Below are 56,295 nucleotides of genomic sequence, written 5' to 3'. Positions count from 1 at the left end.
CTTCGACCCGGAGAGCTCCGGCCGCGCCGCCGAGGTCTTCGGGGATCTCGCCAGGGCCGAGCGGATCTCGGTCGTCGTCCCCGGTGTCGACACCGACCTGCTCACCTTCCAGCGCACCAACCGCAGGTACTCGGCGCCCGTCGGCATGGCCAAGTCCCTCCACCGCGCCGAGCGGTCCGTGCGCCCCGCGGTCCGTACCGCGGTGATCGCCTGGGCCGACTACACGGCCCCCGCCGGACTCGGCATCGACTCGGCCACCGCGATGCGCGCCGAGGACGGCGCCGTCCGGCTGAACGCGCTGCTGCGCGCGCTGCCCGGCACCACGCCGGTCGCCATGTTCTGTCACAGCTACGGCTCCGTGCTGTGCGGGGTCGCCGCGCGCGACATGCCCCGCCGGGTGGTCGACATAGCCGTGGCCGCCAGCCCGGGGATGCGGGTGCCGAGCGTCGCCCACCTGGGCACCTCCGCCCGGGTGTGGGCGATGCGGGACGCGAGCGACTGGGTGCAGGACGTGCCGCACCTGGAGGTCGGGGGCCTCGGCCACGGAGCCGACCCGGTGTCCCCCGCGTTCGGCGCCCGGGTGCTGTCGGCGCACGACGCACAGGGGCACAGCGGCTATTTCGAGCCGGGCACGGACAGCCTGCGCAACCTCGCCGACATCGGCACGGGCGCGTACCGGGCGGTGCGGTGCGCCCAGCAGGACAAGGGGTGCCGGGCGGGCCTGCCCGGCAAGGCAACGGCAGAACGCGCGTAGAGACGTAGAAATCGCGGTCTGCCCGGGGAGGCGACGGAGGAGCTCGTGCCGCATACGATGAGCCGCATGGGTGACGTACTGGCCGGATTTCATGCCGCCTGGGAGTTCGAGTCCGACTCCGTGCTCATCCGCTACGAACGGGGGATCCGCACACCGAAGCTCTTCCAGGCGCTGGGCGAACGGCGCGTCCCGCTCGCGGCGATCGAGGCGGTGACCCTCACTCCCGGCAAGCGCGGCACGGTCGTCCTGCGGGCCGAGCCCCGGCCGGGCGCCGACCCGCTGATGGAGGCGGCCGACGGGCAGCTCAAGGAGGGCGCCGACCCCTACCGGCTGGTGCTGCCGGCCGAGCGCGCGACGCTCGCCGAGTACTACGCCGACGAACTGCGTGCCCTGCTCACCGAGTCCGGCCCGGCCGAGCGCCATCTGGTGCCCGCGCCCGAGGCGCCCCGGCAGTTCAAGGCGTACGACGCGAAGGCGTCCTTCGACGGCCGGACGGTGGCCTTCCGCTGGTTCTGGACGGGCGCGTCCTCGGCGAAGTGGAAGGCCGGCGACCAGAGTTTCCCGGTCACCGGCCTCGCCGGGGTCGAATGGCGCTCCCCCGAGGTCTTCGAGGGGCATCTGCGGCTGCTGCGGCGGGACCCGGCCGAGCAGCAGGCCGCGCAGGCCGACCAGGACCCGGCGGCGGTGGTGTTCGGCCTGGGGTACGGACCGGTGCACGAGTCGCTGCCGTTCGCCGCGGCCGTGCTGGCCGCGGTGCGGGCCGGCGGGCCGGCGGCCGCGCCTGCCGTACCCGCGGCCGCGCTCACCGTCCCGGCGCCGCGCCGCGATCCCGCCGACATCGCCGAACGGATCCGTCATCTCGGCGAGCTGCACCGGGCCGGGCTGCTGACGGACGAGGAGTTCTCGGTGAAGAAGGCGGAGCTGCTCGCGGAGTTCTGACGCCCCCGGGGACCGGCTACTCGCGCCCGGCGGAGGAGAACGACATGTCCGGGTACCGGGTGCCCGCCACCTGGCCGGCGATGGGCTCCAGCAGGGCCAGCTCCTGCTCCGTCAGGACGACCCGGGTCGCCGCCACGTTCTCCTCCACCCTGCGGCGTCGGGTCGTACCCGGGATCTGCACGACCGGCAGACCGTGCACCGCCGAACGCTGCTGGACCCAGGCCAGGGCGATCTGCGCGAGGGAGACGCCGTGAGCCTCGGCGACCGTGCGCAGCGGCTCCAGGAGGGCCGCGTTCGCCACCGCGTTCTCCCTGCTGAAGCGGGGCATCGTACGGCGGACGTCGTCGTCGGACAGCTCCTTGGCCGCGTCGGAGAACGTGCCGGTGAGAAAACCGCGTCCGAGCGGCGAGTAGGGCACCAGGGCCACGCCCAGCTCGGCGGCGGCCGGCACCACCCGGGCCTCGATGTCCCGGCTGAACAGCGACCACTCCGACTGCACCGCGGCGATGGGGTGCACGGCCTGCGCGGCGCGCAGCTCGTCGGCCGTGACCTCGCTCAGGCCGAGGTGCCGCACCTTGCCCGCGCTCACCAGCTCGGCCATCGCGCCGACGGTCTCCTCGATCGGCACGTTCACATCGCGCCGGTGCATGTAGTAGAGGTCGATGACATCGACGCCGAGACGTCCGAGACTGCCCTCCACGGCCTGGCGGACGTATGCCGCATCGCCCCGGACGATCCGCCTGCTGCGGTCCTCGGGCGGCACCCGGACGCCGAACTTGGTCGCGATCACGACCTCGTCCCGGTGCGCCTCGAAGAACGGCGCGAGGAACCGCTCGTTGTCCCCGTCGCCGTAACCCTCGGCGGTGTCGTAGAGAGTGACGCCCAGTTCCAGCGCACGCTCCAGGGCGGCGCGCGACTCCTTCACGTCGGGTGCGCCGTACGCCCAGCTCATGCCCATGCAGCCGAGTCCCTGGAGGCCGACCTCGGGACCGCTCCCGCCGAGCCGCACGGTCCGTATCCTGCCGTCCGTCATCCTGCGCGCTCCGTTTCGCGGACGCTTCCGGCGTCCGTATAGAAGTTGATCTTCCGGTCGAGCACGGCGAGCGTGTCCCGCAGCTCGGCGATCCGGGCCCGGACGTCCCGCCGGGTCGCCTCCAGGAGGTCGCGCCGCTCGCCGTAGGTGCTCTCGCCCTCGCGCACCAGCTCCGCGTACCGGACCATGTCGGCGACCGGCATGCCGGTCAGCCGCAGCTTGCCGACGAGGTCGAGCCAGTCCAGGTCCCGGTTGCTGTAGCGGCGCTGGCCGGTGTGCGAACGGTCGATGTGCGACATCAGACCGATCCGCTCGTACCAGCGCAGGGTGTGTGCGGTCAGACCGGTGAACGCGACGACCTCGCTGATCGTGTAGCGGTCCCGGCCGTCGGGGCGTGGATACCGGCTGGGCGGCGGGGCGGAGCAGATGTCCGTGGGGGCGGGAGCTTGTTCGGTGGCCGCGGGCGTGGTGTGCATCACCGTCATGACCCCCAAGCTATGACCTTCGAGTGCACTCCAGGCAAACGGAAAGGCCGGAAAACAAGGAGCATGGCGTGATCACGCCGACCGGCGTGCCGTGCGCGAGTCTCGTGGGCCGGGCCGAGCCCGGCCCCTTGACGGAGTTGCCCCTGTGAGCCGCTTAGGCTCTGGACCATGCCCCTGAACAGCTTGGCAATGATCGAGAACTGGCCGGTTCCCACCGCTGCGGCGGGTGTCGTACGGGCCGACGGCACGGTCCTGGGGACCCATGGACCCGCCGGGCGGCGTTTCCCGCTGGCCTCGGTCACCAAGCCGCTCGCCGCCTACGCCGCGCTCGTCGCGTACGAGGAGGGGGCGATCGAGTTCGACGAGCCGGCCGGCCCCGCGGGCTCGACGGTCCGTCATCTGCTCGCCCACACCTCGGGGCTGGCGTTCGACGAGCACCGGGTGATGTCGGCGCCCGGGGAGCGACGGCTGTACTCCAACGCGGGCTTCGAGGTGCTCGGGGAGCACATCGCCAAGGCGACGGACATCCCGTTCGCCGAGTATCTGCACCAGGCGGTGCTGGAGCCGCTCGGTATGACGGACACCAGTCTCGACGGCTCCCCGGCGAAGGACGGGGTGTCGACGGTGACGGACCTGCTGCGGTTCGCCGCGGAGGTGCAGGCGCCGCGGCTGCTCGACCCGCGGACCGTCGCCGAGGCGATGACCGTGCAGTACCCGGGCACGAAGGGCGTCGTGCCGGGCTACGGCCACCAGAACCCCAACGACTGGGGCCTCGGCTTCGAGATCCGGGACGCCAAGGCGCCGCACTGGACGGGCGCTTCGTCCTCGCCGCGGACGTTCGGCCACTTCGGGCAGTCGGGGACGTTCCTGTGGATCGACCCGGACGCGCGGCTCGCGTGCGCCGCCCTGGCCGACCGCGCCTTCGGGCCCTGGGCCGTCGAGGCGTGGCCGCCCTTCACCGACGCGGTGCTCGCCGAACTCGCCCGCTGACCCGCGGGGTCCGGCCAGGGCCCCCACCCTCGCCTCCCTCCGGGCGCGGACGCACGACGCGCCGCCGGGGCGGGGCGCCACCCGCCCGGAAAGATAAGGACGGCCGGTCGCCCGGTCAGGCCGCCGCCATCTCCCACAGCAGCAGCTCCGCCGCCGTCACCCCCACCGCCTCCAGGTCCTTCGCGTCGGTGATCCGCGCCGCGTCCCCCGCCGCCAGCTCCGCGCCGTCCAGCCGCACCGCGCCGCGTACGACATGGACGTACACATGGGCCGCGTCCGGTACCGCCGTCCGCTCCCCCGCGGCCAGCCGCCGAACGTGCAGCATCGCGGCCGCCTCCGGGACCGCGTAGGGGGTGGAGTCGGCGATGCCCCGGACGATCTCGTAGACCGGGTCGCCGCCCGGCTCGCGCGGGGCCAGCCACATCTGGACGAAGGTCAGCGGGACGGCGGCGTCGTTGCGCTCCACGTGCCGGACACCGGAGGCCGCGCTCAGGCGCTGGACGTCCCCCGCGCGCACCACCGTCTCGCGGCCGAGGGAGTCGCGGTGGGTCAGCTCGCCCTCGACCACCCACGTCACGATCTCCGTGTGACTGTGCGGGTGCTCGTCGAAGCCGGCGCCCGGGACGAGGCGCTCCTCGTTGCAGGCGATCACCGCGCCGAAGCGGAGGTTGCCGGGGTCGTAGTGGGGGCCGAAGGAGAAGGCGTGCCGGGAGTCGATCCCGGCCCGCGGATCCCCTCCGCGGTAGCGCTCGCCTGCGCGCCGTACGTCCATCACGACCACCACGGTAGCCCCGCGGGGGACCCGCCGCGGACCGCGCGCACGACCCGGCGGCACACGTCGGCGTCCCGATAAGGCAGTCTTGTCCCGTGCCCGAACCCGAAACCAGCAAGTCCCCCAGCGCAGCGCACGACGTCCAGACGCACGCCGCGACCCTGAAGCGGCTGGAGAAGTCCGCCGGGACCCTCGCCGTCCAGGCCATCGCCCGGATGGACGAGACGCTGCCGTGGTACCGGGCCATGCCCCCGGAGAACCGCTCCTGGATCGGGCTCGTCGCGCAGGCCGGTATCGCCGCCTTCACCGAGTGGTTCCGGCATCCCGACGCCCCCCAGGCCATCTCCACCGACGTGTTCGGGACCGCGCCGCGCGAGCTGACCCGGGCCATCACCCTGCGCCAGACCGTCGAGATGGTGCGCACCACCATCGAGGTCATGGAGAGCGCGATCGACGAGGTCGCGGCCCCGGGGGACGAGCGCGTGCTGCGCGAGGCGCTGCTCGTCTACGCCCGCGAGATCGCCTTCGCCACCGCCCAGGTCTACGCCCAGGCCGCCGAGGCACGCGGTGCCTGGGACGCGCGTCTGGAGTCGCTCGTCGTCAACGCCGTGCTCAGCGGGGAGGCCGACGAGGGCGCGGTGAGCAGGGCCGCCGCGCTGGGCTGGAACGCCCCGGAACACGTGTGCGTGGTGCTGGGGACCGCCCCGGACGGCGACTCCGAACTGACCGTGGAGGCCATCCGGCGGGCCGCCCGGCACGCCAAGCTCCAGGTGCTCACCGGGGTGCTGGGCAACCGGCTCGTGGTGATCGCCGGTGGCAGCGACAACCCCCTCGCGGTGGCCAAGTCGCTGATCGGGCCGTTCGCCCAGGGGCCGGTCGTGGCCGGTCCCGTCGTCCCCGACCTGCTGGCCGGAACCCGGTCCGCGCAGGCCGCCGCGGCGGGGCTGAAGGCGTGTTCCGCCTGGCAGGACGCCCCGCGTCCGGTACTGGCGGACGATCTGCTCCCGGAGCGCGCGATCGCCGGCGACCCCGGCGCGCGCGAGCAGCTGGTGGAGGAGATCTACAGACCGCTGGAGGAGGCCGGCTCCGCGCTGCTGGAGACGCTCAGTGTCTACCTGGAGCAGGCGAGCAGCCTGGAGGGTGCCGCCCGGATGCTGTTCGTGCACCCCAACACCGTGCGCTACCGGCTCCGACGTGTGACGGACGTCACCGGCTGGTCGCCATCCGATGTACGATCCGCGTTCACACTGCGGATCGCGCTGATCCTGGGGCGTCTGGTCGATGGAGATCCCCAGACCTAGGTTTGTCGAAGGCCTACAAAACCCCCTGCTGTTCTTCGTCCCTGTCCCCACGGGCGGCCGTGGCCGTCCCCAAGAGAGAGTGTGAGAGTGCTCGTACTCGTCGCTCCCGGCCAGGGCGCTCAGACGCCCGGCTTCCTGACCCCCTGGCTCGAACTGCCCGGATTCGCCGACCGCCTCGCCGCGTGGTCGGACGCCATCGGGCTGGACCTCGCCCACTACGGCACGCAGGCCGACGCGGACGCGATCCGGGACACGGCTGTCGCGCAGCCGCTCCTGGTCGCCGCCGGACTGCTGTCCGCCTCGGCACTCGGTGCCGTCACGGACCTCGCCCCGGGCGCGGTCGCGGGCCACAGCGTCGGCGAGATCACCGCCGCGGCCTTCGCGGGCGTCCTCGACGACACCACCGCGCTGAGCCTCGTGCGCAAGCGCGGCCTGGCCATGGCCGAGGCCGCCGCGATCACCGGGACCGGCATGTCGGCGCTGCTCGGCGGCGACCCCGAGGTGACCGTCCCGCATCTGGAGAAGCTGGGCCTGACCGCGGCCAACGTCAACGGCGCGGGCCAGATCGTGGCCGCGGGCACGCTGGAGCAGCTCGCGGCGCTGGAGGCGGACAAGCCCGAGGGCGTACGCCGGGTCGTCGCGCTGAAGGTGGCCGGCGCCTTCCACACGCACCACATGGGACCCGCGGTCGAGAAGCTGGCCGAGGCCGCGAAGGAGCTCGTGCCCGCCGACCCGAAGGTCGTGTACGTCTCCAACAAGGACGGGCGGACCGTCGCCACCGGCGACGAGGTCGTCGCCCGGCTGGTCGGCCAGGTCGCCAACCCGGTCCGCTGGGACCTGTGCATGGAGACCTTCAAGGAGCTCGGCGCGACCGCGCTGATCGAGGTGTGCCCCGGCGGCACGCTGACCGGTCTGGCCAAGCGCGCGCTGCCCGGCGTCACGACGCTGGCCCTGAAGACCCCCGACGACCTGGACGCGGCTCGCGAACTCATCGCCGAGCATGCCTGACGACCCGAGGAGCCGACCGATCATGTCGAAGATCAAGCCCAGCAAGGGCGCCCCGTACGCGCGCATCCTCGGCGTGGGCGGCTACCGTCCCACCCGGATCGTGCCGAACGAGGTGATCCTCGAGACGATCGACTCGTCCGACGAGTGGATCCGCTCGCGCTCCGGCATCGAGACGCGGCACTGGGCGAGCGACGAGGAGACCGTCGCCGCGATGTCCGTCGAGGCCTCCGGCAAGGCGATCGCCGACGCCGGGATCTCCGCCGAGCAGATCGGCGCCGTCGTCGTCTCGACCGTCTCGCACTTCAAGCAGACCCCGGCCGTCGCCACCGAGATCGCCCACAAGCTGGGCACCGCCAAGGCCGCCGCCTTCGACATCTCGGCCGGCTGCGCGGGCTTCGGCTACGGCCTGACCCTCGCCAAGGGCATGATCGTCGAGGGTTCCGCGGAGTACGTCCTGGTCATCGGGGTGGAGCGGCTGTCCGACCTGACCGATCTGGAGGACCGGGCCACGGCCTTCCTGTTCGGTGACGGCGCGGGCGCGGTCGTCGTGGGCCCCTCCCAGGAGCCGGCCATCGGCCCGACCGTCTGGGGCTCGGAGGGCGACAAGTCCGAGACCATCAAGCAGACCGTGCCGTGGACGGACTACCGCACCGGCGAGGTCGAGAAGTTCCCCGCGATCACCCAGGAAGGCCAGGCGGTGTTCCGCTGGGCCGTGTTCGAGATGGCCAAGGTCGCCCAGCAGGCGCTGGAGGCGGCCGGGATCACCTCGGACCAACTGGACGTCTTCATCCCGCATCAGGCCAACGAGCGGATCATCGACTCGATGGTGAAGACACTCAAGCTGCCGGAGACCGTCACCGTCGCCCGGGACGTGCGCACCACCGGCAACACCTCGGCCGCCTCGATCCCGCTCGCGATGGAGCGGCTCCTGGCGACCGGCGAGGCGAAGAGCGGCGACACCGCGCTCGTCATCGGCTTCGGGGCGGGTCTCGTGTACGCCGCGACGGTCGTTACCCTCCCCTAGGCACTCCGTGCCGGATCATGCATCCGGGACGGGAAACGCAAGACCCGCCGCGCACGCGGTGGGAGCCACACCCTCTGGAACATCTACGAAGGAGCGCCGACATGGCCGCCACTCAGGAAGAGATCGTCGCCGGTCTCGCGGAGATCGTGAACGAGATCGCCGGGATCCCGGTTGAGGACGTCCAGCTGGACAAGTCCTTCACCGACGACCTGGACGTCGACTCGCTGTCCATGGTCGAGGTCGTCGTCGCCGCCGAAGAGCGCTTCGACGTCAAGATCCCGGACGAGGACGTCAAGAACCTCAAGACCGTCGGTGACGCGACCGAATACATCCTCAAGCACCAGGCCTGAGCAACCCCTTAGGCCGGGAGCTGCCGGCCCCGCCACCCGGCGGTGGCGCCGCTGAATCCTCGTATCCGTTGGAGAAAGAATTCCCGTGAGCCCGACCAATCGCACCGTGGTCGTCACCGGTATCGGCGCAACCACACCGCTGGGTGGCGACGCAGCCTCTACCTGGGAGGGCCTGATCGCCGGTCGTTCCGGCGTCAAGCCCCTCGACAAGGAGTGGGCGGCCGACCAGGCCGTCCGTATCGCGGCCCCGGTCGCCGTGGAGCCCACCGAGGTCATCCCGCGGCCGCAGGCCCGCCGTCTCGACCGTTCGGCGCAGTTCGCGCTGATCGCGGCCCAGGAGGCCTGGGCCGACGCCGGCTTCACCGGCCGTGCCGGTGAGGACGGCGCGGTCGACCCCGACCGTCTCGGAGCCGTCATCGCCTCCGGCATCGGTGGCGTGACGACCCTCCTCGACCAGTACGACGTGCTCAAGGAGAAGGGCGTCCGCCGCGTCTCCCCGCACACCGTGCCGATGCTCATGCCGAACGGTCCGTCCGCCAACGTGGGTCTGCTCGTGGGCGCCCGCGCGGGTGTGCACACGCCGGTCTCCGCCTGCGCGTCGGGCGCCGAGGCCATCGGCTACGCCATCGAGATGATCCGTACCGGCCGTGCCGACGTCGTCGTCGCCGGTGGCACGGAGGCGGCGATCCACCCGCTGCCCATCGCCGCGTTCGGCAACATGATGGCGATGTCCAAGAACAACGACGACCCGCAGGGCGCCTCGCGTCCCTACGACGTCGACCGCGACGGCTTCGTCCTCGGCGAGGGCGCCGGCGTGATCGTCCTGGAGTCCGCCGAGCACGCCGCCAAGCGCGGTGCGCGGGTGTACGCGGAGGCGGTCGGCCAGGGCATCTCCGCCGACGGCCACGACATCGTGCAGCCGGAGCCGGAGGGCCGCGGCATCTCGCACGCCCTCCAGCACCTGCTGGACAGCACGGACCTGGACCCGGCGGAGATCGTGCACGTGAACGCGCACGCCACCTCCACGCCGGCCGGTGACGTCGCCGAGCTGAAGGCGCTGCGCAAGGTCTTCGGCGACGACACGGACCACATGGCCGTCTCGGCGACCAAGTCGATGACCGGTCACCTGCTCGGTGGCGCGGGCGGTGTCGAGTCCGTCGCGGCCATCCTCGCCCTGTACCACCGGGTGGCGCCGCCGACCATCAACGTGGAGAACCTCGACCCGGAGGCGGCGGCCAACGCCGACATCGTCCGCGGCGAGGCGCGCAAGCTCCCCGTCGACGGCCGGATCGCCGCGCTGAACGACTCGTTCGGCTTCGGCGGCCACAACGTGGTGCTGGCGTTCCGCACGGTCTGAACCCACCGTCCTCGCCGCTGACTTCGAGGACCCCCGACGGCCCGTCCCCCGCGCTCCTGCGCGGGCGACGGGCCGCGGTCCGTTCCGGGGCAGGCCGACTCGGGAAGCCACGGGAAGCCACGGGAGGCAGCAGGACTCGTGCGCCACGGCGCCCGCGCGGGCGCCGTGCGACAGACACCCGACCGGCCCGCGTACGGCGTGCACGACGGACGTACGTGACGACGTGCACGACGGGCGCCGCGTGACGGCGTACACGGCGTGGCGATACGTGACGGCGTACGCGACGGGCGTACGGGAGGGTTTCGCGGCGGCGGGGCGGGCGCTGCGGCGGGTCAGACCACCTGGTGCAGCCAGCGCACCGGCGCGCCCTCGCCCGCGTACCGGAACGGCTCCAGCTCGTCGTCCCAGGGCTTGCCGAGCAGCCTGGTGAGTTCGGCCTCCAGGTCGGTCTCGCCGCGCTGGGAGCGCTGGAGGGCGGCGCGCAGCCGGTCCTCGGGGATGAGGATGTCGCCGTGCATCCCGGTGACCGCGTGGTAGATGCCGAGCTCGGGGGTGCAGCTGTAGCGCTCGCCCTCGGCGGTGGGGCAGGGCTCGGCGGTGACCTCGAAACGCAGCATCTGCCAGCCGCGCAGGGCGGAGGCGAGCTTGGAGGCGGTGCCGGCCTCGCCCTGCCAGGAGAACTCCGAACGCCAGGTGCCCGGCGCGGCGGGCTGCCGGATCCAGTCGAGGTTGACGCGCGTACCGAGCACCCCGGCGACGGCCCACTCGACATGCGGGCACAGCGCGCGCGGCGCGGAGTGCACGTACAGAACTCCACGTGTCGTCACCGGGACCTCCGGGCAGAGCGGGACATCTTGCTACTGGGGCCATGCTCAGTGGCATGTCGCCACGTTGATGGCGAGGCTACCGTGCGGCGGCGCAAGGAGTGTGACGTACCGTCGGTCCCGGTACTCCCAATCGTCTGCCATTCACCCGGGGGGACGCTTGTACGCGGTGCGGCGTTGCACCGGGCCGGCCGGGAACTCCCGCACGTTGTGATGGAGGGGGAGGACGTACGGGACGACCGAGGGGATGGCCGAGGATGCGGAAGCGGAGCAGCCGGGTGCGAGCCGTCGTCGCCTTCGTGGCGGCGGCCGTCCTGGGGGCCGGGGGGTGCGACACGGCCGGCGGCGACCCGCCGGGTGCGGGCGGCTCGCAGGCGCGGGCGAAGCCCTCGCCCACCCCGGTGTGGGACCGCAGTCCGGACTCGGTGGCGGCGGTCGGCGACTCCATCACCCGTGGCTTCGACGCCTGCGCGGTCCTGTCGGACTGCCCGGAGGTGTCGTGGGCGACGGGCAGCTCGGCGCGGGTCGACAGCCTCGCCGTGCGGCTGCTGGGGGCGGCGGGCGCGGCCGAGCGCAGCTGGAACTACGCGGTGACCGGGTCCCGGATGGCGGATCTGCCCGCGCAGGTCGAGCGGGCGGCGGCCCGGCGGCCGCAGCTGGTGACGGTGATGGTGGGGGCCAACGACGCCTGCCGGTCCACCGTTTCGGGGATGACGCCGGTCGCGGACTTCCGGGCGGACTTCGAGGACTCGCTGCGCGCCCTGCGCGGGAAACTGCCGAGGACACAGGTGTACGTGGCGAGCGTGCCGAACCTGAAGCGGCTGTGGTCGCAGGGGCGCGGCAACCCGCTCGGCAAGCAGATCTGGCGGCTGGGCATCTGCCCGTCCATGCTCGGCGACGCGGACGCGCTGGACGCGGCGGCGACGGCGCGGCGCGAGTCGGTGCTGGAGCGGGTGGAGGCGTACAACGGGGTGCTGCGGGAGGTCTGCGAGAAGGACGCCCGCTGCCGCTTCGACCGCAACGCGGTGTACGACTACCACTTCGGCACGGGCCAGCTGAGTCACTGGGACTGGTTCCACCCGAGCACGGACGGGCAGGCGCGGCTCGCGGAGATCGCCTACCGCACCGTCACGGCGCGGGAACCGTGACCTAGGGTTTCCCACATGAGCGAACTTTTCGGCACACTTCCCGACGGCACCCCGGTCCATGTCTGGACCCTGGAACGGGCCGGGACCCGGGTCCGGATCCTGTCGTACGGCGGGATCGTGCAGTCCCTGGAGGTACCCGACCGGGACGGCCGCCCGGGGAACGTGGTGCTGGGGTTCGCCGACCTGGACGGTTATCTGACGCACACGGGGCCGTACTTCGGCGCGCTGGTGGGCCGTTACGCCAACCGGATCGCGGGCGGCCGTTTCCCGCTGGGCGAGCTGACGTACGCGCTGGAGCCCAACAGCCCGCCGAACTCGCTGCACGGCGGTGAGCGCGGCTTCGACAAGCGGGTGTGGGACGTGACGCCGGTCGAGGACGGGGTGCGGCTGAGCCGGGTCAGCCCGCACGGCGAGGAGGGCTTCCCGGGCCGGCTGGAGGTCTCGGCGACGTACGCCCTGGACGCGTCCGGGGCGCTGCGGATCGCCTACGAGGCCACCACGGACGAGCCGACCGTGGTCAACCTCACCAACCACAGCTACTTCGACCTGGGCGGGGCCGGGAGCACCGGCGGACACGAGCTGCGGATCGCCGCCTCGCGCTACACGCCGGTCGACGCGGACCTGATCCCGACCGGTGCGCTGGAGGACGTGACGGGCACCCGGTTCGACTTCCGCACGGTCCGCAAGGTGGGCACCGGCTACGACCACAACTTCGTCCTGGACAAGGGGGTGACGCCGGCCGTCGAGGAGGTGGCCGAGCTGCACGACCCGGTGTCCGGGCGGGTGCTGACGGTGGCGACGACCGAGCCGGGGATGCAGCTGTACACCGCGGACCATCTGGAGGCCCCCTTCGCGCCCGGCGACGGGGTCGCGCTGGAGACGCAGCACTTCCCGGACTCCCCGAACCGGCCGGAGTTCCCGAGCACCGAGCTGCGGCCGGATGCGGTGTACCGCTCGGCGACGGTGTACGCGTTCTCGGCCCGCTGACCGGCGGCGGGCCGGCCCGGGGCACCGGCCCGGTTCACCGGCACCGACGGCGGGCAGAAATGAGCCCCGGTCCGGAGGTCAGGTCACCGGACCGGGGCTGCTCGGGGGGCGCCGGGCCCGGGCCCTGGGGCCCCGGGGCGTGGGCGCCCGGATGAGACGTTAACCGTCGTGCTCGCTCCGCGGTCGGCGATCGAGCGGCCGAGGCGAAGTTCGTACGAACCCTTCACAAATACCCACGATCTCGCCTTCTATCCCAAATCTCGAAGAGAACGCTGCGAAATCTTCGTCGGTGGCCTCGGCGATGCCGCCCGGCACGGCCTCGGCACCCGGAGAACCGGCAGGTCGGCGGGGCGGCGGGCGCGGGCGCACGACGAGGGCGCCCCGGCGCGGACGGTGTACGCGCCAGGGCGGGGACGGGGCGGGGACGGGGGTGGAACGGGCTCCGGCCTCGGTCGGGCGGGTGGTGGCGGCCGTGCCCCCGGAGGCGGCGGGTCAGCTGGTGGCGTCCGCCTCCTGGCGGGACTCGGTCTCGCGGGCCGCGCCGTCGGTGATCTCCTCGCCCCGCAGGTCGCGGGCGAGGAGGGTCGCGCCCGCGACCGCGCCCGGCATCAGGAACACCGCGACGAACGGCACCAGGAAGGCCAGGCCCAGCGGGGTGCCGAAGCCCCAGACCAGGGTCTTGCGGGAGCGCAGCAGGGCGAGCCGGTCACGCAGCTCGACGCCACGGCGCTGGAGGGCGACGGCGGCGAGTTCCTCGGTGAGGAAGAAGCCGGTGACGAAGAAGCCGATCACCGGGACGACCGTCTGGCCGACCACGGGCAGGAAGCCGAGGGCGAAGAGGAGGACGCCCCAGACGAGGGCACGCACCACGATGCGCAGGCTGTCGCGCGCCGAGATCCACAGTTCGCGCCAGAGCGGCAGCTGCGACTCGGGGGCGGTGCCGTCGGGCGAGACGTCCCGGTCGACCTTCTCGGAGAGGTTCTCGTAGAAGGGCTGGCCCATGAGGAGCGTGACCGCGGTGAAGGTGAGGACCGCGAGCAGCAGGCCGAGCGCGAACAGCACGGCGGTGAGGAAGCCGCGGAACAGGCCCTGCCAGGGGCTCGACCAGTCGTCCGCGAACGGGGTCGACCAGGAGACGAGGTCCTCGCCCCACAGGCCCAGGGCCACCAGCGCCGCCGCGTAGAGGACGAGGGTGATCAAACCGGGCAGCAGGCCGAAGCCGTACTGCTTTCCGTGCCGGGCCACCCAGCGCTGGCCCTTCAGGAGATAGCTGAAACCCACCCCGAGATCGCGCATGCTCGAAACTCTATCGGGTGATTCCCGATCAACCTCCGGCCAGAGCGTCACCGTCCGGTACCGAACGCCGGCCGCTGTTGAGTCGAACGGGTACGTCGCGCCGTACCGATCCCGGGAAGCCCGCAGAAGGTGCGCGTGCGTCGAGCGCCTTCCGCGCGGCCGCCCGAGGACGGCTTCCGGGGCCGCCCGGACGCGACTTCCGAAACGACCCGAAGGGGGAGTTCCCCCCAGCTCGGACGAGCAATGATCACCATGGCACACGCGCACAGCGGCTGAAGTTGGAGGAGAGCGCATGACGCAGGAGATCCACGGCACCGTCGCGGAGGGCTTCGAGGCGGTGCGAGCGGAGTTCGCGGCGCTCGTCGCCGGGGAACGGCCCGACTACGAGGGGCAGCTGACCGCGTACGTGCACGGGCGGCCGGTCGTCGACCTGTGGGCGGGCGCCGACGCCGACTCCCTCTACGGCGTGTACTCCTCGACCAAGGGGGCCGCCCATCTGGTCGTGGCGCTCCTCGTGCAGGAGGGCACCCTCGAACTGGACCGGAAAGTCACCTACTACTGGCCGGAGTTCGGCTCCGAGGGCAAGGGGTCACTGACCCTGCGGGACCTGCTCGCGCACCGGGCGGGCCTGGTCGGCACGGACACCGGTTTCAGCGCGGCCGAGCTCGCCGACGACCGGCTGATCGCCGAACGGCTCGCCGACCAGCGGCCGTTCTGGCGGCCGGGCACCGCCTTCGGCTACCACGCCCTGGTCATCGGCGCGTTGACGGGCGAGGTGGTGCGCCGCGCCACCGGCCGCACGCTCCAGGAGGTGTACGAGGAGCGGATCCGCGCCCCGTACGGGCTGGACTTCTTCCTGGGCCTGCCCGCGGCCCACGAGCCGCGCTTTCGCACCGTGCAACCGATGCTCCCGACCGCCGAGCAGCGGGCCCTGCTCGACGCGCTGCCGCAGGGGCCGCACACGCTGGCGTCCATCGCCTTCAACACGCACACGGCCGAGCCGACCGATCTCGCGCTGCTGCCGAACCGGCCGGAGATCCGCGCCAAGGGCCCGGCCTCGGTCGGCGGGGTGGCCTCGGCGCGCGGGCTGGCGGGGCTGTACGCGGCGGCCGTCAGCGAGATCGACGGGAAGGCGCCGCTGCTGAAGGAGGACACGGCGGCGGAGTTCGGGCAGTTCCACTCCGTGGGGTACGACCTGGTGGCCCGGACCCACAAGTCTTACGGGCTGGGCTTCCAGGCCACCGCGGACACCTGGTACCCGTTCCTGGGCGCCGGGGCGTTCGGGCACAGCGGAGCGGGCGGCAGCCAGGCCTTCGCGGACCCGCGCAGCGGCCTGGCCTACGGCTACACCCGGCGGCGCAACGCCTTCCCGGGCGGGGCCGCGCCCGAGAACGCCGCGCTGGCGGCGGCGGTGCACCGGGCGGCGCTGGCCGTGTGACACGGGCCGCGTGAGGCGGACGCGCGCCGACCGTGCGACACGCACGCGCGAAGGCCGCGCCCCGGAGCCGGGGCACGGCCTTCCCGGCCCTCCGGGGACACGGCCTTCCCCGCCCTCCGGGGGCGCGGCCCGGTTCGCCGGTCAGAGCTTGACGATCATCTTTCCGGTGTTGTCGCCGCGCAGCACCCCGAGGAACGCATCCAGGTTGTTCTCGATGCCCTCGACGACCGTCTCGGTGTACTTGAGCTCGCCGGAGCGGATCCAGGCGCCGACCTCCTGGACGAACTGCGGCTGAAGGTCGTAGTGGTCGCCGACGAGGAAGCCCTCGATCCGGCCGCGGGTCTGGATGAGCCGGGCGAGGTTGCGCGGGCCGGGGGCCGCCTCGGTGTTGTTGTAGACCGAGATCATGCCGCAGACCGCGATCCGGCCGCCCTGGTTGAGCGAGCCGATGGCCGCCTCCAGGTGGTCGCCGCCGACGTTGTCGAAGTAGACGTCGATGCCGTCGGGGGCGGCCTCGCGCAGCTGCTGGGAGACCGGGCCGCTCTTGTAGTTGAAGGCGGCGTCGAAGCCGTACTCCTCGACCAGGAGCTTCACCTTGTCGTCGGAGCCGGCCGAGCCGATGACCCGGGAGGCACCCTTGAGCCTGGCGATCTGTCCGACCTGGCTGCCCACGGCGCCCGCGGCCCCGGACACGAACACCGAGTCGCCCTCCTTGAAGGAGGCGGTGCGCAGCAGTCCGGCGTAGGCGGTGAGGCCGGTCATGCCGAGGACGCCGAGGTACGTCGACAGGGGCGCGGCCTCGGGGTCGACCTTGACGGCCTGCGCGGCGCTCACCGTGGCGTACTCGCGCCAGCCGCCGAAGTGCAGCACGTGGTCGCCGGGGGCGATGCCCTCGGCACCGGAGGCGACGACCTCGCCGACGGCGCCGCCCTGCATGACCTTGCCCAGCTCGAAGGGGGCGGCGTAGGACTTGGCCGCGCTCATCCTGCCGCGCATGTACGGGTCCACGGAGACGTAGGCGTTGCGCACCAGCACCTCGCCGGGGCCGGGGTGCCGGATCTCCGCCTCGACCAGGGCGAAGTCCTCGGGCTTGGGCCAGCCGACCGGGCGGCTGAGCAGGTGCCATTCACGGCTGGTGGCGGGGAGCGTGGGGGTCTCGGACATGGGACCTGGGCCTTCCTCGGTGCTTCACACGGTCAAATACTTCAGTACCTGAAACAACCATGCGCCTGAATATTTCAGGATGTCAAGTAAAGGGGTACCCTCGGAGCATGCCCACCTCACCGCGGACGCCCCGCCCCGACGCCCTGACCATGGACGTAGTCGAGCTGATCGGCGAGGTGGTGACCCGGTACTACGAGGACTACGAGACCGCCGCCGGCGACCACGCCCTGACCGGCGCCCAGGCCCGGCTGCTGAGCCTGCTCTCGCTGGAGCCGCTGCCCATGCGCAAGCTGGCACAGAAGCTGAAGTGCGAGCCGTCGAACGTCACCGGAATAGTCGACCGCCTCGAATCCCGCGGTCTGGTGGAGAGGCGCCCGGACGCCGCCGACCGCAGGGTGAAGCTGGCGGCGGCCACGGACGAGGGCGTCCAGGTGGCCCGCAGCCTGCGCGATTCCCTGCACTTCGCCCGCGAACCGCTGGCGGGGCTGAGCGAGGAGGAACGGGTGGTACTGCGGGGGCTGCTGCGGCGGATGCTGGAGCCGGGGACTCCGCGGAAGTCCGCATAGGTCCGCCCGGGCCCAACCAGGTCCGCCTACCGAGCCACGGGTGCGCAGAGCCGCGGGTGCGCCGCGGGTGTGCCGCGGAGCCTCAGGTGCACCACCACAGGAACTTGCTGCACGTCTCCGAAGGGGTCGGGTCGGGCGTCGGGTCCGTGCTCGTCGGCTCGGCCGTCGGGGTCTGGTCCGCCGTGGGGGTCGCCGCCGAGGACTGCGAGGCGGTCGGCGCGGCCGAGGCCGGGGAGGTGCTGTCCTCGCCGGCCGGGTCGGCGGAGCCCGACGCGTCGGCCTCCGGGGACTTCGACGCCGTCGCAGAGGCCGAGCGGGAGGCCTGGGCCGAGGCCGTGGCGGTGGCCGCCGCGCTGTCGAGGGTGCGGGCCGACGCGGACGCGGACGCCTCGCCGGACGCCCCGTCCTGCGTCGAGGGGTCCACGGCGGCCGCAGGCTGTTCGGAGGAGAAGCCCGGCGCGTCGACGCCGAGCTCGGCGAGACTCAGCCCGCCGGCCGCGAGGACGAAGCCGGTGGCTATCAGCAGGGTGCGACGGCGGCGTCGGCGATGGGCGGCCGCCTTGCGATCGCGACGGCTGGGGACGGGCCCGCGCTCCTGCTCCGCCAGGTCGTCCGCGTCGTCGTCCGGCCCTTCGGCGTCGTCCGCCGGGTGGTCGAGGTCGTCGGCCGGCCCGGCGCCGCCCGCCCAGTGGCCCCGCTCGTCGCGGTCGGGTTCGTAGCCGCGGTCGTCATGGTCCAGCGCGTAGCCGCGGTCGTCGTGGTCCGGCTCGTAGCCGTGGCCGTCGGTCCGCTCCGTCCCGTCCGGCCGGCGGTCCTGTCCGTCGGCCGGCCCGGCACCGGACAGCCCGCGCCTGCGGCCCCCGCGGCCCTGCTCCCGGCGCCGGGCGGCGCGGCCGCCCGGTTCCGGGTGCGAACCGGCACCGCCGTGCTCGTGCGCACCCTCGCGGGACGACCCGCCGGCATCGCCGGTGTCGTTGTCGTCCGCGTCCGCGCGCAGCTGGTCGGCAGGGGTGCCGCATCCCGGGCAGGCGAAAGCGCCGTTGAGATGCCGTCGGCACGAGTGGCAGTAGTCCATGACGCGGGAAGACTAAGTTCCCGGAGGGCGGCGTTCCTAGGGGGTGCTGTGGAATTTTTGTGCGAGAACAGGTTTAACCGCGCGAGATCTCGTGCGAAGCGCCCGAGGCGGCGTGAAGCATCCGCCATTGCCCCGAAAGTCGACTTCGAAACTATCGAAACCCTTATGTGTCCGACCCATTGACACCCCGACCGCCCCGTCCTTACTGTCACGCCAGCATTTCGAACGTGTGACGAAATATCGAACACGTCGGAACGCCAGCCAACCGAGCCGACGAAGCAGCAAGGGGCAACTGTCGTGCGCATCACCGGAATCAGCACACACGTGGTCGGGACGCCGTGGCGCAACCTGACCTACGTCCAGGTGCACACCGACGAGGGGATCACCGGAGTCGGCGAGACCCGGATGCTGGGCCACACCGACGCTCTGATCGGATACCTGCGCGAGGCCGAGGCCAATCACATTCTCGGCTCCGACCCGTTCGCTGTCGAGGACCTGGTGCGCCGCATGAAGTACGGCGACTACGGGCGCGCGGGCGAGATCGTGATGTCGGGCATCGCGGTCGTCGAGATGGCCTGCTGGGACATCAAGGGCAAGGCGCTCGGCGTGCCGGTGTGGCAGCTGCTCGGCGGCAAGGTGACCGACAAGGTCAAGGCCTACGCCAACGGCTGGTACACCACGGAGCGGACGCCCGAGGCCTACCACAAGGCCGCCCAGGCGGTCGTGGAGCGCGGGTACAAGGCGCTGAAGATCGACCCCTTCGGCACCGGCCACTTCGAGCTGGACCACGAGCAGAGCCTGTACGCCGTCTCGCTGATCGAGGCGGTCCGCGACGCCATCGGGCCGGACGCCGAGCTGATGCTGGAGATGCACGGCCGCTTCTCCCCCGCGACGGCCGTGCGCCTGGCCGGCGAGCTGGCCCCCTTCAAGCCCGCCTGGCTGGAGGAGCCCTGCCCGCCGGAGAACCTGAAGGCGCTGGAGAAGATCGCGGCCAAGGTCGACATCCCGGTCGCCACCGGTGAGCGCATCCACGACCGGATCGAGTTCCGGGAGCTGTTCGAGAGCCAGGCCGTCGACATCATCCAGCCCGACGTGGGCCACATCGGCGGCATCTGGGAGACCCGGAAGCTGGCCGCGACCGCGGAGACCCACTACATGCTGGTCGCCCCGCACAACGTCGGCGGGCCGGTGCTGACCGCCGCCTCCCTCCAGGTCGGCTTCACCTCCCCGAACTTCAAGATCCTCGAACACTTCAACGACTTCGCGGACGCGGAGATCAAGAAGGTCGTCAAGGGCGCCCCGCAGGTCGTCGACGGCTACTTCCACCTCTCCGACGCGCCGGGCCTCGGCGTCGAGCTGGACGTCGACGCGGCCGCCGAGTTCCCGCAGCAGCAGGCCCGCTTCGACCTGTGGGCCGAGGGCTGGGAGCAGCGCAAGCCGAAGGGCACCCAGCAGTGAGCACCGGGGACAACACCGCGGCGGGCGCCGCCGCCGTGGTCGTGGAGGCGCCCGGCGAGCACCGCATCACCGCGCACGAGCCGCGCCGGCCGGAGGCCGGGGAGGCGCTGGTGCGCGTCCACGCCACCGGGATCTGCGGCAGCGACCGCGAGGTGTACCAGGGCAACCGGCCCGAGGGGTACGTCCGCTATCCGCTCACCCCCGGGCACGAGTGGTCGGGGACCGTGGCGGCGGTCGGCGCCGGGGTACCCGAGTCGCTGGTCGGCCGGAAGGTCGTGGGCGAGGGCTTCCGCAACTGCCAGGTGTGCGACCGCTGCCACGCGGGCGAGACCACGCTGTGCACCGACGGGTACGAGGAGACCGGCTTCACCCAGCCGGGGGCCATGGCCGCCACCCTCACCCTGCCGGCCCGGCTGCTGCACGCCCTGCCCGACGACGCCGACCTGACGGCCGCCGCGCTGCTGGAGCCGGCCGCCTGCATCGCGGCCGCCGCGCTCAAGGCGAACGCGCGGCCGGGCGAGCGGGTCGCGGTGGTCGGCACCGGGACGCTGGGCATGTTCGCCGTGCAGTTCCTCCGGGCGGGCTCGCCGGGCGAGCTGCTGGTGGTCGGCACCCGCGACGACCGGGAGGCGCTCTCCCGGCAGTTCGGGGCCACCGACTTCCGCACGAAGGACCAGGAGCTGCCCGGCGACTTCGACGTGGTGATCGAGACGGCGGGGTCGGCGTCGGCCGCGCGCACCGCCGCGGCGCTGCTGCGGCGCGGCGGGCGGCTGGTCCTGACCGGGATCCCGGCGCCGGGCGCCGACGGTCTCGACCCCACCGATCTGGTCGTACGGCAGCTGGAGGTGCACACCGTCTTCGGTGCGCCGCCGGACGCCTGGGCGCACACGGTGCGGGTCTTCGCGGCCGGGCTGCTCGATCCGCTGCCGCTGGTCACGCACGAGCTGCCGCTCACCGAGTTCTCCGCGGCGATCGAGCTGGTGGGGTCCGGCGACCCGAAGGTCGGCAAGGTCCTGCTGCGCCCCTAGGCCCGGGGGCGGGCCCGGAGTCCGCTCCGCTCCCCTCCCGTGGCCGTACGACGGCACGCAGGCCCCCGCACCACCCCCGCCGGCCCCACCCCCCGGCCGTACGCCGGCACGAAGGCAACCTGACGGCCCTCGTGCCGGCGTACACCCCGCCCGTTCCACGCCTTGAGCCGCGAACCTCGTCCGAAATACCGAACAAGAAGGACAGCTTGTGACCGACGCTTCCGCCACGGCAGCCCGTCGACCCGGCGAGCGGGCGCTCGCCGCACTGGGGCTGGGCGCACCCGCCCTCGATCCCGCCGACGCCTCGCCCCACAGCTTCCCGGGCGGTGGCCGCTGGCGCACCGAGATCCCCTCCTGCGAGGGCCCCGAGGCGCTGGCCGTCGTCCTGAAGGAGGCCTCGCGCCTGGACGTGCCGGTCCACCGGATCAGCCAGGGCAGCGGCGTGTGGATGCTGACCGACGCCGAGATCACGGAGATGGTCGACGCGACCGGCGAACGGGACATCGAGCTCTGCCTGTTCACCGGCCCGCGCGGCACCTGGGACATCGGCGGCTCGGTGCGCACCGACTCGCGCGGCGGCGGCACCCGCGCCCGCGGCCACGACGCCGTCGCCGGATGCGTCGAGGACGCCGTGCGCGCCACCGAACTGGGCGTCAGATGCCTCCTCGTCGCCGACGAGGGCGTGCTGTGGACGCTGCACCGGGCGCGCCTGGCGGGCATCATCCCGGCGGACACCACCCTGAAGGTGTCCGCGCTCATCGGCCCGGTCAACCCGGCCGCGTACGCGGTCTACGAGGGGCTGGGCGCCGACTCGGTCAACGTGCCCAGCGATCTGACGCTCGATCACCTCACGGAGATCCGGCGGGTGTCGGCCGCCCCCATGGACATGTACATCGAGGCCCCCGACGACCTCGGCGGGTACGTCCGGATGTACGAGGTCGCCGAGCTGATCCGGCGCGGCGCACCGCTCTACCTCAAGTTCGGCCTCTCCAAGGCGCCCGGAATCTACCCGTACGGGCACCACTTGAGGGATCTGACCCTGTCCACCGCACGGGAACGGGTGCGGCGCGGCCGGCTGGCCCTGGACCTGCTCGCACGGCACGGGGTCGACGGCGACATGGCCCCCCTGGGGTCGCGCCTGCCCGGCACCCTGAAGCGGTTCGAAACTTCCGCATAACGTTCCGGATAATCCCCCTTCACAAAAGACGACGCAGTCGAACACAATCCCACAACCGCTCCTCGGACTTGCCGCACCGCCCGGACGAGCAACCGCACCCCGCCAGACCGAGCCCTGCTCCACACACATCAAGGATGATGATCATGCGTACTCGCAGAGCCGCCCTCGCCGCCATAGCCGGAGCCGCCTCCCTCGCGCTCACCCTCACCGCCTGCGGTCAGAGCGGCGAAGGCGGCAGCAAGGAGGGGACGGGCAGCAGCAAGGGCGGGACCATCGGCATCGCGATGCCGACCAAGTCCTCCGAGCGCTGGATCGCCGACGGCAACAACGTCGTCAAGAACCTGGAGTCCAAGGGCTACAAGACCAAGCTGGTCTTCGGCGAGGACGACCCCGACCAGCAGGTCTCGCAGATCGAGAACCTGATCACGCAGGGCGTCAAGGCGCTGATCGTCGCGGCCATCGACAACAAGTCCCTGAACAACGTGCTCCAGCAGGCCGCGGACGCGCACATCCCGGTCATCGCCTACGACCGCCTGATCCTCGGCACGAAGAACGTCGACTACTACGCGTCCTTCGACAACACCAAGGTCGGCGAGCTCCAGGCCAACTACATCGTCGACAAGCTCGGTCTGGCGAGCGGCAAGGGCCCGTTCAACATCGAGCTGTTCGCCGGCTCCAACGACGACAACAACACCAAGTACTTCTTCAACGGCGCGATGAGCGTGCTCCAGCCGTACATCGACAGCAAGAAGCTCGTCGTCCAGTCCGGCCAGACCGGCCTCACCCAGGTCACCACCCTGCGCTGGGACGGCGCCACCGCGCAGAAGCGCATGGACGACATCCTCACCAAGTCGTACTCCAGCAAGAAGGTCGACGCGGTCCTCTCGCCGTACGACGGCATCTCCATCGGCATCCTGTCGGCGCTGAAGTCGGACGACTACGGCTCCAAGACCAAGCCGCTGCCGGTCCTCACCGGCCAGGACGCCGAGCTGGCCTCGGTGAAGTCGATCATCGCGGGCGAGCAGACGCAGACCGTCTACAAGGACACCCGCGAACTGGCCAAGGTCGCCTCGAACATGGTCGACGCGGTCCTCAACGGCAAGAAGCCGGAGACCAACGACACCAAGACCTACGACAACGGCGCCAAGGTCGTCCCCGCCTACCTGCTCCAGCCGGTGAGCGTCGACAAGACCAACTACTCGCAGGTCCTGGTGGACGGCGGCTACTACACGGCGGACGAGCTCAAGTAGCCACCGGTCGCACCGACTTCTACGGATTGGAAGGCACGACCATGGCGGGACCCGTCCTGGAAATGCGCTCGATCGTCAAGACCTTTCCCGGCGTCAAGGCACTGTCGGACGTCACACTGACCGTCCGCCAGGGCGAGGTCCATGCCATCTGCGGGGAGAACGGCGCCGGCAAGTCGACCCTGATGAAGGTCCTCTCCGGCGTCCACCCGCACGGGAGTTACGAGGGCGAGATCCTCTTCGAGGGTGACGTCTGCCGCTTCCGGGACATCCGGGCGAGCGAGCAGCACGGCATCGTGATCATCCATCAGGAACTGGCGCTGGTGCCGTTCCTGTCGATCGCGGAGAACATCTTCCTCGGCAACGAGCACGCCAAGCGCGGGTTCGTCGACTGGAACGAGACCCTGCGGCACGCCAGCGAACTGCTGCGCCGCGTCGGCCTCGACGAGCACCCCGAGACCCGCGTCGCCGACATCGGCGTGGGCAAGCAGCAGCTCGTGGAGATCGCGAAGGCGCTGTCCAAGGAGGTGAAGCTGCTCATCCTCGACGAGCCGACCGCGGCCCTGAACGACGAGGACAGCGGCAAACTCCTGGACCTGATCCTGGAGCTGAAGAACCAGGGCATCACCTCGATCATCATCTCCCACAAGCTCAACGAGATCCGCCGGGTCGCCGACTCGGTGACGATCCTGCGCGACGGGCGGTCCATCGAGACGCTCGACGTGAAGGCGGCCGAGACGACCGAGGACCGGATCATCAGCGGCATGGTCGGCCGGGACCTCGACCACCGCTTCCCCGAGCGCACCCCGCACCACCCCGAGGAGGGCGCGGCCCCGGCGCTGGAGATCCGCGACTGGACCGTGCACCACCCGATCGACCAGCAGCGCAAGGTGGCCGACGAGGTGTCGCTCCAGGTGCGGCGCGGGGAGATCGTCGGCATCGCGGGCCTGATGGGCGCCGGCCGCACCGAGCTCGCGATGAACGTCTTCGGGCGCAGCTACGGCCGGTACGCGGGCGGCACGGTCCTCAAGGACGGCAAGGAGATCCGTACCAGGACCGTCGCGGAGGCGGTCGGGCACGGCATCGCGTACGTCACCGAGGACCGCAAGCACTACGGCCTCAACCTCATCGACACCATCAACCGCAACATCTCGCTGACCGCCCTGGGCAAGGTCGCCAACCGGGGCATCGTCGACGAGCACGAGGAGCGCCAGGTCGCCGAGCGCTACCGCAAGTCGATGAACATCAAGGCGCCGACCGTCTTCGAGCCGGTCGGCAAGCTGTCCGGCGGCAACCAGCAGAAGGTCGTCCTCAGCAAGTGGATCTTCGCGGGTCCGGACGTGCTGATCCTGGACGAACCGACCCGCGGCATCGACGTGGGAGCCAAGTTCGAGATCTACACGGTCATCGACAAGCTGGCCGCCGAGGGCAAGGCGATCATCTTCATCTCCTCCGAGCTGCCCGAACTGCTCGGCATGTGCGACCGCATCTACACCATGGCCGCCGGGCGGCTGACAGGCGAGTTCTCGCGGGCCGAGGCCACGCAGGAAGTGCTGATGCGTCAGATGACGAAGGACAAAGAGGTAACGCGATGAGCACCGATGTGACCAACAGCCCGGCCGAGGCACCACCGGGCAAGGGCGGCGGCGAGACCGGGGAGAACCTGGTGCGGCTGATGCTCGCCGGCCTGCGCCGCAACATGCGCCAGTACGGCATGCTGATCGCGCTCGGCCTGATCGTCGCCCTCTTCGCCGTGTGGACCGACGGAGACCTGCTGCTGCCGCGCAACGTCTCCAACCTGGTCCTGCAGAACAGCTACATCCTGATCCTCGCGATCGGCATGATGCTGGTGATCATCGCGGGCCACATCGACCTGTCGGTCGGCTCGCTGACCGCGTTCGTGGGCTCGTTCGCCGCCGTGCTGATGGTCGAACACCGGATGGCCTGGCCGCTCGCCCTGCTGCTGTGCCTGCTGGTGGGCGCCGTGGCGGGCTCGATCCAGGGCTTCCTGATCGCCTATCTCGGCATACCGTCCTTCATCGTCACCCTCGCCGGGATGCTGCTCTTCCGCGGTCTGACCGAGATCCTGCTCAAGGGGCAGACCCTCGGCCCGTTCCCGGACGGCCTGCAGAAGGTCGGCAACGGCTTCCTGCCGGAGGTCGGCCCGACCACCAACTACCACAACATCACCCTGCTGCTCGGCCTCGCCGTGATCGTCTTCGTGGTCCTCCAGGAGGTCCGCGACCGCAAGCGCCAGCAGGAGTTCTCGCTGGACGTGCTGCCGGCCCGGCTCTTCCTGCTGAAGATGGTCGCGCTGGTCGCCGCGGTGCTCACCGTCACGATGCTGCTCGCCAGCTACAAGGGCGCGCCGATCGTGCTGCTGATCCTCGGCGTGCTGGTCGTCGGCTACGGCTACGTGATGCGCAACGCCGTCTTCGGCCGCCACATCTACGCCATCGGCGGCAACCTCCCGGCGGCGAAGCTGTCCGGCGTCAAGGACAAGAAGGTCACCTTCTATGTCTTCCTCAACATGGGCATGCTCGCGGCCCTGGCGGGTCTGGTGGTCGCCGCCCGCCTGAACGCGGCCTCTCCGAAGGCCGGCCTGAACTTCGAGCTGGAGGCCATCGCCTCGTCGTTCATCGGCGGCGCGTCCATGAGCGGCGGTGTCGGCACCGTCCTCGGCGCGATCATCGGTGGTCTGGTCCTCGGCGTGCTGAACAACGGCATGAACCTCCTCAGTGTCGGCACCGACTGGCAACAGGTCATCAAGGGCCTGGCCCTGTTGGCGGCGGTCGGGTTCGACGTGTGGAACAAGCGCAAGTCCGGTTCGTAACTCATCAGGGCCCCACCCGAAAGGTGGGGCCCCTTCCATTTGCAGGAGCCGCACATGGACATGAGCAGACGTACGGTCATCGCAGGAGCGGCGGCAGCGGGATTAACTGCCGCCACCATCGGCACGGCGCAGGCCTCGGGGGGCAGGAAGCCGGTGAAGGAGCTCTTCGGCACGCTCGCCGACGGGACCAAGGTCCACCGCTGGTCGCTGGAGAACGGCGGCACCCGGCTCAAGGTGCTGTCCTACGGCGGCATCGTCAACTCCCTGGAGATCCCCGACCGGCACGGCCGGTACCGGAACGTCTCGCTGGGCTTCGGCAACATCGAGGACTACGTCGCCAAGAGCCCGTACTTCGGCGCTCTGATCGGCCGCTACGGCAACCGCATCGGCAAGGGGCGGTTCACCCTCGACGGCACCGCCTACCAGGTGAGCGTCAACGACGGCGTGAACAGCCTGCACGGCGGCGCCCAGGGCTTCGACAAGCGCGTCTGGGACGTCGAGCCGTTCACCAAGGGCTCCGACGTGGGCCTGCACCTGCACTACACCAGCGTCGACGGCGAGATGGGCTACCCGGGCACGCTCAGGGCGAAGGTCACCTACACCCTCACCCGGTCCGGCGACTGGCGCATCGACTACGAGGCCACCACCAGCAAGGCCACCGTCGTCAACCTCACCAGCCATGTGTACTGGAACCTGGCCGGCGAGGGCAGCGGGTCCATATACGACCACGAGCTGTCCATCGCCGCCGCCCGCTACACGCCGGTCGACTCGGGGCTGATCCCCACGGGCGAACTGGCGAAGGTCGCGGGCACCCCGTTCGACTTCCGCAGGACGAAGGCGGTCGGCGCGGACATCCGCGTCGCGCACCAGCAGCTCCTGTACGGCAAGGGCATCGACCACAACTGGGTCCTCGACAAGGGCGTCACCACGAAGCCGGTGCACGTCGCGACCCTGCGCGACCCGTCCTCGGGCCGCTCGCTGAGCATCGCGACCACCGAGCCGGGTCTTCAGTTCTACTCGGGCAACTTCCTCGACGGCACCCTCGTCGGCTCCGGCGGCCGCATCTACCGCCAGGGCGACGCCCTCTGCCTGGAGACCCAGCACTTCCCGGACTCGCCGAACAAGTCGTCGTTCCCGTCGACCGTGCTGCGGCCGGGGCAGACATACCGGACGTCGACGGTCCATTCGTTCGGCGTGTGAGACCGGGCCGAGGGAAGTCACACTTCTTTCACCAGAGTTGAACAGCGCCTCCCAGAAATCCGTATGCAAGGGTGGCCCGTGCTCCCCCGCGCGGGCCACCCAATGACGACGGGCCCGGACGTCCCCTCCGGGCCCGCCCCATATGGAGGATCCATGGCCGACAACGTCACCTCGTTGTTCCGCAGCACAGCGGCGCACAGCCCCTCGATGGCGGCGCTGACGCGGGAGGGCGACGGATCGGGGCCCGTGGACTTCTGCATACCCTGCAACCCGTACTTCCCCACACCCGCGATGTTCGACGAGATGGCCGCCCGGCTGCGGGACATCATCACGTACTACCCGAGCAGCGCCGACACGATCACCGGCGAGCTGTGCAACCTGCTCCAGCTGCCGCCGCAGTGCGTGGCCATGGGCAACGGCTCCACCGAGCTGATCACCTGGATCGACCACCTGCTGGTCCGCGAGTCCCTCGCCGTCCCCGTCCCCACCTTCGGCCGCTGGACCGACCAGCCGATGGAGACCGGCAAGCGCGTCGACATGTTCCCGCTCCAGGAGTCCAACGGGTTCGTCCTGGACCTGGCGCAGTACGCCGAGTTCATCCGCGAGCGCGGCACCCGGGTCGCGGTGATCTGCAACCCGAACAACCCCGACGGCGGCTTCCTACACAAGCAGCAGCTCGTGCAGTTCATGGACGCGATGGCCGACCTGGACCTGGTCGTCATCGACGAGTCCTTCCTGGAGTTCGCGGACGCGGAGGCGGAACCCAGTGTCGTCCAGGAGGCGATGCTGCGCCCGAACGTCGTCGTCCTGCGCAGCCTGGGCAAGAACTTCGGCCTGCACGGCATCCGTTTCGGCTATCTGGTCGCCAACCCGTCGCTGGCCGGCAAGGTCCGCTCCATGCTGCCCAAGTGGAACCTCAACTCCTTCGCCGAGCACGTGGTGTTCATGCTCAAGGAGCACGGCACCGAGTACATGCAGAGCCTGCAGCAGGTGCGCCGCGACCGTCTGGACATGGCCGCCCAGCTCGCCGCGCTGCCCGGTCTGACGGTCTACCCCTCGCAGGGCAACTTCCTCTTCGTGCGCCTTCCCGTCGGCGCCGAGGGCACCGTGGTGCGCGACCGGATGCTCACCGAGCACCGGATCCTGGTGCGCGAGTGCGGCAACAAGGTCGGCTCGTCCAGCCGCTTCCTGCGTCTCGTGGTGCGCCCCCAGGTCGACGTGCGTCGCCTGGTCACCGGCCTGGAGCAGGTGCTCTACGGGACCAGGAAGGGAGCCGCCGTGCCCGAGCTCGCCACAGGGACCGGCTACAGCTCGGGCACGGCGGCGGTGGACCGGCTCGTCGGTGCCACGAACGGGGCGGGCATGCCGGGGCTCGCCGCCCAGGCGATGGCCGGCCAGTCCATGGGCGCGGGAACGCCGATGCCGGTGGCGGCCCAGGCGGCGGCGCCTCAGCAGATGCCGCAGCAGATCCCACAGCAGGCTCCCCAGCAGATCCCCGCGCCGGTCCCGCAGCCGGTCCCGGCCCAGTTCCCGCAGCCGGCTCCGCAGCAGTTCCCGCAGCCGATGGCGGCGCCGGCCCCCGCCGCGTACCCCGCGCAGCTCCCGGCCTCGGCACAGATGCCCGTCCCGGCACCGGCTCCCGGGCCGGCCGGCCCGACCCCGCCCGGGGTCCCCGCCCGCGGCGGTCTCACCGCGGCCCAGGTCAGAGGCACCAACGGCCTCTCCCCCGCCCCGGCGACGGGCTGGCCCCAGGCGCAGAGCTGGCCGAACGCGGCGGGCATGGGCCAGACGGGCTGAGCCCGGCCCCGACCGGCGAGCCGGCCGGCCCGTTCAGTACGCGACGGGCCGGCCGGTGCTCCGGAGGCCGCCGCCGGTGGCGCCCGTACGGTCGCGCGGCCGGGGTCGCACGCGGCTCACAAGACACTTGACGGACCGTCATTTTGCGGAACTGACAGCCGTCCGACAGGGCTCCGACAGCTTCCCTCCCTACGGTGCCGTGTTCATGACAGACACCCCTGAGGAAACAGGAACCCGCATCGGACGCCGTACCGTGCTGATGGCCACGGGCGTCACCGCCGCGACGCTGGCCGTGGGTGCGGCCGTCGCGTCCGAGTCCCCCACTGCGCAAGCCGCACCCGGCCTGGCCCCCGCGGCCGCCGCGGCTGTCTGCACCCTCACGAAGGAGATGACCGAAGGCCCCTACTACCTCGACGGACAGTACGTCCGCGCCGACGTCACCGAAGGGAAGGCCGGCGCCCCGCTCAAGCTGGCGCTCACCGTCGTGGACGACGACACCTGCGCCCCGCTGTCCAACGCGCTGGTGGAGATCTGGCACTGCGACGCGCTCGGCGAGTACTCCGGGTTCGTCGGCAACAACGGCCACAGCGAACCCGACGACGGCACCTTCCTGCGCGGCGGAGTGCTCACCGACTCCAGCGGCCTCGCCGCCGTCACCACGATCTACCCGGGCTGGTACCGCGGCCGCTGCGTGCACATCCACGTCAAGGTGCACACCGGCGTCACGCTCACCTCGGACGGCTCGTTCACCGGCGGCAAGGAACTGCACACCGGCCAGCTCTTCTTCAGCGAGACGGTGACGACCGCGATGGCGAAGATCTCGCCGTACTCGACCAACAAGGTCACCCGCACGACCCTCACCCAGGACTCGATCTACGACGGCGGAGGCGCCGCGTCCGGCCTCCTGACCCTCACCGCCCTGGGCAGCTCCGCCTCCTCCGGCTACGCCGGCACCCTCACCCTGGGCGTCGAGCAGTAACCGGCACTCCCCCCACCCGAAAGCCCTGGGTGACCTCGGCCGGCCGAGGTCACCCAGGGTCCGACCCGTCGGGGGGCGGTGCGACCCCCCGGTCCGGGTCAGGACGCCGCGCAGTCCTTCCAGGCCATGTGGTAGACCGTGCTGATGTCACCGTCGGTCGAGTCCATCGTCATGAAGCTGACCTTGCCGGGCGCCGAGGTGCCGGCGTTCACCCGGATCTCGGTGTTGATGTTGAAGTTGCGCTGGACCCCGCAGGGCGCCCAGACCAGTTGGGCCCAGTCCGTGCTGTCGGTGGCCTCCCAGTTGTCGTTCAGGGGGCCGCTGAACGGGTGGCTGCGGTACGCCGTGGCCGGGGAGCCCTGGAAGTAGTACGAGGCCCGCTGGGTGGCGCTCGCACCGGACTCCAGCGCGGCGAAGCCGCGGTAGTCGGCGCTGGCGATGGCGTACGTGAAGCCCTGCGGAACGTGGACGACCAGGTTGAGCTGGCAGTTCTTACGGAACGCCGTGGGGTCGGAGTTGCCGCCGGCCTGGGCGAGGTAGTTGCTGTAGGTCACCGTGAAGGCGGTGTTGTCCTCGGAGACGGCGACCGCGGTGGTGCCCTGGGGACAGCCGGAGCCGTTCACCGTGGCGACCGTGATGACGATCTTGTCCGGGGGCGGGTCGGTGAACACGGGAGAGGATGCCTGCGCGGGAAGCGCCGAGGTCAGCAGCGCGGCGGCGGCCGCTCCGCTGAGCAGGAGTCCAACGGACATGGTTCTCCTAATTGTTCGGTTCGTTCAGTGGGGGGTGGCACGCGCACGCCCGGCCTGTGGAGAAACCATGAGTACGCTGTGAAGGCCGGGGCGGTGGCATCGTAGGCGCCCGGGGGACACGGCGGTCAGCCCCAACTCCAGCCAACCGGAATGCCTCTCTGTGACATGACTGTGACTGGAGGTATGGCTTCCGCCACAGCCGGACAGGCCGGATCCCTACAAGATCAACAAATGCGAAGAAACCCCTTACCGCCGGTAATGACAGGCCGTTCCGTCGTCGCGGCACTCGCCGCCGCCGGTGTCGTGGCCGGTGTGCTGGTCGGCTGGAATGGCCTGGACACCATCAACGGGTGCGGTCTTCCGGTCAATCGGTATCCGTCCGAAAGCGCACAGGACTGGGTCGACAACGCCGATGTCGTGATCGTCGGACGCGCGACGCGCGAGTGGGAGAGCGACCGGCAGGAACTGGCCCTCGGGGCGTACCGGTACCAGGTGGAGCGCACCGTCCGACTGACCCGGGAATCGGTCGTGTTCACCTCCGGGCGCCGGACCCACCCCTCCCCCGGCCCCACCGTCGACTACGTCGCCCCCGGCTGGAAGATCCCGCGCTCCGACGCCGCCACCCGCGTCGACGTCCTGACCGGTGACGCGCCCCGCGTGCTGCCCGGCCACACCTACGTCCTCGCCCTGCGCTGGGAGGAGGGCGGCTGGGTGTCCCTCGGCGAGGGCGCGGTCGTGCCGTTCGACGGTCACACCGTCGGCAACGGGGAATGGTGCGGCCGGGTGCTGGGCACCGCGGGCTTCGCCGAGGGCGAGCGCATGGGCCGCCATGCCGACCACAGCCTGGAGAAAGCCCTGCTGGGACAGGACACGGACGCGGTGTCCCGGGCGCTCGACCGAGCGGCCCGGGGGAAGTCCCGCCAGGGCTGACCTCCGCGGAGGTCAGCCCTTCGGGGGAGTCGGAGGAGTGATCGGCAGCTCCGTCTCGACCCCGATCCTGACTCCGTCGGCCACCTCCACCGAGGCGCCCGCCGAGAACGTCAGCCCCTTGTCGTCCAGTTTGAAGCCGAACTCGAAGTCGATGTCCTTCAGCAGCTTGAAGGGGTCGGGCAGCTCGGCCGGCCCCCCGGCACCCGCCTCGGCCCCGGCTCCGGTCTCGGCATTCGGCCCCGTCTCGGCGTCCGACTCGGCGTTCGCGTCCGCCCCGCCCTCCGCGCTCGCCTCCGCGCTCGCCTCGGCGCTCGCCTCGGCGTCCTCCTCGGACCCCTCGGACCCCTCGAACTCCTCCTGGACTTCTTCCTCGACCTCTTCCCAGAACTCCTCCTCGACCTCCTCTTCGACCTCTTCCTCGGCCTCCTCAAGGAGCTCCTCCCCGAACTCCTCCCCGGCTTCCGCCTGTTCGGAGAAGTCGAACTCCATCGGCTCGGGCAGCTCCGCCTCGGCCCTGGCCTCCGCGTCCGCCCTCGCTCCCGCCGCCTCGGCCGCGGCTTCCGCTTCCGCTTCCGTCGACTCGACGGCCGGCCCGGTCACCCACGACTGCTCCGACACGGTCAGCTCCCCTCCCTCAGGGCGGCGGCCCGGCCCGCCGGGCTGTCGAGATACCGGCGGAACTGGCGGACCCATTCGGCCGCCCGGACCGCGTGCGCGGGATCACCCAGCGCCTTGGGATACGCCGTGGCGTGGACCGCCCGCAGCAGGGCGACCCGCCAGTGGGCGTCGCCCGGCGGGATGTGCCGCGGTCGCACCGGCTCCCCGGTCCCGTCCAGGTACGCGGCCAGCCGCCGCCACCAGGCGACCGCGAAACGCTCCGCGGTGCCCTCCGCCATCAACTGCGCGAAGCCCGCGCCCTGTCCGGCCGCCCGTCCCGCCAGGAACTCCAGGGAGCAGCTCACCGGGCAGAACCCGCACGGCGCCTGCGGCCGCAACGACTCCGCGACGACCGGGGAGGCCTCGGCCCACCGGGCGTGCCTGCGGGCGAGCTCCTCCCGGCCGGCCAGCGGGGCCCGTTCGACGCCCAGCCGCGCCGCGTCCTCGGCCCGTACGTCGGGGACCTCCACCAGGACCGGACGGTCGATGCGCGAGTGTGCCGCGTACGCCGACATCTTCGGCAGCACGGCGGCGTGGTCGCGCTGGTCGTCGCTCATCAGCATCGTGTCGCCGACCAGCCGCCGGTCCTCCTCCGCCTTGAGCTGATGGACGATCTTCAGCGCCGTGTTCTTGTACGCGTCGGGGATCAGCTTGGAGGGATCCTGTTCGATCACCACCAGACCCTCCCCGTACTTGCGGTTCTCCGCGAGGGTGTTGGCGAACGCCTCCGCCGCCCTGGCCGTGGCGTCGCCCTCCTTCGCCGACCCCGCACCCGGCTGCGGCCGCCGCAGCAGCCGGTGGGCCTCCTCGACCAGCGTGACGTGCGCCAGCCGCGAGGAGTCCCGGTGCACCTTGTAGTGCTCGGTCATCGCGTTCAGGAGCAGCGCCATCACCAGCGCCTGTTGCTGGGCGTCGCCGAGCGAGGCGAGTTCCACCACCACCGGGCGGCTGAGCAGCTCGCCGATCGGCATGGAGCGGGGCGCCGACAGCACCGGCCCGCAGGCCCCCTCGGCCAGCGACCGCGCGCGCAGCCGGGAGGCGGCCACGATGTTGGCGCGTGCCTCGCCCGCGTAGTCGTAGCCGTCGGCGACGTTCTCCATGATGTCGACGAAGTCGGCCAGCACCGGCCACTCCTCGTCACCGCGCGCGGTGGCGTTGACGTCCAGTCCCTTGCGCCGGTACACGTCGGTGAGCGCCGTACGGTAGAGGAAGGGCAGCGGGTCCCACAGGCCGAAGGCCGCGTCGAAGCAGTCCAGCAGATTGCCCGCGTGGGTGGAGATCCGGACCCCGGCCGGCACCTCGAAGGGGTTCAGGCGCAGCGGGGCGGTCTCCTCGTCGCCGGCCGTCAGGACGAGCATGTCCTCGAAGCCGGGGAGGGTGGCGAGCCACCGGTAGTCGTCGTGGTCGGTGTTGACCGGCTCCAGGACGGTGAACGGGACCCGATGGTCCGCCCAGAGCTGACGGCACAGCGCCAGCGTCGAGTTGGTCTTGCCGGAGCCGCTGCCCCCGACGATGAGCGAGTGCCGGGTCAGGTCGTCCAGTTCGACACCGAGGGGCTTGCCGGTCCGGCCGTCGGTCGCGTGTCCGAGCACGACATGCGGCCCCTGGGGCGAGTACGCCAGGGTCGTCGCCTGCTCCACGGCCTGGACGGGGAAGCCGGGCACGTACCCGTTCAGGGCCAGCGGCAGCCGGAGGACCGCGCTCGCCTCCTCCAGGTCGGCCAGCCATTCGAGCGGTTGCAGGGCGGGCGGCATCGCCTGCGCCCAGCCGCCGTCGTCGCCCCACAGGGTGGAGTCCAGCCATCCGGTGTTCCCGGCGAAGACGGCGGCCTGCGCGGGGTCGGCCGGGCGCACCAGCCGGTAGGCGGGTCCCAGGGCGGCCGGGTCCAGCCGGCCGTCGGAGGCCGACGGCGCGCCGCGCGAGACGGTCTCGCCGGCCAGCGAGGGCAGTGAGTCGTCGAAGGGCATGGGCGACCAGCAGGACAGCCGCATCCGGAACGCGTCGCTCAGATAGCGTCGCCCGGCGTCGGCGTACAGCTGCTCGGCGCGCACCGCGAAGGCGTCCGCGGTCAGCTTGACCTTGCCGTGGTAGAGCGAGCCGAACTCGAACTCGCCGTCGGTGGCCAGGCGTCGGTAGGCGGTGGCGCAGTGGGCGACGGCGGTGCGCAGCGAGGCCGGTACCGCCACGGGGGTGAGGGCGACGCTCAGTGCCAGCGGGTGCGGGTGCGCGGTGATCGCGGTCAGCAGGCCCTCCCAGTGCCGCGAGGCACCGGCGAACGGCTGGGTGGCGGTGTAGAAGCGCACCCCGGCGTCGGGCCGGTTGGGGGTCTCGGTGAACAGCCGTCGGCGGATCTCGGCGGCACCGCCGGGAGCGGCGGTGAACGGGACCATCACCGCGCGCAGTTCGTTGTGGTCCAGCGGTTCGGTCAGCACGTGCGGCGCGGTGAGCGCGAGCCGCTCCGCCTCGGCACGGGCCGCCGCGTCCGCCGCCGCATGGTCCAACGCCCGGACCCGGGTGAGCAGATGGGCCTGGAGCCGGCCCGCCGCGGGGTCCCAGAGCCAGCGCAGCTCCAGTACGGAACCGGCCGGGGCGCCGAGCCGTCCCGCGAGGAAGTCCGCCTGTTCCCGGACGGCACGGGCCAGCCGCTGGTCCTCGGGGAGTTCGGCGTACTCGTGGCTGCGGGTGAGATCACGGGCGGCGGTCAGCCGCAGCCCGGCCCAGGCCCAGTGGCCGTGCGGTGCCGCGGGGGCGGTCACCGTGGCGGCCTGCCGGACCTGGGCGGGCGCTACGGAACCTGCGCTCACGGGGCGGGCGGGGCGGCCGGGGCCGGCGGGGCTGCCGGGGCGGGCGCCTGGAACGGGGCGGGCCAGGCCGCCGGAGCCGTTGCGACCGGGGCCGCCGCGACCGGAACGGCCGCGACCGCGGCCTGGGGCACGCTGACGGTCTCGACCGGGATGTCGTGGCCGAAGGTCTGGGTCAGCGGGACGTGCAGATCGTGGTTGGCGGCGTCCACGCCTTCCCGGACCGCCGAGTGGACGGCCTCGCGCAGCGCCCGCGCCCGCTGCGAGGAGATCTGCCCCTTGAACTCGGCCTGGCCCTTGAAGGGGCTGGAGAGGGAGTCCTTGAGGAAGCGGACGAACATCGAGATGGGGCGCCGGCTGCTCCACAGGGACCAGCCCACGTACAGACCGGTGCCGTACGCGAAGACGGAGACGTAGGCCTGGTACTCGCGGTCGCTGATGACCAGGAAGTTCTTGATCGTGGGGTCGTGCGCCGTCCGGAACCGGCGCGGCACCACCGTGACGGGCAGCTGACGGGCCCTGATGACCTGGTAGATCACACCGTAGGCGGAGTCCGCGGCGGCCCCCTTGCCGTCGACGACCAGCTGCCACTCCGACAGGCCCTGACGGTTGGGTATGAAGAACGTGGCCAGCGAGACCACCACCGGCACGATCAGGGCCAGGTACGCCCCGCTCACGTCGCCCGTCATCAGTGCCAGGATCAGCGCGAGGGGAATCCCGAGGATCACGGCCGCCATGAACGCCCAGCGCGCTCGCTTGAGGAACGCCTGGAGGTCGGAAGGGGCTACTACGCCGGAGAGCTTCTCGTCGACCTCGGTCTCGAACTGGAGCCGGCTGCCTGCGTAGGTCGCGTTGGAGAGCGATTCGGCCTGGGCCGCGAAGGCCGGAGTGGTCATGGTCGTGGTGTTCCTTGTCCTGGTCGGGTCGGAAAAGCGGCCGGGGATCAGAAGTTGCTGTCGTCCGCCAGGCCGATGCTGCTGATCGCGATGTACTTGTCACGGGCGCCGGGATTGCCCGTCTCGACGATGTCGACGGTCGCGCTGTCCGCGGTGACGATCGACGGCAGGTCGATCCACTCCATCACCTCGTCGGGCTCGTCGATCACCTCTGTGTATTGGGCGACCACCTGTCCGTTCAGCGAGAACGTCCACTGCGCCTTCGTCACGGTCAGGTTCTTGTAGAACCAGTCCGTACCGTTGGGGTCGGTCTTGGTGTAGCCGGGAACCAGGCCGACGTTGGTCAGCCGGGTCGCACCGTCCAGCTCCAGGGACAGCCGCCCGGTCCGCCGACCGCATCGCCAGGCGGTCTCGTCCAGTTTGTCGATGGCGTTCCCGGGCTCGTAGGAGAAGTACCGACCCTTGCTGTCCGGCTGGTCGGGCAGGACGCAGTCCGAGGTCGCGTAGGTCGGGAAGAGCCGGTTGCTGGGATTAATCGTGCTGTCCGCGTGCACCACGGAATCGTCGGTGCCGTCCGTCGCGGCCGCGCCGTCCCCGGTGTACGCGTCCCCGTCGTCCCGGAGCGTGTTCGCCTCCGGGGCGGCCGGCGGTGACGCCACGTCGGCCCGCGGCTTCGCGTCCGACGCCTGACCGGACGACGTCGTACCGCCGTTGCCCAGCAGGAATCCGGCGACGAGCGACGCCGCCACCGCCGCCACCGCACCGGTGGTGAGCCACAGCCGCCTGCGGGGCGGGGCGGACGGCACCTCGGCCGGGTCCACGGCCACCGGCGCGGGCGGAACATCCGGTACGGCGACAGCGACCGGCGCGGGCACGGCGGGCGGGTCGGGAACCTCGGCCGGGGCAGGCGTCGCGGGTGTGGCGGCCGGGGCCGGCGGGGTCTCGGAAACGGGTTCCGGAGCCGTCTGCGGCACGGGCGGAGCAACGGGCTGCGGCGGCACAGGCGGAGCGACCGGCTGCGGCACCGGCGGAGCAACAGCCTGCGGCGCAGGCGGTGGAGTGGCGGCCGCCTGCACAGGGGCGGCCGCCTGGCCCTGGACGGTCCTGCCGCACTGACGGCAGAAGAAGCGCGCCTCGGCGGCGGCCGTCACGCAGCCCGGACAGCTCTCCATGGATCCCCCCACGTTCGGCACGGCACCACACAGCGGCCGGGAGGCTCCGTGGCCCCCCGGAAATGTGTGAGCTATGTAAAGAAGATGTGTAAGGCATCTTTTAGCATCGGCAATCGTCCCTGGTCAATGGCATGATCAAGAAATGGGCACACGTCAGGAAGTGAAGCTCCTGTGAAGAGGTTCACTTCCGTCACGCCCTGCGCCGCGGGCCTCCGCCCGCACTTGCGGCCCTCTCGGTGAACTGCCGTGCGCCACAGCGCAGTTACCGGTTCACGGGTTCTCCCACGCCGCCGGCTCCGCCGCGAGCTCGCGTACCGGTTCCGGCAGCGCGTCCGCCGCGATGTCGGCGATCGTGACGCCCTCCAGGATCTTGCGCACATTGGCCCGCAGGGCGATCCACAGGGGCAGCAGCGGCTGTGCGGAGCCGGTGTAGGTGAGGTCGGTCGGGCGTTCGCCGCGCACCGAGACGATCGGGCCGTCGACCGCGCGGATCACGTCCGCGACGGTGAGGGCGCGGGCGTCCCGGGCCAGCCGGTAACCGCCGCCCCCGCCGCGCCTGCTGTCGACGATCCCGCCGCGCCGCAGATCGCCGAGGATCCCCTCCAGGAACTTGTGCGGGATGTCCTGCGCGGCGGCGATCGTCTCCGCCTTCACCGGGTCCCCGTCGTGGCGTACGGCGAGTTCGAGAACCGCCCGTACCGCGTAGTCCGCCCGTGCCGAGATCCTCATGCCCCCATTGTGGGGTGTCGTCGTGGGCGCGACAGCCTGCGCGCACGAGCGCGCGGCGGCCGCCCGGGGCAGGCTCCGACGTCGGACTCCGGCCAGAACAGGGGTGGTTCGGTGGCCGACAACGGCCGGAGGACGACATGACGCGGACACTTCCAGGCGCGTAACCTCGAACCGGCCGTGGGGCGGCGGGTGCCGGGGGAAGGCGGGGAAGGAGGCGGGATGGCAGGCGGCAGTGGCTTCTCCATCTCCTTCTGGATCCCCACAGCGGTGCTGACGGTCGCCCTGTTGATCAAGCTGCCCACGATCATCCGGCTGTGGAAGGACCCGCTGCTGCGGGCCGTGGGCGGGCTGCTGCTGCTCGCCTGTTCGGTGTTCGTGTTCGTGGCGCCGTCGACGATCGCCTGGACCAACCGGATCACCGGCGTGCCGAACATCTCCGCGCCCTGGGTGTATTCGCTGCTCACCGCGTTCTGCGGGTCCTGTCTGCTGCTGATCATCGCCTGGCGCAACGGCCTGTCCGACCGCTCGGCCGAGACCCGGCGCGCCATGCGGTGGGTGGTCCTCGGGTACACGGGCGTGATCGTGGCGCTGTGGGTGCTGTTCGCGCTGGCGGACGCGCCGGTGGAGCGGATCACCGACCTCGACACCTACTACGCCAACACGCCGTACATGCGCGAGATGATCGTGCTCTATCTGCTCGCGCACGCCGTGGCGGTGCTGATCACGTCCCGGCTGCTGTGGAACTGGGTGCGCACCGACGGGCTGGACGCCTGGCTGCGCTGGGGGCTGACGTTCCTCGGTGCGGGCTACGGCCTGAACCTCATCTTCGACGTGTCCAAGTCCGCCGCCGTCGTGGCCCGTTGGACCGGACACGACCTCGACCTGCTGAGCACCGGGGTGGCTCCGCCGGTGGCCTGTCTGTCGGCGATCGCGATCGCGGTCGGCTTCATCCTGCCGCACGTCGGCCAGTATCTGCACGACCGCTGGCGGCTCCGGCTCGCCCACCGCGAGCTGCGGCCGCTGTACCTGCTGACCCGCTCCGTCGCCGGCGGCGGGGTGCCCCGGCTGCCGCGCGGCACGGCCGAACTGCGCCTGACCCGCCGCGAGACGTTCATCCGCGACGTGCTGCTGCCGCTGGCCCGGCACATCGACATGGAGCTGCGCGGACGGGCCCACGAGGCCGCCCGCGCCCTCGGGTTCCCGCCGCGGCGGGCCGAGGCGCTGGCCGCCGCGGTGGCGATCCTGGACGCCGTCGAGGGCTCCCGGGGGCGGCCGGACGGGGACGGCAGCGCCGACGACGCGGACGCCACCGATCTGCTCCAGGGGATCGGGGCCGTGTCACGGGAGCTGCGCAGACCCGAGGACATCGACGCGGTGCGCGCCCGGGCGGCGGCGCCGGCGGGCGCCCGGGCGGGCGGGCCGCCGATTTCCGCACCGGAGGTGGGGTAGCTGAAGCGGGGTCTTTCCCGGCATATTTCGACGGTGCGTACGAAGCGGGAGATGCGCCGGCTGGCCGGCACGCTCATCGATCCCATCCGGATCCCGATCCCGGCCGACCCCGGGGACCTCTTCGACGCGCTCGTGGAGTCGGTCAGCCAGTGGCGGGGCCGGGAGGTCGTCGTGCACCGGCGGGTCTTCCCGCCGCACACCGCCAGCGGGCTGTGGCTGGACGGGCGCACCCACGACGACGTCGTCATCGACAAACGGGCCGCCGTCTGGCACCAGATAGTGATCTTCTGTCACGAGGTGTGGCACATGCACCGGCAGGGAACGGACGGCGCGGACGAGGGAGTCGACGGCGAGGGCCCCCGACTCGTCGCGGCCCGCACCGACTTCAGCCTCGCCGACGAGCAGGAGGCCGACCAGTTCGGCATGCTGATGGGCCGTCGGCTGCGCACCTGGCTGGAGGCGCCCGCCGACTCCGTGTACGCCGCCGACAGCAACGGCACCCACGATCTGTCCGGGCGCATCGGAGCCGCCCTCAACTACCGCGGGACACGAGGATGAGCGGCCTGATCAACTATGTGAGCTGTGGGGTGCTGTGGCTGGGCCTGGTGGTCAAGGCCCCCGACCTGGTGCGGCACCGCCGGGACCCCTATCTACGGGCCATCTGTGTCGTGCTGGGTCTGGCCGGCGCCTGCTTCTTCCTGGGCGCCCCGCCGACGGTCGGCGCCGTCAACCGGATCAGCGGGGTGCCGAACCTCGCCGCCCCGCTGACGTACGCGTCGATCACCGCGTACAGCGCCGCCGCCCTGATCCTGATCGTGTACTGGCGGGGCGGCCCGCACGTGCACCGCACCACCCGCCGCTGGGTGGTGGCGTACACCTGCGTCCTGGTCGGCATCGCCGGGACGTTCGCGCTCGGCGACGCGCCCGTGGAACGCCGTACCGACCTGGACACCTACTACGCGACGACCCCGTTCATCGCCGAGATGATCGTGCTCTACCTGGTCGGGCATCTCGTCGCCGCGGTCGTGACCATGGTGTCGTCCCTGAGCTGGGCCCGTCAGGTGCGCGGCTGGCTGCGCGCGGGCCTGGTGACGCTCGGCATCGGCACGCTGTGCAACGCCGGCTACAGCGTGAGCAAGCTCGCCGCGGTGGCGGCCCGCTGGTGCGGGCGGGACTGGTCGGGACTGGGTACGACCGTCTCGCCGGCGGCCGCCGGACTGGGCGCGCTGACGACGGTCACCGGCATCCTGATCCCGCTGCTCGGCCCCTGGCTGACCCAGTGGCGCAGCTCCCGGCGGGCGTACGCCCGGCTCGAACCGCTGGAGCGGGAGCTCGACGACGTCCTCACCCGCCGCGCGCTGCGGCTGCCCCGGCCCCGCTGGTCCTCCCCCGGCACCCTGCTGCTCTGGCGCCGGACCAGCATCCACAACGCGCTCGGCCACCTGGACGCGCTCTTCGACCGGGGGCTGTACGACCGCACCCGCGAGGCCGCGCTGGCGGACACCGGCGGCGATCCCGAGCAGGCCGAGGCGGTCGCCTGGGCCGCCGTCATCACGGTCGCCGTACGGGAGGAGGAGCACCGGGCCGGACTGCTCGCGCAGGCCGCCGGGACCGGCTGGATCGCGGACCGCACGCCCGGCCCGGACGCGCTCGTGCGGATCGCCGACGCTCTCGCCTCCTCGCCGCTCGTCGCGGCCGCCCGGGTGTGCGGCGCGACCACCTCGGGCAGCGCATGAGCGTCGTCGTCTACGTCGCCGCCGTCGGCCTCGCGCTGTCCGGCGCGGTGCTGTTCCGCCGGCCGCGCGCGGGCGTACGGGCCGTGCGCAACCCGCTGACCGTGTCGACGTGCGCGGCCCTCGGCCTCGCCTCGCTCGTCCTGGTCTGCTCGGCCCCGCTGACCCTCGCCGCCGTCAACGGCCTCACCGGCGTGCCCAACTTCGGCGCCCCGCTCACCTACGGCATGCTCTCCGCCTACAGCTGCTCCCTGTTCGTCCTGCTGATCAACTGGCGCGGCGGGCCCCGCGAGCTGGTCCGGCGCATGGTGCTGCGGGCCATCGCCGCCTACGCGGCGCTGATCGTCGCCCTCGTCGTGCTGTTCACGCTGGCGGACGCGCCCGTGGAACGGCTCACCGACCTCGACACCTACTACGCCGGCACGCCGTACATGCGCGAGATGATCGTGCTCTATCTGGCCGGGCACAGCGTCGCGACCGTCGGGCTGTGCGCGGTGGGCGTCAAGTGGGGACGCGAGGTCACCGGGCTGCTGCGGACCGGACTGCGGCTGATCCTCATCGGTTCGATGCTCGACCTGGTGGGCTTCCAGCTGACCAAGTACACGGCGGTCGCGGCACGTTGGACGGGCCACGACCTCGACTTCCTGTCCACCACGGTCGCCCCGCCGATGGCCTCGCTCGGCGCGCTGACCTGCTCCGTGGGGTTCGTGCTGCCCCGCCTCGGGCCCTCGGTCGCCGCGCACTGGCACAGCCTGCGCGACCTGCGGACGCTGGCGCCGCTGTGGTCGGCGCTGCGGTTCGCCTCCACCGCCCCGCCACCGCCCGGTTCCTGGTGGCGGCTGCCGCGGGAGCGGTTGCAGTGGCGCGAGGTCGCCATCCACGACGCGCTGCTGACGCTGGCCCCCTACTTCGACGACCGGGTCCGGGAACGGGCCCTCGACGGCGCCCTGCGCGCGGGCCGCACCCCGCACCGGGCGCGGGTCGCGGCGGAGGCGGCCATGCTCGCCGCCGCCGCGCGCCATGCCGCCGCGCGGTCGCGGCCCTTCGACGTGCCGAGCGGGTACCGGCTGCGGGCCACCAGGGCCTCCGGGACCAGCGGGCTGACCGAACTGGTCGAGCTGGCTCGGGAGTTCACCCGATCAACACCTGTCACCGCGGTACGTGAAGGTACCGTGACGGCGACCCCCGACCGACCCTGAGGAGCCCCATGACGCGCAGAGCTGTCGTCATCGGTGCCGGCCTGGCCGGCATGCTGGCCGCGGCCGCGCTGTCCACCAGCGCGGATGAAGTGATCGTGCTGGAGCGCGACGAGCTGCCCGAAGGACCCGCCCACCGCAAAGGCCTGCCCCAGGGCCGCCACTCCCATGTCCTGATGGCCGGCGGTCTGGCCGCGATGGAGGAGGTCGTGCCGGGCGCGAGCATACGCAAGCAGCTCCTCGCCGCGGGCGCCCACGAACTCTCCCTGGGCCGGGACATGGTGGCGCTCACCTCCGAGGGCTGGCTCCAACGCTGGCAGGACGAGGGCCCCCGACTGATCGCGTGCAGCCGGGCGCTGCTGGACTGGGTGGTACGGGCCGCCGTGGCGGCGGACCCGCGGGTGGTGATCCGCCGAGGCCGGGCCGTGGACCTGCTCGGCGACGCGGGCCGGGTGACCGGCGTACGCGTGGCCACCGAGGGCGCCGAGGACGCCGGCGAGTCCGACCTCGCCGCGGACCTCGTCGTCGACACGAGCGGCCGCGGGTCACGGGTGGTGCACTGGCTGGGCGGGCTGGGGGTGACCGGCGTCCGGGAACGGACCGTGGACACGGGCCTGGTCAACGCCACCCGGGTGTACCGCGCCCCCGAGGGCGCCGAACGCTTCCCCATGACGGTCGTCCAGGCCGACCCGTACGTGTCCCGGCCGGGCCGCAGCGGGATGATCCTGCCGATCGAGGGCGGCCGCTGGATGGTCAGCCTCGGCGGCACCCGCGGCGGCGAACCGCCCGCCGATCCGGAGGGCTTCCTGCGCTACGCCCTCGACCTGCCCCACCCCGTGGTCGGCAGGCTGATCGCCGCGGCCGAACCCCTCACCGACGTGCACCTCAGCCGCAGCACCCGCAACGACCGCCGGTACCTGGAGAAGGTCCGCGACTGGCCCGAGGGCCTGGTCGTGCTCGGCGACGCGCTGGCCACCTTCAACCCGGCGTACGGACAGGGCATGACGGTGGCGGCGCTCGGTGCCCGGGTGCTGCACCGGGAGCTGGCGGCCGGCGGGGTCGGCGCCGCCGGGCTGGCCCGCCGGGTGCAGCGCGGGGCCGCCCGGCCGGTCGACGCGGCCTGGGCGGCGGCCGTCGGCCAGGACGTCTGGTACCCGGGGACCCGCGGCGCCCGGCCCGGCCTCGGCGACCGTGTGGTCACCGGCTTCGCCCGGCGGCTGACCCGGGCGGCGACCGGCTCCCCCGGCGCGGCGGCGGCCCTGTGGGACGTGACGAGCCTGTTGGCGGGCCCCGGCCGCCTGCTGCGGCCGGCCACCCTCCTGGCGGTCCTCAACGGCCCCCTCCTGCCCCCGCTGTCGGGCCCCCCGCTGACGCGGGAGGAACGCCGGCTGATGGAGCCGGCCGTCTGACCGCCGGGCACCGCGCCGGCCCACGACCGGCCGACGGGCCGCGAACCGGGTCGGCCACCGACCGGCCACGACCGACTGGCGGGCCGCGTCGGCCTGCGACCTGCTGACGGGCCACGGGCCTGCTCGGCCCACGACCGGCCGCGACCGGCTGGCGGGCCGCGTCGGCCTGCGACCTGCTGACGGACCACTGGCCTGCGCGGCCCACGACCGGCCGCGACCGACTGGCGGACCGCGCCGGCCTGCGACCTGCTGACGGACCACTGGCCTGCGCGGCCCACGACCGGCCGCGAGCCGCGAGCCGTACCGACCCACGACCGGCCGTCAGGCCGCGGACCGTATCGGCCCACGACCGGCCGCGCGCCGCGAGCCGCGGACCGCGGGCCGGGTCAGCCCGCGAATGCCGGGTGCGGCTGTCCCTTGCCCGCCCCCGGGACCACCAGCAGGCAGCCCGCGAGTGCCGACGGCGCCGACAGGCCCGTACGCGCCGTGGTGACGTAGAGGTCGGTCAGGTCCGGGCCGCCGAAGGCGCAGGCGGTGATGCGCGGGGTCGGCAGGGCGACCACCCGGTCGAGGGCGCCGGACGGGGTGTACCGGCGGACCGCGCCGCCGTCCCAGAGGGCCACCCACACACAGCCGTCGGCGTCGACCGTGAGGCCGTCCGGGAAGCCGGCGCCCGCCTCGATCTCCGCCAGCGTGCGGCGGTTCGAGATCCGTCCGCCGTCGTGGTCGAAGACGTCGATCCGGCGGGTCGGGCTGTCGACGTAGTACATCAGCCGGCCGTCGGGGCTCCAGCCGGTGCCGTTGCTGACCGTCACGTCGTCGAGGACCGTCTCGACCGTGCCGTCGCCGGCGATCCGGGACAGGGTGCCGCCGCCCGTCGCCTCGTCGTAGCGCATCGTGCCGGCCCACAGGGAGCCGTCGGGGGCGACGGCGGCGTCGTTGGCGCGGCGGCCGGGCACGGGGTCGTGGTGCAGCCAGCCGAGGGTGCCGTCCGGGTCGAGCAGGGCGACACCGTCCCTGAGGTTCAGCACCAGTCCGCCGGCCGCGCGGGGCTTCACCGCGCCGACGTGCTGCGGGGTCGTACGGACCGTGCGGCGGCCGGAGGCGGGGTCGTAGGTGTGGATCCGTGAGCCCAGGATGTCCAGCCAGATCAGGCGGCCGGCCGCCGCGTCCCAGGTCGGGCCCTCGCCGAGCGTCGCCTCCGCCCGGACAGCCACCTCGTACGCCGTCATGCCACGCTCCGGTGGCCCAGGCGCTCCGACAGCTCCACGGCACCCTTGGCGGCGAGCTGTTCCAGCTCCGCCAGGCGCTCGTCGCTCCAGCGGATCATCGGTACGGAGATGGACAGCGCTGCCACCACCCGCCCGGTCCGGTCGCGCACCGGCGCGGCCACGCAGCTCACGTCCGGGTTGGACTCGCGGCTCTCCACCGCGACCCCGCGCCGGCGGATCTCCGCCAGGGCCTCGCGCAGCACGGCCGGGGAGGTGATGCTGTTCGGGGTCATCGCGACGAGGTCGGCGTCCTCGGGTACGCGCGAGTCGAGCTCGGCGTCGGGCAGCGAGGCCAGCAGCATCTTGCCGACGGAGGTGCAGTGGGCGGGGAGCCGGCGGCCGGCGGCGGACACCATGCGCACGGCGTGCGTGGAGTCGACCTTGGCGATGTAGATGACGTCGGTGCCCTCCAGGATCGCCACGTGCACGGTCTCGTCGCACGTCTCGGCGACCGACCGGGCGACCTGCTGCCCCTCGGCGGCGAGGTCGAGCTGCTCGGCGTAGCGGCTGCCGAGCTGGTACGGGCGCACCCCGAGCCGGTAGCGTCCGGGCTGACCGGGCACCGGCACGATGTACTGACGGGCGGCGAGCGTGGTGACCAGCTCGTGCACGGTGGTACGGGGCAGCTGGAGCCGGCGCACGATGTCGGGGGCGGAGAGCGTCCCGTCCCCGTCGAGGAAGAGCTCCAGAATGTCGAGAGCCCGGGTCACGGCAGGTACGAGTCGTCCCACGACCGGCCCCCTCCCTTGGTTCACTAGGTGACGGTGTTCATGACGATGTTCACGGCGGTGTTCACGGCGGTGTTCTGCGGTGTTCACGATCGGCGTTCGATATTTCAACAGTCGATCGGGATTGCGAACATAGGCTAGTCATAGTGGGGTTCCGCGGGCAATGGCCGGGACTCCCGGGAGTGCGGGCGGTGCGCGACGATGGGTGCCATGCCGTCCCCGAAGCCCCCCGCCGGCCCCTTCACCGCCGCGGACTTCCAGCTGGTCCTGCTGCGTCGCATGGCCGACCACAACCCCGGCCTGGTGGACGACGCCCGCCGGCTGCTGGGCGCCTCGCTCACCGACATGCGCGAGGCCAACAAGCGCTGGCAGGCCATGCTGCGCTCCCCGCGGGCCCGTTCCGCGGCCGCCCGCTACCGCTCGGTCCTCGGCCCGCCCGAGTCCGCCGTCGCCCGCAGGATCGGCGACCTCGACTGCGAGGCCCGGCTCTGGCCGCTGCCGCTCTGGCCCGACCTGCGCTTCGAGGTCCTCGTCGCGCCCGACGGGGTGGTGTGGAACGAGTGGCTGGTACGGGCGCCGGGCGCGCCCGGCGCCGGGCTGCGCACCGTCGAGGACCTCGCCCCCTGGTCCTGCACGGTCGACGAGGCCGCCCGTGCCTTCGCCCCGGCCCGCCCGCTCCAGGGCACGGCTCCCACCCGGTGGGGCCTGGCGTTCACGGCCCCCGACCGGGACGGGACGGCGCACGAGGTCGTCGCCGAGTTCACCTGGGGACTGCTCCAGCGGACCGCGACGGCCCGGCCCGCCCCGCAAGCGCCCTGAGGCACGCCCGGCCCCCGACGGCCCCACGGACCCGTCACCCCGCTTCGACGGAGCGCTCAGGCCGACGCCAGCACCGCGTCCACCACCCGGTCCACGGACCCCGGGTGCAGGAACAGGAACAGATTCGGCTCGACGAGTTCCAGCTCCATCACCCTGGGCCGACCGTCGTCCCCGTCCACCAGGTCCACCCGCGCGTACAGCAGCCCGGGCGCGCCCGGCACGGCGGCCAGCGCCTGTTCGGCGACGGCGAGCTCCGCCGGGGTCGCGGTCCACGGCTCCAGGCCGGGGTGCGCCACCTTGTCCGCGTCGTAGGCCGTGCCGGGCGACAGCACCGGCTGCTTGCGGCTGGCGTGCAGGAACCGGCCGCCGACGTACAGCAGCGCCCGTTCGCCGCCGACGTCGATGCCGGTGACGTAGGGCTGCACCATGGCGGTGTGCCCCTCGTCGTGCATCCGGGCCAGGTGCCGCAGGGCGCTCGCGCGCTCCTCGGGCGTGTAGCGGGCGGCGAAGCGCGCACCGGCGCCCGAGGTGGGCTTGACGACGTACTCGTGGCCGTCCGGGAGGTCGGCCGGATCGCCGGGCGCGAGGTAGCGGGTGGGGACGACGGGCACCCCGGCCGCCGCGAGATCCCCGAGGTAGCGCTTGTCGGCGTTCCAGCGGACGACGTCGGCGGGGTTCAGCAGCCGGGTCGCCGCGTCGCACCTGCGCACCCACGCCGCGAACTCGGCCGCGCGCCAGCTGTAGTCCCAGGTCGAGCGTATGACGACCAGGTCGAAGGCGCTCCAGTCGACGCCGGGGTCGTCCCAGGGCACGGCGACGGCCTGCGCCCCGGCCGCCCGCAGCGCCTCCACCAGGACCGGGAGGTCGCTGTCCTTGCCCGGCTCCGGGCCGGGGTCGTAGGTGGCGAGTGCGATGCGGGGCACGGCGGATTCCCTCCTGAAGGGGCGGACGAACCCACGCAGGCTAACCGGCGGCCCCGGCTGCGGAACAAGGTGTTTGACCTTCACCCTGGGGCAGCCCCCAGCATCGGTGGCAGGAAGACCGAGGGAATCCGGACGGGATGTACATGGACCTGCTGACGATCGGCGCCTTCGCGAAGGCGTCCCGGCTGTCTCCGAAGGCGCTGCGGCTCTACGACGAACTGGAGCTGCTGCGGCCCGCGCGGGTCGACCCGGTGACCGGCTACCGCTACTACGCCCAGGCGCAGTTGGAGCAGGCGCGACTGGTGGCGTGGCTGCGGCGGCTGGGGATGCCGCTGGCCGGCATCCGCCGGGTGTGCGCCCTCGGCCCGGCGGACGCCGCCGCCGAGATCCGCGCCTACTGGGCGCGGGTCGAGGCGGAGACGGCGGCCCGGCGGGACCTCGCCGTCTTCCTCGCCGACCATCTCGCCGCGGCGGCGCCCGAGCCGCCCAGGAAGGACACCGTCATGCTGGAACTGCGTTACTGCGCCCACTCCGACCGCGGCCGCGTCCGGCCCGCCAACCAGGACACCGCCTACGCGGGCACCCGGCTGCTCGCCGTGGCCGACGGCTTCGGTCCGGCGGGCGGACCGGCCGGGCGGGCCGCCGTCGCGGCGCTGAAGGCCCTGGACACCGCGGAGGTGCCCGCCGGGAGCGTGCTCAACCTGCTGGAGGACGCCGTACAGAGCGCGACCCGCGCCGTGCACGAGGTGTCCTCGACGGACGAGACCGGTACGACCCTCACCGCCCTGCTGTGGACCGGCTCCCGGCTGGCGCTGGTGCACATAGGCGACTCGCGCGCCTATCTGCTGCGTGCGGGGGAACTGTTCCGGATCACCCACGACCACACCCTGGTCCAGTCGATGCTCGACGAGGGCCGGCTGACGCCGGAGGAGGCCGCCGCCCACCCCCAGCGCTCCCTGCTCCTGAAGGTCCTGTCGGGCGGCGCACCGGCCCTGCCGGACCTGCGGCTGGAGGACGCGCTGCCCGGCGACCGCTATCTGCTGTGCTCCGACGGCCTGTCCGTGGTGGTCCCCGACGACCGGATCCGGCGGCTGCTGTCCGAACGCACCGATCCCGACGACGCCGTACGGGCCCTGGTGGACGCCGCGAACGACGCGGGCGGCCCGGACAACATCGGCTGCGTGGTCGCCGATCTGGTGGCGGCAGCAGCCTGATCCGCGCCGGAACGGTCGCCGATCCGGTGGCGGCCTGAGCCCGAACCACGCCGGGACGCTCGCCGATCCGGTGGCGGCAGCGGCCTCGACCACGGCAGGATCGGCCGTATGTCGATCGCCGGAACGAGCGCCTACGACTCCCACGGCCACCTCCCCCCGCTCGTGGAACGGGCCGTCGCCGCCGCCCGCGCCCACGGCTTCCCGTACTCCTGCCGCCCCGAACAGGGCCGCCTGCTGCACGCCCTGGCGGGCGGCGCCCGGGGGTCGATCGGGGAGACCGGCACCGGGTTCGGGGTCGGGCTGGCCTGGCTCGCCTCCGGCGCGGGCGACGGCGTACGGCTGGTCAGCGTGGAGCGGGACCCCGAGCGGGCCCGGGTCGCCGCCGGGCTGTTCGCCCACCTGCCCGGGGTGGAGGTGCTCACCGGCGACTGGGAGCGGATCGGCGAGCGGGGTCCGTACGACCTGCTCGTGCTGGACGGCGGCGGACAGGGCAAGGGTGACGGTCCGGCGGCGGACGTGGAGCGGCTGCTGACGCCCGGCGGCACGGTCGTCGTCGACGACTTCACCCCGGCGACGACCTGGCCGCCGCTGCACGAGGGCCGCCCCGACCTGCCGCGCCGCCTCTGGCTGGAGCATCCGGCGCTGCGGTCGGTGGAACTGCGCCTGGCACCCGACCTGAGCAGCGTGGTGGGCACCCGGGCGCTGCCGGCCGCGCCCGGGTGACCGGTGTCGGCGCCCGGCTCGCCCGCGCGTGACCGACGTCAAGTCGTGGGCGGGACCGGATCGGGGGACCGCTGGTGTAGGAACGGAGGTGTTGTTCCCGGACGTGTTCCCTCACCACCAGGAGTGCACCGCGTGACCTCCCTCTTCCCGGCCCTGACGGACGATCCGGACGGACGGACCGCCCTCCGGTTCGGCGACCGCAGCCTGACGTACGCGCAACTCGCCTCCGCCGCCGCGGCCGTCGGGGACCGGATCCGCGGGGCGGGCCGGGTGGCCGTGTGGGCGACCCCCTCGCTGGAGACGGCCGTCGCGGTCGTGGGCGTGCTGCTGGCCGGTGCGGCCGCCGTACCGCTGAACCCCAGATCCGGCGGGAAGGAGCTCGGGCACATCCTGTCCGACAGCGCGCCGGCCCTGGTGCTGGCCGCCCCCGGCGACGAACTCCCGCCCGCCGTGGGCGGCCTGGCGCGGATCGACGTCGACGTGCGCGCGACGGGCGAGCCCGCCGCCGGTCACGCGGCCGGCGAGGACCCCGCCCTGATCGTCTACACCTCCGGCACCACCGGCCCGCCCAAGGGCGCCGTCATCCCGCGCCGCGCGATCGCCGCGACCCTGGACGCGCTCGCCGACGCCTGGCAGTGGACCGGCGCCGACGTGCTGGTGCACGGACTGCCCCTGTTCCATGTGCACGGCCTGGTGCTGGGGGTCCTGGGCCCGCTGCGCCGCGGCGGATCGCTCCGGCATCTCGGCCGGTTCGACACCGACGGCGTGGCGCGCGAGCTGACCGCCGGCGCGACCATGCTGTTCGGGGTGCCGACGATGTACCACCGCATCGCCGAGGCGCTGCCCGGCGACCCCGCGCTGGCCGGGGCGCTGGCCGGGGCCCGGCTGCTCGTCTCCGGTTCCGCCGCGCTGCCCGTGCACGACCACGAGCGGATCGCGGCGGCGACCGGCCGGCGGGTGATCGAGCGGTACGGCATGACCGAGACGCTGATGAACACCAGTGTGCGGGCGGACGGCGAGGCACGGGCCGGGACCGTCGGGGTGCCGCTGCCCGGGGTCGAACTGCGGCTCGTCGAGGAGGACGGGACCGCGCTCACCGCGTACGACGGCGAGAGCGTGGGCGAGATCCAGGTGCGCGGCCCGAACCTGTTCACCGCCTACCTCAACCGGCCCGACGCCACCGCGGCCGCCTTCACCGCCGACGGCTGGTTCCGCACCGGCGACATGGCGGTGCGCGAGGCCGACGGGTATGTGCGGATCGTCGGCCGCAAGGCCACCGACCTGATCAAGAGCGGGGGTTACAAGATCGGGGCGGGCGAGATCGAGAACGCGCTCCTGGAGCATCCGGGGGTGCGCGAGGCCGCCGTCACCGGGGAGCCGGACGCCGACCTGGGCGAGCGGGTCGTCGCCTGGATCGTCCCGGCCGATCCCCAGGAGCCGCCCTCCGCCGAGGAGTTGGCGGGTCATGTGGCGGCCCGGCTCGCCCCGCACAAGCGGCCGCGGGTGGTCCGTTACCTGGACGCCCTGCCCCGCAACGACATGGGGAAGATCATGAAGCGGGCGCTGCCGTCATGACCGACGGCCGCACGGCCCGGGCGACCCTCGCGCTCGTCACCGACGACTTCACCGAACTCCCCCACCCGGCAAGGGAGTCCGCACCGGCCGACGGCCCGCTCGGCTGGCCGGGCTACGACGCCTCCCGGGCCCGCGCCACGGCACGCACCGGCGAGAGCGAGTCCGTCGTCTGCGGCACCGGGCACATCGAGGGCACCCGGGCCGTGCTGATCGCGTTCGAGTTCGGCTTCCTCGGCGGCTCGCTGGGCGAGCGCACCGGGGACCGGCTGGCGGCGGCGTACACGTATGCGCGTGAACACCGCCTGCCCGTCGTGCCGTTGGTGGCCACGGGCGGCAGCCGGATGCAGGAGGGCATGTTCGCGCTGACCCAGCTCCAGCGGGTGGCCCGGCAGTCGGCGCTCACCCGGGCGGCCGGTCTGGCGCAGATCGCCGTGCTGCGGGACCCGACCACGGGCGGCGGCTGGGCCACGCTGGGCGCGGGCGCGGACGTGGTCCTCGCGCTGCCCGGCGCCCAGGTCGGCTTCGCGGGGTCCCGGGTGCGGCCGCCGGACGCCGACCCGGCCGCGTACACGGCCGAGGCGCAGGTGGCGGCGGGCGCCGCCGACGCGGTCGTGGCGCCCGAGGAGCTGCGCGGGGTGCTCGGGCGGTGGCTGCGGCTGCTGACGGCGCCGTCGGCCGAGGCGGCACCCGTGCCGCGGGCGCTGGGCTCGGCGGATCTCCCGGCGACCGGCTGGGAGGCGGTACGGCGGGCCCGCGCGGCCCGGCGTCCGCGCGCCGCGAGCTATCTGGACGCCTACTTCACGCACCGGGTCGCGCTCGGCGGGGACCGCTGCGGCGGCCGGGACGCGGGCATGCTGTGCGGCTTCGGCGAGCACGCGGGGCGGGCCGTCGCCTACGCCGCCCAGGCGGGCACGGCGACCCGTCCGGCCGGCTACCGCACCGCCGCCCGGCTGATCCGGCTCGCGGACCGGCTCGGCATACCGGTGCTGACCCTGGTGGACACCCCGGGCGCGGCCAACGATGCCGAGGCCGAGGCGCAGGGGGTGGGCGCCGCGATCGCGGACCTGTTCGGCGCGGTGGCCGCCGCCTGTACGCCGGTCACCACCCTGGTGATCGGCGAGGGCGGCTCCGGCGGCGCGCTGGCGCTGGCCGCGCCCGGCAACACCTGGGCGGTGCCGGACAGTTACTTCTCGGTCATCGCACCGGAGCCGGCGGCCGCCATCCTCAAGCGGCCGCCGCAGGACGCCGAGGCGACCGCGAACCAGCTCCGCATCCGCCCCCAGGACCTGGTGGAACTGGGCGTGATCCGGGGCGTGGTGGGACCGGAGTAGATCCTGGCGGGCCTCCCCCGGGAAGGCCTCCTGGTGGGCTCCCGCCGACATGGCGTCCTGGCGGGGCCTCCGGGCAGGCGTCCTGGCGGGCTCACGCCGACGTGGCGTCCTGGCGGGGCCTCCGGGCAGGCGTCCTGGCGGGCTCACGCCGGCATGGCGTCCTGGCGGGCTCCCGCCAGGACGGGGTCCTGGCGGGCCTCCTCCAGGAAGGCGTCCTGGCGCGCCCCTCCCAAGAAGGTGCTCCCCCGTCCCTCATCCCCCGTCCCTCGTCCCCGTCCCCCGTCCCCGCTCCCGGACACCCCGCCCGGCACCGCCCCGCACCCCGCGAACCCTCCCGAAACCTCCCGAAGCCCGCCGACGCGCGGTACGCGGGCCGAGAAACCCCCGTTCGGCGGCACCCCGCCCGGCCCCCTCCAGGAGGCGACCCCCGCCCGGCCCGGAAACGATGCTGGAGAAGGCCCGCCGCCCGGCCGGCCCCCCGGCCCCGCGCTCACGGGAGGATCTGCCATGACCGCCAGTCTGGAGCAGCTGCGCCGCTGCCACTTCGCCGTCGACCTCGGCGCGGCGAGGACGCGGGTGTACGTGAAGGGGGAGGGGCTCGTCGTCGACCAGCCGTCCACCGCCGCCGTGAACACCCGTACCGGCGCGCTCATAGCGGTCGGTGAGTTCGCCGAGAAGATGACGGGCCGCACCCCGCACTACATCCGCGTCGTGCGCCCGGTGTCCGGCGGCACGGTCGTCGACATCGACATGGCGCAGCGCATGCTGCGTCATCTGCTCGGCGACAAGATCCGCCGTACTCTGCGCCGCAAGCCCCGGCTGCGCGCCGCCGCCTGTACCCCGCACGACGCCGACCCGCTGGCGCAGCGCGCGACGATCGAGACGCTGGTCGGCCTGGGTGCGCGCCGCGTCGAGCTCGTCGACACGCTCATCGCCGCCGCCGTCGGCTGCGGGCTGCCCGTCGAACGGCCGGAAGCCACCATGATCATGGTGTGCGGTGCCGCCGCCACCCAGGTCGCGGTCCTCTCCCTCGGCTCGATCGTGACCGCCGAGCGGATCCCGGTCGGTGGCGAGGCCGTGGACCACGCGATCGTGCAGCACCTGCGTCATGCGCACGAGCTGATGCTGCCCAGCCAGTCCGTGCGGCCGCTCCAGCTCGCCCTGTCCGTCGACGGCGCCGCCTCGCCGGGGCTCATGTCCACCGAGATCCACGGCCGGGACGTGGCCACCGGGCTCCCCCGCTCCGTACAGGTCGACACCGCCGCCGTCCGCGACGCGATCGAGACCCCGCTGACCGCCGTGCTCGACGGTATCGGGCGGGTGCTGCGGGAGTGCCCGCCCGATCTGGTGGCCGACCTGGCCGAGCGCGGGATCATGATGGTCGGCGGCTCCGCCCTGCTTCCCGGACTCGACCGGATGCTGCGGCAGGCCACCGGGATGCCGGTGAACATCGCCGAGCGGCCCGACGTGTGTGCCGTGCAGGGGCTCGGCGCCATGCTGGAGGGCCGGATCGAACCGCTGACCCTGAACCCGCTGCCCGCCTGACCCGAGGGGCGGCAGCGCCATGGCCGACGCGCGCGTACCGGGCCTGCCGCCCCTGCTCGACGCCGTCCTCGGCGTCGGCACCGACCTCGAACTGCGCACCACGCTCGGGCACATCGCGGCCGCCGCCGCCGAGCTGACCGGCGCCCGCCGCGCGGCCGTCGCCACCACCGGTCCGGATCCGGAACGGCTCGTGGAGATCCGCGACACGGACCGCCCCGGACAACCGGGCGCCGACCGCCCCGGACAACCGGATGCGGACCAACCCGGACAACCGGACGCCGACCGCCCCGGACAGCCGGGCGGGCCCGGTGCGCTGGAGGTGCCGATCCGGGTGGGCGAGGAGGTGTTCGGACGGCTGTACGTCGCCGAGAAGCGCGCCGGGGGCCCGTTCACCGCCGAGGACGAACTGTTGCTGCACGCCCTCGCCGCCCAGGCGGGCATCGCGATCGGCAACGCCCGCCTGTACGAGACGGCCCGCAGGCGCGAACGCTGGATCGAGGGCGCGGCGGCCGTGACGACCGCCCTGCTCACCGGCGATCCGGCCGCCGACGCGCTGATGACGGTCGCCGACCGGGCCCGGGTCCTCGCCGACGCCGCCGCCGGTGTCATCCTCCAGCCCACCGCACGGGGCGGTATGGAGGTCGTGACCGCCTCGGCGCCCGACGACCCGGGCGGACTCGTGGGGACCACGATCGAGCCGGGCCATCCCGTACTGGCCCGACTCCTGGGCGGGGAACCGGTGTTCGTCGACGACCCGGCGGGCGACCCGCGCACGACGACATCCGCGGGACGCCGCTTCGGCGCGAGCATGATGCTGCCGCTCCAGGCCGGCGGGCGGCTGATCGGCACCCTCGCCCTGCCCCGGCGGCGCGGCGAGCACCCGTACACCCCCGAGGAACGGCTGCTGGCGACGCAGTTCGCCTCCCAGGCGGCCCTCGCCCTGGTCCTCGCCGACGCCCGGCACGGCCGGGAACGGCTGGCGGTCTACGAGGACCGCGACCGGATCGCCCGCGACCTGCACGATCTCGTCGTCCAACGGCTGTTCGCCACCGGCATGATGGTCCAGGCCGCCCGGCGCCGCAGCGACGCCGGGGACACCGGGGACGTCGGGGAGACCCTGGGCCGGGCCGTGGACGAGCTGGAGTCGACGATCGAGGAGGTGCGCACGGCCATCCTCGCCCTCCAGCAGCCGCCCGCCGAGGCTCCCGTCACGGTCCGCGGCCGGGTGCTGCGCGAGGCGGCGGGCCTGGCCGCCGTGCTCGGCCTCCAGCCGTCCGTCCGCTTCACCGGAGCCGTCGACAGCCGGGTCCCGGAGCGGGCCGCCGGCCATCTGCTGGCCGCCCTGCGCCGCGCTCTGGCCGCCACCGCGGGCCGCACCGCGGTCTCCCGTGTCGAGATCACCGTCGATGTCACGGCGACGCTGCCGGACGGCCGCGAGGGCGTACGCCTGACGGTCCACGACGACGGCACACCACCGCGGGACGGCGACGCCGACGGCCACGGCGGCAACAGCGGCAACAGTGGCGACGGTGACAGCGGCAATAGCAGTGGCAGTGGCGACGGTGGTGGTACGACGGTGACCTGGCGGGCGCCGCTGTGAGCGGCGCCCGCCGGCGAGCCCGGCCCGTCGGCGGACCCGGCCGGCCGGCGCTCCCGGCCGGCTGTCAGTAGGGCAGGATCCGGCCCGAGGGCGTCCTGCGGTCGATCTGTTCGTCCCGCGGGGCGGCGGGCCGACGGCTGACACGGACACGAACCCGGGCCTGACGATTCATGACGCCTCCTCGTGCTGCGCATCCGGTACGGAACCCATGCCCCGTACCCGACTCCCCCACCCTCGCGACCTCGGCGGTGAAGCACATCGTGCCCACACAGGCACCTCTCATGCACAAGGAACGGGAATCCTCGGCGGCGGCCCACGGCCGGGGCCGGGAAATCCCCCGCGCCCCGTGCTGACCCGGCGTCAACATCACCGCAGGTAGGGCGACTCGGCACAGAATGTCAGCGGCTGGACCCCCAGATTTAACGACGTACCCCTTGATACACCCTTTCTACGCGCGTAACCTCAGCCGACGCATCGCCCCAGACAGCCGTATCGCACCTCATGTGCCGCTCGTGCAGCGGACGTTGAAGGAGAGTCACCCTCGTGCCGATTCACAGACCCAGCGCAACGCGCGTAGCCGGCGCCGCATTCGTGGCCGCGACCGCCACCGCG

At 72.7% G+C, this 56,295-nt stretch carries 51 protein-coding genes (2 of these 51 cut by a window edge); 35 read left to right on the top strand and 16 right to left on the bottom strand.

All coding sequences use genetic code 11. The annotated features are described in order from the left end of the window. Both ACZ7OY_RS03320 and ACZ7OY_RS03315 read left to right on the top strand, forming a co-directional pair. Positions 1-754: the 3' portion of an alpha/beta hydrolase gene (locus ACZ7OY_RS03320; RefSeq protein WP_471909794.1), read on the top strand. 464 nt of this gene lie to the left of the window's left edge; 754 of the gene's 1,218 nt are visible here — the last part of the coding sequence; its start codon lies beyond the left edge, outside the window; its stop codon occupies positions 752-754. A gap of 66 nt (positions 755-820) precedes the next feature. Continuing rightward, positions 821-1,693 (top strand): DUF4429 domain-containing protein, encoded by an 873-nt coding sequence (locus ACZ7OY_RS03315; protein ID WP_471909793.1) that lies wholly within the window; start codon positions 821-823, stop codon positions 1,691-1,693. A 16-nt stretch (positions 1,694-1,709) separates the two neighbouring features. Here ACZ7OY_RS03315 and ACZ7OY_RS03310 read toward each other — a convergent pair whose 3' ends face one another. Together ACZ7OY_RS03310 and ACZ7OY_RS03305 are read right to left on the bottom strand one after the other, a co-directional pair. After that, positions 1,710-2,726 carry an aldo/keto reductase gene (locus ACZ7OY_RS03310; RefSeq protein WP_471909792.1) on the bottom strand — a complete coding sequence of 339 codons (1,017 nt, stop codon included), beginning with the start codon at positions 2,724-2,726 and terminating at the stop codon, positions 1,710-1,712. Continuing rightward, on the bottom strand, positions 2,723-3,211 hold the full coding sequence (locus ACZ7OY_RS03305) for a MerR family transcriptional regulator (RefSeq protein ID WP_471909791.1): 489 nt from the start codon (positions 3,209-3,211) through the stop codon (positions 2,723-2,725). The genes ACZ7OY_RS03310 and ACZ7OY_RS03305 overlap by 4 nt, the downstream gene beginning before the upstream one ends. A gap of 168 nt (positions 3,212-3,379) precedes the next feature. Between ACZ7OY_RS03305 and ACZ7OY_RS03300 the strand changes: the two genes are divergently transcribed. Beyond that, a complete protein-coding gene (locus tag ACZ7OY_RS03300) occupies positions 3,380-4,201 on the top strand; it encodes a serine hydrolase domain-containing protein (RefSeq protein WP_471909790.1) in 822 nt (273 codons plus the stop codon). A 115-nt stretch (positions 4,202-4,316) separates the two neighbouring features. Here the strand turns inward: ACZ7OY_RS03300 and ACZ7OY_RS03295 are convergent, their stop codons facing one another. After that, positions 4,317-4,973, bottom strand: a complete 657-nt coding sequence (locus ACZ7OY_RS03295) for a pirin family protein (RefSeq protein ID WP_471910367.1) — start codon at positions 4,971-4,973, stop codon at positions 4,317-4,319. A 95-nt stretch (positions 4,974-5,068) separates the two neighbouring features. Between ACZ7OY_RS03295 and ACZ7OY_RS03290 the strand changes: the two genes are divergently transcribed. From ACZ7OY_RS03290 to ACZ7OY_RS03270, 5 genes are all read left to right on the top strand, one after another. After that, positions 5,069-6,274, top strand: coding sequence for a PucR family transcriptional regulator (locus ACZ7OY_RS03290; protein WP_471909789.1), 1,206 nt, complete (start codon positions 5,069-5,071; stop codon positions 6,272-6,274). A gap of 87 nt (positions 6,275-6,361) precedes the next feature. Then, on the top strand, positions 6,362-7,282 hold the full coding sequence (locus tag ACZ7OY_RS03285; protein ID WP_471909788.1) for an ACP S-malonyltransferase: 921 nt from the start codon (positions 6,362-6,364) through the stop codon (positions 7,280-7,282). A 22-nt stretch (positions 7,283-7,304) separates the two neighbouring features. Next, on the top strand, positions 7,305-8,306 hold the full coding sequence (locus tag ACZ7OY_RS03280) for a beta-ketoacyl-ACP synthase 3 (protein WP_471909787.1): 1,002 nt from the start codon (positions 7,305-7,307) through the stop codon (positions 8,304-8,306). A gap of 101 nt (positions 8,307-8,407) precedes the next feature. Further along, positions 8,408-8,656 (top strand): acyl carrier protein, encoded by a 249-nt coding sequence (locus ACZ7OY_RS03275; RefSeq protein ID WP_029384719.1) that lies wholly within the window; start codon positions 8,408-8,410, stop codon positions 8,654-8,656. Between the two features lie 85 nt (positions 8,657-8,741). Then, a complete protein-coding gene (locus ACZ7OY_RS03270; protein ID WP_471909786.1) occupies positions 8,742-10,013 on the top strand; it encodes a beta-ketoacyl-[acyl-carrier-protein] synthase family protein in 1,272 nt (423 codons plus the stop codon). Between the two features lie 332 nt (positions 10,014-10,345). On the opposite strand, the gene ACZ7OY_RS03265 is transcribed toward ACZ7OY_RS03270, so the two are convergent. Beyond that, on the bottom strand, positions 10,346-10,840 hold the full coding sequence (locus ACZ7OY_RS03265) for a DUF3145 domain-containing protein (protein ID WP_351603273.1): 495 nt from the start codon (positions 10,838-10,840) through the stop codon (positions 10,346-10,348). 254 nt (positions 10,841-11,094) lie between these two features. Here ACZ7OY_RS03265 and ACZ7OY_RS03260 point away from each other — a divergent pair, with 254 nt between their 5' ends. Both ACZ7OY_RS03260 and ACZ7OY_RS03255 read left to right on the top strand, forming a co-directional pair. Next, positions 11,095-11,985, top strand: a complete 891-nt coding sequence (locus ACZ7OY_RS03260) for an SGNH/GDSL hydrolase family protein (RefSeq protein WP_471909785.1) — start codon at positions 11,095-11,097, stop codon at positions 11,983-11,985. A gap of 15 nt (positions 11,986-12,000) precedes the next feature. Continuing rightward, positions 12,001-12,972 carry an aldose epimerase family protein gene (locus ACZ7OY_RS03255; RefSeq protein ID WP_471909784.1) on the top strand — a complete coding sequence of 324 codons (972 nt, stop codon included), beginning with the start codon at positions 12,001-12,003 and terminating at the stop codon, positions 12,970-12,972. A 492-nt stretch (positions 12,973-13,464) separates the two neighbouring features. Here ACZ7OY_RS03255 and ACZ7OY_RS03250 read toward each other — a convergent pair whose 3' ends face one another. Continuing rightward, entirely contained in the window at positions 13,465-14,268 is an 804-nt protein-coding gene (locus ACZ7OY_RS03250; RefSeq protein ID WP_471909783.1) for an EI24 domain-containing protein, read from the bottom strand. A 292-nt stretch (positions 14,269-14,560) separates the two neighbouring features. Between ACZ7OY_RS03250 and ACZ7OY_RS03245 the strand changes: the two genes are divergently transcribed. Continuing rightward, the gene (locus ACZ7OY_RS03245; protein ID WP_471909782.1) at positions 14,561-15,706 is read left to right on the top strand and encodes a serine hydrolase domain-containing protein; all 1,146 of its coding nucleotides are present in this window, start codon (positions 14,561-14,563) and stop codon (positions 15,704-15,706) included. 141 nt (positions 15,707-15,847) lie between these two features. Here the strand turns inward: ACZ7OY_RS03245 and ACZ7OY_RS03240 are convergent, their stop codons facing one another. Continuing rightward, positions 15,848-16,870, bottom strand: coding sequence for an NADP-dependent oxidoreductase (locus ACZ7OY_RS03240; protein WP_471909781.1), 1,023 nt, complete (start codon positions 16,868-16,870; stop codon positions 15,848-15,850). A gap of 107 nt (positions 16,871-16,977) precedes the next feature. On the opposite strand from ACZ7OY_RS03240, the gene ACZ7OY_RS03235 reads away from it, so the two are divergent. Next, positions 16,978-17,436, top strand: a complete 459-nt coding sequence (locus ACZ7OY_RS03235; protein WP_471909780.1) for a MarR family winged helix-turn-helix transcriptional regulator — start codon at positions 16,978-16,980, stop codon at positions 17,434-17,436. 82 nt (positions 17,437-17,518) lie between these two features. Here the strand turns inward: ACZ7OY_RS03235 and ACZ7OY_RS03230 are convergent, their stop codons facing one another. After that, complete coding sequence (locus ACZ7OY_RS03230) at positions 17,519-18,511, bottom strand: SCO2400 family protein (protein ID WP_471909779.1); 993 nt, start codon at positions 18,509-18,511, stop codon at positions 17,519-17,521. Between the two features lie 297 nt (positions 18,512-18,808). On the opposite strand from ACZ7OY_RS03230, the gene ACZ7OY_RS03225 reads away from it, so the two are divergent. The 9 genes from ACZ7OY_RS03225 to ACZ7OY_RS03185 all read left to right on the top strand — a co-directional run bounded on the left by ACZ7OY_RS03225 (position 18,809) and on the right by ACZ7OY_RS03185 (position 30,230). Further along, positions 18,809-19,969, top strand: a complete 1,161-nt coding sequence (locus ACZ7OY_RS03225) for a mandelate racemase/muconate lactonizing enzyme family protein (protein WP_471909778.1) — start codon at positions 18,809-18,811, stop codon at positions 19,967-19,969. Beyond that, positions 19,966-20,997, top strand: coding sequence for a zinc-dependent alcohol dehydrogenase (locus ACZ7OY_RS03220; RefSeq protein ID WP_471909777.1), 1,032 nt, complete (start codon positions 19,966-19,968; stop codon positions 20,995-20,997). The genes ACZ7OY_RS03225 and ACZ7OY_RS03220 overlap by 4 nt, the downstream gene beginning before the upstream one ends. Positions 20,998-21,205: 208 nt before the next feature. Continuing rightward, positions 21,206-22,174 (top strand): hypothetical protein, encoded by a 969-nt coding sequence (locus ACZ7OY_RS03215; RefSeq protein ID WP_471909776.1) that lies wholly within the window; start codon positions 21,206-21,208, stop codon positions 22,172-22,174. Between the two features lie 143 nt (positions 22,175-22,317). Further along, positions 22,318-23,424 (top strand): multiple monosaccharide ABC transporter substrate-binding protein, encoded by a 1,107-nt coding sequence (chvE, locus tag ACZ7OY_RS03210; protein WP_471909775.1) that lies wholly within the window; start codon positions 22,318-22,320, stop codon positions 23,422-23,424. 41 nt (positions 23,425-23,465) lie between these two features. Beyond that, positions 23,466-25,016 (top strand): multiple monosaccharide ABC transporter ATP-binding protein, encoded by a 1,551-nt coding sequence (gene mmsA, locus ACZ7OY_RS03205; RefSeq protein ID WP_384725187.1) that lies wholly within the window; start codon positions 23,466-23,468, stop codon positions 25,014-25,016. Beyond that, positions 25,013-26,254 carry a multiple monosaccharide ABC transporter permease gene (gene mmsB / locus ACZ7OY_RS03200; protein ID WP_471909774.1) on the top strand — a complete coding sequence of 414 codons (1,242 nt, stop codon included), beginning with the start codon at positions 25,013-25,015 and terminating at the stop codon, positions 26,252-26,254. Before mmsA ends, mmsB begins: the two co-directional genes overlap by 4 nt. A gap of 54 nt (positions 26,255-26,308) precedes the next feature. Next, on the top strand, positions 26,309-27,454 hold the full coding sequence (locus tag ACZ7OY_RS03195; RefSeq protein ID WP_471909773.1) for an aldose epimerase family protein: 1,146 nt from the start codon (positions 26,309-26,311) through the stop codon (positions 27,452-27,454). A 153-nt stretch (positions 27,455-27,607) separates the two neighbouring features. Next, positions 27,608-29,251 carry a pyridoxal phosphate-dependent aminotransferase gene (locus tag ACZ7OY_RS03190; protein WP_471909772.1) on the top strand — a complete coding sequence of 548 codons (1,644 nt, stop codon included), beginning with the start codon at positions 27,608-27,610 and terminating at the stop codon, positions 29,249-29,251. 205 nt (positions 29,252-29,456) lie between these two features. Continuing rightward, a complete protein-coding gene (locus ACZ7OY_RS03185; protein ID WP_471909771.1) occupies positions 29,457-30,230 on the top strand; it encodes an intradiol ring-cleavage dioxygenase in 774 nt (257 codons plus the stop codon). A gap of 98 nt (positions 30,231-30,328) precedes the next feature. Here the strand turns inward: ACZ7OY_RS03185 and ACZ7OY_RS03180 are convergent, their stop codons facing one another. Next, the gene (locus ACZ7OY_RS03180; protein WP_471909770.1) at positions 30,329-30,982 is read right to left on the bottom strand and encodes a DUF4360 domain-containing protein; all 654 of its coding nucleotides are present in this window, start codon (positions 30,980-30,982) and stop codon (positions 30,329-30,331) included. A 258-nt stretch (positions 30,983-31,240) separates the two neighbouring features. Between ACZ7OY_RS03180 and ACZ7OY_RS03175 the strand changes: the two genes are divergently transcribed. Beyond that, positions 31,241-31,912, top strand: a complete 672-nt coding sequence (locus ACZ7OY_RS03175; RefSeq protein ID WP_471909769.1) for a hypothetical protein — start codon at positions 31,241-31,243, stop codon at positions 31,910-31,912. Between the two features lie 12 nt (positions 31,913-31,924). On the opposite strand, the gene ACZ7OY_RS03170 is transcribed toward ACZ7OY_RS03175, so the two are convergent. The 5 genes from ACZ7OY_RS03170 to ACZ7OY_RS03150 all read right to left on the bottom strand — a co-directional run bounded on the left by ACZ7OY_RS03170 (position 31,925) and on the right by ACZ7OY_RS03150 (position 38,167). Continuing rightward, complete coding sequence (locus ACZ7OY_RS03170; protein ID WP_471909768.1) at positions 31,925-32,530, bottom strand: hypothetical protein; 606 nt, start codon at positions 32,528-32,530, stop codon at positions 31,925-31,927. A 2-nt stretch (positions 32,531-32,532) separates the two neighbouring features. After that, complete coding sequence (locus tag ACZ7OY_RS03165; protein ID WP_471909767.1) at positions 32,533-35,373, bottom strand: ATP-binding protein; 2,841 nt, start codon at positions 35,371-35,373, stop codon at positions 32,533-32,535. After that, entirely contained in the window at positions 35,370-36,266 is an 897-nt protein-coding gene (locus tag ACZ7OY_RS03160) for a hypothetical protein (RefSeq protein ID WP_471909766.1), read from the bottom strand. Before ACZ7OY_RS03160 ends, ACZ7OY_RS03165 begins: the two co-directional genes overlap by 4 nt. Before the next feature lie 47 nt (positions 36,267-36,313). Beyond that, a complete protein-coding gene (locus ACZ7OY_RS03155; protein WP_471909765.1) occupies positions 36,314-37,240 on the bottom strand; it encodes a hypothetical protein in 927 nt (308 codons plus the stop codon). A gap of 468 nt (positions 37,241-37,708) precedes the next feature. After that, complete coding sequence (locus tag ACZ7OY_RS03150; RefSeq protein ID WP_471909764.1) at positions 37,709-38,167, bottom strand: RrF2 family transcriptional regulator; 459 nt, start codon at positions 38,165-38,167, stop codon at positions 37,709-37,711. A gap of 219 nt (positions 38,168-38,386) precedes the next feature. Here ACZ7OY_RS03150 and ACZ7OY_RS03145 point away from each other — a divergent pair, with 219 nt between their 5' ends. Genes ACZ7OY_RS03145 through ACZ7OY_RS03125 form a run of 5 tightly spaced genes read left to right on the top strand, consistent with a single transcriptional unit; the run spans position 38,387 to position 43,954 of the window. Then, on the top strand, positions 38,387-39,616 hold the full coding sequence (locus ACZ7OY_RS03145) for an MAB_1171c family putative transporter (protein WP_471909763.1): 1,230 nt from the start codon (positions 38,387-38,389) through the stop codon (positions 39,614-39,616). Between the two features lie 33 nt (positions 39,617-39,649). Next, positions 39,650-40,174: a toxin gene (locus ACZ7OY_RS03140; protein WP_471909762.1), complete on the top strand. Its 525-nt coding sequence runs from the start codon at positions 39,650-39,652 to the stop codon at positions 40,172-40,174. Next, positions 40,171-41,352 (top strand): MAB_1171c family putative transporter, encoded by a 1,182-nt coding sequence (locus ACZ7OY_RS03135; protein WP_471909761.1) that lies wholly within the window; start codon positions 40,171-40,173, stop codon positions 41,350-41,352. Before ACZ7OY_RS03140 ends, ACZ7OY_RS03135 begins: the two co-directional genes overlap by 4 nt. Further along, the gene (locus tag ACZ7OY_RS03130; protein ID WP_471909760.1) at positions 41,349-42,548 is read left to right on the top strand and encodes an MAB_1171c family putative transporter; all 1,200 of its coding nucleotides are present in this window, start codon (positions 41,349-41,351) and stop codon (positions 42,546-42,548) included. Before ACZ7OY_RS03135 ends, ACZ7OY_RS03130 begins: the two co-directional genes overlap by 4 nt. Before the next feature lie 8 nt (positions 42,549-42,556). Next, complete coding sequence (locus ACZ7OY_RS03125) at positions 42,557-43,954, top strand: FAD-dependent monooxygenase (protein ID WP_471909759.1); 1,398 nt, start codon at positions 42,557-42,559, stop codon at positions 43,952-43,954. A gap of 386 nt (positions 43,955-44,340) precedes the next feature. On the opposite strand, the gene ACZ7OY_RS03120 is transcribed toward ACZ7OY_RS03125, so the two are convergent. Together ACZ7OY_RS03120 and ACZ7OY_RS03115 are read right to left on the bottom strand one after the other, a co-directional pair. Next, positions 44,341-45,186, bottom strand: coding sequence for an SMP-30/gluconolactonase/LRE family protein (locus ACZ7OY_RS03120; protein ID WP_471909758.1), 846 nt, complete (start codon positions 45,184-45,186; stop codon positions 44,341-44,343). Continuing rightward, positions 45,183-45,956: an IclR family transcriptional regulator gene (locus ACZ7OY_RS03115; protein ID WP_471909757.1), complete on the bottom strand. Its 774-nt coding sequence runs from the start codon at positions 45,954-45,956 to the stop codon at positions 45,183-45,185. Before ACZ7OY_RS03115 ends, ACZ7OY_RS03120 begins: the two co-directional genes overlap by 4 nt. A 207-nt stretch (positions 45,957-46,163) precedes the next feature. Between ACZ7OY_RS03115 and ACZ7OY_RS03110 the strand changes: the two genes are divergently transcribed. Beyond that, on the top strand, positions 46,164-46,772 hold the full coding sequence (locus ACZ7OY_RS03110) for a hypothetical protein (protein ID WP_471909756.1): 609 nt from the start codon (positions 46,164-46,166) through the stop codon (positions 46,770-46,772). A gap of 56 nt (positions 46,773-46,828) precedes the next feature. Here ACZ7OY_RS03110 and ACZ7OY_RS03105 read toward each other — a convergent pair whose 3' ends face one another. Further along, positions 46,829-47,695: an ATP-grasp domain-containing protein gene (locus ACZ7OY_RS03105; RefSeq protein ID WP_471909755.1), complete on the bottom strand. Its 867-nt coding sequence runs from the start codon at positions 47,693-47,695 to the stop codon at positions 46,829-46,831. Positions 47,696-47,838: 143 nt separating this feature from the next. On the opposite strand from ACZ7OY_RS03105, the gene ACZ7OY_RS03100 reads away from it, so the two are divergent. From ACZ7OY_RS03100 to ACZ7OY_RS03070, 7 genes are all read left to right on the top strand, one after another. Further along, positions 47,839-48,909: a MerR family transcriptional regulator gene (locus ACZ7OY_RS03100; protein ID WP_471910366.1), complete on the top strand. Its 1,071-nt coding sequence runs from the start codon at positions 47,839-47,841 to the stop codon at positions 48,907-48,909. A 108-nt stretch (positions 48,910-49,017) separates the two neighbouring features. Then, positions 49,018-49,632 (top strand): O-methyltransferase, encoded by a 615-nt coding sequence (locus ACZ7OY_RS03095; protein WP_471909754.1) that lies wholly within the window; start codon positions 49,018-49,020, stop codon positions 49,630-49,632. Positions 49,633-49,764: 132 nt separating this feature from the next. After that, complete coding sequence (locus ACZ7OY_RS03090) at positions 49,765-51,207, top strand: acyl-CoA synthetase (RefSeq protein WP_471909753.1); 1,443 nt, start codon at positions 49,765-49,767, stop codon at positions 51,205-51,207. Continuing rightward, a complete protein-coding gene (locus ACZ7OY_RS03085) occupies positions 51,204-52,538 on the top strand; it encodes a carboxyl transferase domain-containing protein (RefSeq protein ID WP_471909752.1) in 1,335 nt (444 codons plus the stop codon). The genes ACZ7OY_RS03090 and ACZ7OY_RS03085 overlap by 4 nt, the downstream gene beginning before the upstream one ends. 507 nt (positions 52,539-53,045) lie before the next feature. Then, complete coding sequence (locus ACZ7OY_RS03080; RefSeq protein WP_471909751.1) at positions 53,046-54,083, top strand: rod shape-determining protein; 1,038 nt, start codon at positions 53,046-53,048, stop codon at positions 54,081-54,083. 19 nt (positions 54,084-54,102) lie between these two features. Beyond that, entirely contained in the window at positions 54,103-55,683 is a 1,581-nt protein-coding gene (locus tag ACZ7OY_RS03075) for a GAF domain-containing protein (protein ID WP_471909750.1), read from the top strand. A 543-nt stretch (positions 55,684-56,226) separates the two neighbouring features. Next, positions 56,227-56,295, top strand: partial view of an endonuclease/exonuclease/phosphatase family protein gene (locus ACZ7OY_RS03070; protein ID WP_471909749.1) — the start only. Its footprint extends 2,406 nt past the window's final position; only the first 69 of its 2,475 coding nucleotides appear in the window; the start codon lies at positions 56,227-56,229; the stop codon falls past the right edge of the window.

It is taken from the genome of Streptomyces sp. NPDC107559 (assembly GCF_055657365.1).
The sequence above is the reverse complement of the archived record's forward strand: the minus strand, read 5'-3'. Positions and strand labels throughout refer to the sequence as shown.

Coding starts and splice junctions, on each gene's coding strand:
- ACZ7OY_RS03075 (WP_471909750.1), top strand. CDS start 54,103: ATGGCCGACGCGCGCGTACCGGGCCTGCCGCCCCTGCTCGACGCCGTC.
- chvE (WP_471909775.1), top strand. CDS start 22,318: ATGCGTACTCGCAGAGCCGCCCTCGCCGCCATAGCCGGAGCCGCCTCC.
- ACZ7OY_RS03235 (WP_471909780.1), top strand. CDS start 16,978: ATGCCCACCTCACCGCGGACGCCCCGCCCCGACGCCCTGACCATGGAC.
- ACZ7OY_RS03230 (WP_471909779.1), bottom strand. CDS start 18,511: ATGGACTACTGCCACTCGTGCCGACGGCATCTCAACGGCGCTTTCGCC.
- ACZ7OY_RS03100 (WP_471910366.1), top strand. CDS start 47,839: ATGGACCTGCTGACGATCGGCGCCTTCGCGAAGGCGTCCCGGCTGTCT.
- ACZ7OY_RS03260 (WP_471909785.1), top strand. CDS start 11,095: ATGCGGAAGCGGAGCAGCCGGGTGCGAGCCGTCGTCGCCTTCGTGGCG.
- ACZ7OY_RS03130 (WP_471909760.1), top strand. CDS start 41,349: ATGAGCGTCGTCGTCTACGTCGCCGCCGTCGGCCTCGCGCTGTCCGGC.
- ACZ7OY_RS03125 (WP_471909759.1), top strand. CDS start 42,557: ATGACGCGCAGAGCTGTCGTCATCGGTGCCGGCCTGGCCGGCATGCTG.
- ACZ7OY_RS03160 (WP_471909766.1), bottom strand. CDS start 36,266: ATGACCACTCCGGCCTTCGCGGCCCAGGCCGAATCGCTCTCCAACGCG.
- ACZ7OY_RS03255 (WP_471909784.1), top strand. CDS start 12,001: ATGAGCGAACTTTTCGGCACACTTCCCGACGGCACCCCGGTCCATGTC.
- ACZ7OY_RS03085 (WP_471909752.1), top strand. CDS start 51,204: ATGACCGACGGCCGCACGGCCCGGGCGACCCTCGCGCTCGTCACCGAC.
- mmsB (WP_471909774.1), top strand. CDS start 25,013: ATGAGCACCGATGTGACCAACAGCCCGGCCGAGGCACCACCGGGCAAG.
- ACZ7OY_RS03145 (WP_471909763.1), top strand. CDS start 38,387: ATGGCAGGCGGCAGTGGCTTCTCCATCTCCTTCTGGATCCCCACAGCG.
- ACZ7OY_RS03080 (WP_471909751.1), top strand. CDS start 53,046: ATGACCGCCAGTCTGGAGCAGCTGCGCCGCTGCCACTTCGCCGTCGAC.
- ACZ7OY_RS03315 (WP_471909793.1), top strand. CDS start 821: ATGGGTGACGTACTGGCCGGATTTCATGCCGCCTGGGAGTTCGAGTCC.
- ACZ7OY_RS03095 (WP_471909754.1), top strand. CDS start 49,018: ATGTCGATCGCCGGAACGAGCGCCTACGACTCCCACGGCCACCTCCCC.
- ACZ7OY_RS03175 (WP_471909769.1), top strand. CDS start 31,241: ATGACAGGCCGTTCCGTCGTCGCGGCACTCGCCGCCGCCGGTGTCGTG.
- ACZ7OY_RS03185 (WP_471909771.1), top strand. CDS start 29,457: ATGACAGACACCCCTGAGGAAACAGGAACCCGCATCGGACGCCGTACC.
- ACZ7OY_RS03300 (WP_471909790.1), top strand. CDS start 3,380: ATGCCCCTGAACAGCTTGGCAATGATCGAGAACTGGCCGGTTCCCACC.
- mmsA (WP_384725187.1), top strand. CDS start 23,466: ATGGCGGGACCCGTCCTGGAAATGCGCTCGATCGTCAAGACCTTTCCC.
- ACZ7OY_RS03295 (WP_471910367.1), bottom strand. CDS start 4,973: ATGGACGTACGGCGCGCAGGCGAGCGCTACCGCGGAGGGGATCCGCGG.
- ACZ7OY_RS03275 (WP_029384719.1), top strand. CDS start 8,408: ATGGCCGCCACTCAGGAAGAGATCGTCGCCGGTCTCGCGGAGATCGTG.
- ACZ7OY_RS03195 (WP_471909773.1), top strand. CDS start 26,309: ATGGACATGAGCAGACGTACGGTCATCGCAGGAGCGGCGGCAGCGGGA.
- ACZ7OY_RS03245 (WP_471909782.1), top strand. CDS start 14,561: ATGACGCAGGAGATCCACGGCACCGTCGCGGAGGGCTTCGAGGCGGTG.
- ACZ7OY_RS03120 (WP_471909758.1), bottom strand. CDS start 45,186: ATGACGGCGTACGAGGTGGCTGTCCGGGCGGAGGCGACGCTCGGCGAG.
- ACZ7OY_RS03280 (WP_471909787.1), top strand. CDS start 7,305: ATGTCGAAGATCAAGCCCAGCAAGGGCGCCCCGTACGCGCGCATCCTC.
- ACZ7OY_RS03310 (WP_471909792.1), bottom strand. CDS start 2,726: ATGACGGACGGCAGGATACGGACCGTGCGGCTCGGCGGGAGCGGTCCC.
- ACZ7OY_RS03110 (WP_471909756.1), top strand. CDS start 46,164: ATGCCGTCCCCGAAGCCCCCCGCCGGCCCCTTCACCGCCGCGGACTTC.
- ACZ7OY_RS03135 (WP_471909761.1), top strand. CDS start 40,171: ATGAGCGGCCTGATCAACTATGTGAGCTGTGGGGTGCTGTGGCTGGGC.
- ACZ7OY_RS03190 (WP_471909772.1), top strand. CDS start 27,608: ATGGCCGACAACGTCACCTCGTTGTTCCGCAGCACAGCGGCGCACAGC.
- ACZ7OY_RS03150 (WP_471909764.1), bottom strand. CDS start 38,167: ATGAGGATCTCGGCACGGGCGGACTACGCGGTACGGGCGGTTCTCGAA.
- ACZ7OY_RS03305 (WP_471909791.1), bottom strand. CDS start 3,211: ATGACGGTGATGCACACCACGCCCGCGGCCACCGAACAAGCTCCCGCC.
- ACZ7OY_RS03240 (WP_471909781.1), bottom strand. CDS start 16,870: ATGTCCGAGACCCCCACGCTCCCCGCCACCAGCCGTGAATGGCACCTG.
- ACZ7OY_RS03180 (WP_471909770.1), bottom strand. CDS start 30,982: ATGTCCGTTGGACTCCTGCTCAGCGGAGCGGCCGCCGCCGCGCTGCTG.
- ACZ7OY_RS03250 (WP_471909783.1), bottom strand. CDS start 14,268: ATGCGCGATCTCGGGGTGGGTTTCAGCTATCTCCTGAAGGGCCAGCGC.